Annotated in this window: 51 protein-coding genes and 3 pseudogenes (1 of these 54 cut by a window edge); 27 read left to right on the top strand and 27 right to left on the bottom strand. The window is 58.7% G+C overall.

The features are described 5' to 3' along the window. Positions 1-45 precede the first annotated feature (45 nt). Positions 46-204 (bottom strand): hypothetical protein, encoded by a 159-nt coding sequence (locus ABIB78_RS35770; protein WP_429033563.1) that lies wholly within the window; start codon positions 202-204, stop codon positions 46-48. 461 nt (positions 205-665) lie between these two features. Between ABIB78_RS35770 and ABIB78_RS35775 the strand changes: the two genes are divergently transcribed. The 3 genes from ABIB78_RS35775 (at position 666) to ABIB78_RS35785 (ending at position 3,238) form a co-directional block, all read left to right on the top strand. Continuing rightward, on the top strand, positions 666-917 hold the full coding sequence (locus tag ABIB78_RS35775; protein WP_429033566.1) for a helix-turn-helix domain-containing protein: 252 nt from the start codon (positions 666-668) through the stop codon (positions 915-917). Then, positions 917-2,224, top strand: coding sequence for a type II toxin-antitoxin system HipA family toxin (locus ABIB78_RS35780; protein WP_429033569.1), 1,308 nt, complete (start codon positions 917-919; stop codon positions 2,222-2,224). Before ABIB78_RS35775 ends, ABIB78_RS35780 begins: the two co-directional genes overlap by 1 nt. 213 nt (positions 2,225-2,437) lie before the next feature. Beyond that, on the top strand, positions 2,438-3,238 hold the full coding sequence (locus tag ABIB78_RS35785) for an HNH endonuclease (protein WP_429033572.1): 801 nt from the start codon (positions 2,438-2,440) through the stop codon (positions 3,236-3,238). A 295-nt stretch (positions 3,239-3,533) separates the two neighbouring features. Here the strand turns inward: ABIB78_RS35785 and ABIB78_RS35790 are convergent, their stop codons facing one another. The 3 genes from ABIB78_RS35790 to ABIB78_RS35800 all read right to left on the bottom strand — a co-directional run bounded on the left by ABIB78_RS35790 (position 3,534) and on the right by ABIB78_RS35800 (position 5,679). Further along, positions 3,534-4,238, bottom strand: coding sequence for a hypothetical protein (locus tag ABIB78_RS35790; protein ID WP_429033575.1), 705 nt, complete (start codon positions 4,236-4,238; stop codon positions 3,534-3,536). 120 nt (positions 4,239-4,358) lie between these two features. Next, positions 4,359-5,300 carry an ImmA/IrrE family metallo-endopeptidase gene (locus ABIB78_RS35795; RefSeq protein WP_429033577.1) on the bottom strand — a complete coding sequence of 314 codons (942 nt, stop codon included), beginning with the start codon at positions 5,298-5,300 and terminating at the stop codon, positions 4,359-4,361. Continuing rightward, positions 5,287-5,679 carry a helix-turn-helix domain-containing protein gene (locus ABIB78_RS35800; RefSeq protein WP_429033580.1) on the bottom strand — a complete coding sequence of 131 codons (393 nt, stop codon included), beginning with the start codon at positions 5,677-5,679 and terminating at the stop codon, positions 5,287-5,289. The genes ABIB78_RS35795 and ABIB78_RS35800 overlap by 14 nt, the downstream gene beginning before the upstream one ends. A gap of 162 nt (positions 5,680-5,841) precedes the next feature. Here ABIB78_RS35800 and ABIB78_RS35805 point away from each other — a divergent pair, with 162 nt between their 5' ends. The 6 genes and pseudogenes from ABIB78_RS35805 (at position 5,842) to ABIB78_RS35830 (ending at position 9,088) form a co-directional block, all read left to right on the top strand. Continuing rightward, positions 5,842-6,183, top strand: a complete 342-nt coding sequence (locus ABIB78_RS35805) for a multiubiquitin domain-containing protein (RefSeq protein WP_429033582.1) — start codon at positions 5,842-5,844, stop codon at positions 6,181-6,183. A gap of 3 nt (positions 6,184-6,186) precedes the next feature. Further along, a complete protein-coding gene (locus tag ABIB78_RS35810; protein ID WP_429033585.1) occupies positions 6,187-6,588 on the top strand; it encodes an E2/UBC family protein in 402 nt (133 codons plus the stop codon). Then, a complete protein-coding gene (locus ABIB78_RS35815) occupies positions 6,585-8,000 on the top strand; it encodes a ThiF family adenylyltransferase (RefSeq protein WP_429033588.1) in 1,416 nt (471 codons plus the stop codon). Before ABIB78_RS35810 ends, ABIB78_RS35815 begins: the two co-directional genes overlap by 4 nt. Before the next feature lie 191 nt (positions 8,001-8,191). After that, positions 8,192-8,371 (top strand): DUF6527 family protein, encoded by a 180-nt coding sequence (locus tag ABIB78_RS35820; protein ID WP_244443473.1) that lies wholly within the window; start codon positions 8,192-8,194, stop codon positions 8,369-8,371. A 165-nt stretch (positions 8,372-8,536) separates the two neighbouring features. Further along, a pseudogene (locus ABIB78_RS35825) lies at positions 8,537-8,879 on the top strand (TrbI/VirB10 family protein); the annotation flags it as partial. Then, entirely contained in the window at positions 8,876-9,088 is a 213-nt protein-coding gene (locus ABIB78_RS35830; protein ID WP_429033590.1) for a DUF2274 domain-containing protein, read from the top strand. The pseudogene ABIB78_RS35825 and the gene ABIB78_RS35830, both read left to right, overlap by 4 nt. Before the next feature lie 8 nt (positions 9,089-9,096). On the opposite strand, the gene ABIB78_RS35835 is transcribed toward ABIB78_RS35830, so the two are convergent. The 10 genes from ABIB78_RS35835 to ABIB78_RS35880 all read right to left on the bottom strand — a co-directional run bounded on the left by ABIB78_RS35835 (position 9,097) and on the right by ABIB78_RS35880 (position 23,423). Continuing rightward, on the bottom strand, positions 9,097-10,014 hold the full coding sequence (locus ABIB78_RS35835; protein WP_429033593.1) for a LysR family transcriptional regulator: 918 nt from the start codon (positions 10,012-10,014) through the stop codon (positions 9,097-9,099). A gap of 450 nt (positions 10,015-10,464) precedes the next feature. After that, the gene (locus ABIB78_RS35840; RefSeq protein WP_429033596.1) at positions 10,465-11,841 is read right to left on the bottom strand and encodes an aspartate aminotransferase family protein; all 1,377 of its coding nucleotides are present in this window, start codon (positions 11,839-11,841) and stop codon (positions 10,465-10,467) included. Between the two features lie 28 nt (positions 11,842-11,869). Continuing rightward, positions 11,870-13,363: an NAD-dependent succinate-semialdehyde dehydrogenase gene (locus ABIB78_RS35845; RefSeq protein ID WP_429033599.1), complete on the bottom strand. Its 1,494-nt coding sequence runs from the start codon at positions 13,361-13,363 to the stop codon at positions 11,870-11,872. Between the two features lie 159 nt (positions 13,364-13,522). Continuing rightward, the gene (locus tag ABIB78_RS35850) at positions 13,523-14,020 is read right to left on the bottom strand and encodes an Lrp/AsnC family transcriptional regulator (protein WP_429033602.1); all 498 of its coding nucleotides are present in this window, start codon (positions 14,018-14,020) and stop codon (positions 13,523-13,525) included. Positions 14,021-14,858: 838 nt separating this feature from the next. Beyond that, positions 14,859-16,373, bottom strand: coding sequence for a porin (locus tag ABIB78_RS35855; RefSeq protein ID WP_429033604.1), 1,515 nt, complete (start codon positions 16,371-16,373; stop codon positions 14,859-14,861). A gap of 492 nt (positions 16,374-16,865) precedes the next feature. Further along, positions 16,866-17,681: a Crp/Fnr family transcriptional regulator gene (locus ABIB78_RS35860; protein ID WP_429033607.1), complete on the bottom strand. Its 816-nt coding sequence runs from the start codon at positions 17,679-17,681 to the stop codon at positions 16,866-16,868. Positions 17,682-18,262: 581 nt separating this feature from the next. Next, positions 18,263-19,573, bottom strand: a complete 1,311-nt coding sequence (locus ABIB78_RS35865; RefSeq protein ID WP_429033610.1) for a glutamine synthetase — start codon at positions 19,571-19,573, stop codon at positions 18,263-18,265. Then, positions 19,563-20,432: a MurR/RpiR family transcriptional regulator gene (locus ABIB78_RS35870; RefSeq protein ID WP_429033613.1), complete on the bottom strand. Its 870-nt coding sequence runs from the start codon at positions 20,430-20,432 to the stop codon at positions 19,563-19,565. Before ABIB78_RS35870 ends, ABIB78_RS35865 begins: the two co-directional genes overlap by 11 nt. A 336-nt stretch (positions 20,433-20,768) precedes the next feature. Then, positions 20,769-21,554, bottom strand: a complete 786-nt coding sequence (locus tag ABIB78_RS35875; protein ID WP_429033615.1) for an enoyl-CoA hydratase-related protein — start codon at positions 21,552-21,554, stop codon at positions 20,769-20,771. 186 nt (positions 21,555-21,740) lie between these two features. Further along, complete coding sequence (locus ABIB78_RS35880; protein ID WP_429033616.1) at positions 21,741-23,423, bottom strand: AMP-binding protein; 1,683 nt, start codon at positions 23,421-23,423, stop codon at positions 21,741-21,743. Between the two features lie 663 nt (positions 23,424-24,086). On the opposite strand from ABIB78_RS35880, the gene ABIB78_RS35885 reads away from it, so the two are divergent. From ABIB78_RS35885 to ABIB78_RS35930, 10 genes are all read left to right on the top strand, one after another. Then, positions 24,087-24,968: an N-formylglutamate amidohydrolase gene (locus ABIB78_RS35885; RefSeq protein WP_429033618.1), complete on the top strand. Its 882-nt coding sequence runs from the start codon at positions 24,087-24,089 to the stop codon at positions 24,966-24,968. After that, on the top strand, positions 24,955-25,620 hold the full coding sequence (locus ABIB78_RS35890; protein WP_429033620.1) for an isochorismatase family cysteine hydrolase: 666 nt from the start codon (positions 24,955-24,957) through the stop codon (positions 25,618-25,620). The genes ABIB78_RS35885 and ABIB78_RS35890 overlap by 14 nt, the downstream gene beginning before the upstream one ends. 130 nt (positions 25,621-25,750) lie before the next feature. Continuing rightward, entirely contained in the window at positions 25,751-26,983 is a 1,233-nt protein-coding gene (locus tag ABIB78_RS35895; protein WP_429033622.1) for an ABC transporter substrate-binding protein, read from the top strand. Between the two features lie 123 nt (positions 26,984-27,106). Further along, the gene (locus ABIB78_RS35900) at positions 27,107-28,426 is read left to right on the top strand and encodes a M20 family metallopeptidase (RefSeq protein WP_429033624.1); all 1,320 of its coding nucleotides are present in this window, start codon (positions 27,107-27,109) and stop codon (positions 28,424-28,426) included. 32 nt (positions 28,427-28,458) lie between these two features. Next, entirely contained in the window at positions 28,459-29,694 is a 1,236-nt protein-coding gene (locus ABIB78_RS35905) for an ABC transporter substrate-binding protein (RefSeq protein ID WP_429033626.1), read from the top strand. Between the two features lie 73 nt (positions 29,695-29,767). Continuing rightward, on the top strand, positions 29,768-30,523 hold the full coding sequence (locus tag ABIB78_RS35910) for an ABC transporter ATP-binding protein (protein WP_429033628.1): 756 nt from the start codon (positions 29,768-29,770) through the stop codon (positions 30,521-30,523). Continuing rightward, a complete protein-coding gene (locus ABIB78_RS35915) occupies positions 30,520-31,251 on the top strand; it encodes an ABC transporter ATP-binding protein (RefSeq protein WP_429033629.1) in 732 nt (243 codons plus the stop codon). The genes ABIB78_RS35910 and ABIB78_RS35915 overlap by 4 nt, the downstream gene beginning before the upstream one ends. Next, positions 31,248-32,132, top strand: coding sequence for a branched-chain amino acid ABC transporter permease (locus tag ABIB78_RS35920; RefSeq protein ID WP_429033630.1), 885 nt, complete (start codon positions 31,248-31,250; stop codon positions 32,130-32,132). Before ABIB78_RS35915 ends, ABIB78_RS35920 begins: the two co-directional genes overlap by 4 nt. After that, positions 32,132-33,214, top strand: a complete 1,083-nt coding sequence (locus tag ABIB78_RS35925) for a branched-chain amino acid ABC transporter permease (protein ID WP_429033632.1) — start codon at positions 32,132-32,134, stop codon at positions 33,212-33,214. Before ABIB78_RS35920 ends, ABIB78_RS35925 begins: the two co-directional genes overlap by 1 nt. 274 nt (positions 33,215-33,488) lie before the next feature. Beyond that, the gene (locus tag ABIB78_RS35930; protein WP_429033633.1) at positions 33,489-34,796 is read left to right on the top strand and encodes an aspartate aminotransferase family protein; all 1,308 of its coding nucleotides are present in this window, start codon (positions 33,489-33,491) and stop codon (positions 34,794-34,796) included. A gap of 1,025 nt (positions 34,797-35,821) precedes the next feature. Here the strand turns inward: ABIB78_RS35930 and ABIB78_RS35935 are convergent. The 5 genes and pseudogenes from ABIB78_RS35935 to ABIB78_RS35955 form a co-directional block, all read right to left on the bottom strand. Next, positions 35,822-36,067, bottom strand: a pseudogene (locus ABIB78_RS35935) (transposase); the annotation flags it as partial. Between the two features lie 431 nt (positions 36,068-36,498). After that, positions 36,499-37,872 (bottom strand): hypothetical protein, encoded by a 1,374-nt coding sequence (locus ABIB78_RS35940; RefSeq protein ID WP_429033635.1) that lies wholly within the window; start codon positions 37,870-37,872, stop codon positions 36,499-36,501. Between the two features lie 698 nt (positions 37,873-38,570). After that, positions 38,571-39,092 (bottom strand): transposase, encoded by a 522-nt coding sequence (locus ABIB78_RS35945; RefSeq protein ID WP_429033636.1) that lies wholly within the window; start codon positions 39,090-39,092, stop codon positions 38,571-38,573. A 15-nt stretch (positions 39,093-39,107) separates the two neighbouring features. Next, the gene (locus tag ABIB78_RS35950) at positions 39,108-39,386 is read right to left on the bottom strand and encodes a helix-turn-helix domain-containing protein (RefSeq protein ID WP_429033637.1); all 279 of its coding nucleotides are present in this window, start codon (positions 39,384-39,386) and stop codon (positions 39,108-39,110) included. A gap of 183 nt (positions 39,387-39,569) precedes the next feature. Beyond that, complete coding sequence (locus ABIB78_RS35955; RefSeq protein WP_429033639.1) at positions 39,570-40,121, bottom strand: exonuclease domain-containing protein; 552 nt, start codon at positions 40,119-40,121, stop codon at positions 39,570-39,572. 378 nt (positions 40,122-40,499) lie between these two features. Here ABIB78_RS35955 and ABIB78_RS35960 point away from each other — a divergent pair, with 378 nt between their 5' ends. Beyond that, complete coding sequence (locus tag ABIB78_RS35960; RefSeq protein WP_429033641.1) at positions 40,500-42,080, top strand: Fic family protein; 1,581 nt, start codon at positions 40,500-40,502, stop codon at positions 42,078-42,080. Between the two features lie 76 nt (positions 42,081-42,156). On the opposite strand, the gene ABIB78_RS35965 is transcribed toward ABIB78_RS35960, so the two are convergent. The 3 genes from ABIB78_RS35965 to ABIB78_RS35975 all read right to left on the bottom strand — a co-directional run bounded on the left by ABIB78_RS35965 (position 42,157) and on the right by ABIB78_RS35975 (position 44,713). Further along, positions 42,157-42,573: a hypothetical protein gene (locus tag ABIB78_RS35965; RefSeq protein ID WP_429033642.1), complete on the bottom strand. Its 417-nt coding sequence runs from the start codon at positions 42,571-42,573 to the stop codon at positions 42,157-42,159. Between the two features lie 452 nt (positions 42,574-43,025). Continuing rightward, a complete protein-coding gene (locus tag ABIB78_RS35970; RefSeq protein ID WP_429033644.1) occupies positions 43,026-44,312 on the bottom strand; it encodes a type II toxin-antitoxin system HipA family toxin in 1,287 nt (428 codons plus the stop codon). Further along, entirely contained in the window at positions 44,312-44,713 is a 402-nt protein-coding gene (locus ABIB78_RS35975; RefSeq protein ID WP_429033646.1) for a helix-turn-helix domain-containing protein, read from the bottom strand. Before ABIB78_RS35975 ends, ABIB78_RS35970 begins: the two co-directional genes overlap by 1 nt. Positions 44,714-44,905: 192 nt before the next feature. On the opposite strand from ABIB78_RS35975, the gene ABIB78_RS35980 reads away from it, so the two are divergent. Beyond that, positions 44,906-45,202, top strand: a complete 297-nt coding sequence (locus tag ABIB78_RS35980) for a hypothetical protein (RefSeq protein WP_429033648.1) — start codon at positions 44,906-44,908, stop codon at positions 45,200-45,202. Here the strand turns inward: ABIB78_RS35980 and ABIB78_RS35985 are convergent. Beyond that, positions 45,199-45,570, bottom strand: coding sequence for a helix-turn-helix domain-containing protein (locus tag ABIB78_RS35985; protein WP_429033650.1), 372 nt, complete (start codon positions 45,568-45,570; stop codon positions 45,199-45,201). The genes ABIB78_RS35980 and ABIB78_RS35985 overlap by 4 nt on opposite strands. Before the next feature lie 77 nt (positions 45,571-45,647). Here ABIB78_RS35985 and ABIB78_RS35990 point away from each other — a divergent pair, with 77 nt between their 5' ends. Genes ABIB78_RS35990 through ABIB78_RS36000 form a run of 3 tightly spaced genes read left to right on the top strand, consistent with a single transcriptional unit; the run spans position 45,648 to position 47,829 of the window. Further along, complete coding sequence (locus tag ABIB78_RS35990) at positions 45,648-46,025, top strand: multiubiquitin domain-containing protein (RefSeq protein WP_429033652.1); 378 nt, start codon at positions 45,648-45,650, stop codon at positions 46,023-46,025. Next, the gene (locus tag ABIB78_RS35995) at positions 46,022-46,414 is read left to right on the top strand and encodes a hypothetical protein (protein ID WP_429033653.1); all 393 of its coding nucleotides are present in this window, start codon (positions 46,022-46,024) and stop codon (positions 46,412-46,414) included. Before ABIB78_RS35990 ends, ABIB78_RS35995 begins: the two co-directional genes overlap by 4 nt. Positions 46,415-46,458: 44 nt before the next feature. Further along, on the top strand, positions 46,459-47,829 hold the full coding sequence (locus tag ABIB78_RS36000; RefSeq protein WP_429033655.1) for a ThiF family adenylyltransferase: 1,371 nt from the start codon (positions 46,459-46,461) through the stop codon (positions 47,827-47,829). On the opposite strand, the gene ABIB78_RS36005 is transcribed toward ABIB78_RS36000, so the two are convergent. The 3 genes from ABIB78_RS36005 to ABIB78_RS36015 form a co-directional block, all read right to left on the bottom strand. After that, on the bottom strand, positions 47,826-49,427 hold the full coding sequence (locus ABIB78_RS36005) for a hypothetical protein (protein ID WP_429033657.1): 1,602 nt from the start codon (positions 49,425-49,427) through the stop codon (positions 47,826-47,828). The genes ABIB78_RS36000 and ABIB78_RS36005 overlap by 4 nt on opposite strands. Before the next feature lie 66 nt (positions 49,428-49,493). Beyond that, positions 49,494-49,691 (bottom strand): hypothetical protein, encoded by a 198-nt coding sequence (locus ABIB78_RS36010; RefSeq protein ID WP_429033658.1) that lies wholly within the window; start codon positions 49,689-49,691, stop codon positions 49,494-49,496. Positions 49,692-50,151: 460 nt separating this feature from the next. Next, the gene (locus ABIB78_RS36015; RefSeq protein WP_429033660.1) at positions 50,152-50,454 is read right to left on the bottom strand and encodes a hypothetical protein; all 303 of its coding nucleotides are present in this window, start codon (positions 50,452-50,454) and stop codon (positions 50,152-50,154) included. Between the two features lie 405 nt (positions 50,455-50,859). On the opposite strand from ABIB78_RS36015, the gene ABIB78_RS36020 reads away from it, so the two are divergent. The 3 genes from ABIB78_RS36020 to ABIB78_RS36030 all read left to right on the top strand — a co-directional run bounded on the left by ABIB78_RS36020 (position 50,860) and on the right by ABIB78_RS36030 (position 54,942). Then, a complete protein-coding gene (locus tag ABIB78_RS36020; protein WP_429033662.1) occupies positions 50,860-52,644 on the top strand; it encodes a hypothetical protein in 1,785 nt (594 codons plus the stop codon). Between the two features lie 607 nt (positions 52,645-53,251). Further along, on the top strand, positions 53,252-53,965 hold the full coding sequence (locus ABIB78_RS36025) for a hypothetical protein (RefSeq protein ID WP_429033664.1): 714 nt from the start codon (positions 53,252-53,254) through the stop codon (positions 53,963-53,965). Between the two features lie 290 nt (positions 53,966-54,255). Continuing rightward, complete coding sequence (locus tag ABIB78_RS36030; RefSeq protein ID WP_429033670.1) at positions 54,256-54,942, top strand: isochorismatase family cysteine hydrolase; 687 nt, start codon at positions 54,256-54,258, stop codon at positions 54,940-54,942. A gap of 2,210 nt (positions 54,943-57,152) precedes the next feature. Here ABIB78_RS36030 and ABIB78_RS36035 read toward each other — a convergent pair. Beyond that, positions 57,153-57,409, bottom strand: a pseudogene (locus ABIB78_RS36035) (glutamine synthetase); its annotated part runs 104 nt beyond the window's last position; the annotation flags it as partial.

Here is a 57,409-nt window from a genome sequence, read left to right on the forward strand (position 1 = left end):
GCCCCCTCCGGCAAGGAGAATCAATGCACAGAGTCTCCATCATCGCTAACCGTTTGGGAATCCCTCAGATTCAAATCCGGCGGAAACCGCTTTAGCGCAGCACTTTTTCAGCCACACATCGGAGACGCCCATGCGCTGAGCGATCGTGCGCACCGGCTCAGTCCAGACAAGATCGTAAAGCGCCTCACGAGAAATGGTGGTCAATCCAATCCTCTGGGTCAGTCCGACTCCACTGTAATCATTGAGTATTGCGAAGGCGCGACGCCCTCAGCCTAGCTTCGGTGATGTATGGGTGTCGGAGTGTGAAAGCGGTGATGACGTGATGAACGGACCCGATGAAACTCCAGGGCTCGCCTGGAGCTCCAGAAGGACAGCCTTGCCGTGGTTAAGCTGTCAGCTCGAGATAGCGCTACGTTTGTGGGTGCGCTTCTCGATCCGAAGCCGGTGAACGCGCGCTTGCAGGACCATTCGTCGTTACCGCGCACTCATGGGGATATGAGGAGCGAGAGCTCCTGAAAGCCGCCCCGCAGGGCAGGAGGGCGGCTATACGCTGAAGCGCATTTATATGTTTTATACGCCGGGAAGTATATTTGTATTTATACTCCAGGGCGAATATTGATCGTTTAACCTCTGGAGCGTATATAGCGTGCCTAGAGAGGTGCGCAGTGGACCAGATCGCCCGAACGCCCAAGCAAATCGGAGATGCCATCCGCCGGCAGCGCCGCAAGCTTGGCCTGAACCAGACCAGCGTCAGGGACAAAACAAAGCTACGACAGGCAACCATCTCGGCCGTCGAGAGTGGCACACCCGGGACTCAGCTCGGAACGCTTTGTGACATTCTCGCAGCGCTCGACCTCGAGTTCGTTATCCGTCCCAGGACGAAGGCAAAGCCGGCCGAGATCGAGGACATCTTTTGATGGCCCGCCCGCGGCGGCATATCCCGCTCAATGTCTTCTTGAACGGCCGTCTCGTCGGGCGCCTGAACAGGCAATCCAGCGGCGCAATCGACTTTCAGTACGATCCGACCTGGATCGCCTGGGAGCATGCGCTGCCCGTGTCGCTATCTCTGGCTCTGCGTGAGGACCGCTATATCGGTGCACCTGTCATCGCGGTCTTCGACAATCTCCTGCCCGACAGCACGCCCATCCGCCGTCGCATGGCGGAGCGCGTCCACGCTCAAGGCATAGACGCTTACGACCTGCTTGCCGCTATCGGACGGGACTGTGTCGGCGCATTGCAATTCCTGCCGGACGGCATCGAACCCGGCGCCGCCGGCGCTGTCGACGGCAGACCTGTTGACGACAAGGAAATAGCCCGGCTTCTCGGCGACCTTGCATCGGCTCCCCTTGGGCTTGGTGAGGACGAGGACTTTCGGATCTCGATCGCCGGCGCCCAGGAAAAGACCGCGCTCTTGTTCTGGAAAGGGCGTTGGTACAAGCCGCTGGTGACTACGGCCACGACGCACATCCTCAAACCGCAGATTGGCCGACTGCCGAACGGCATCGATCTTTCCTACAGCGTCGAGAATGAGTTCTTCTGCCTTAAGCTGACAGCAGCTCTTGGACTTCCGAGCGCCGCCATCGCGATCGAGGAGTTTGAAGGCAACAATGTGCTCGTGATCGAGCGGTTCGATCGCCGCTGGACCAGCGACAACCGTCTCCTACGTTTGCCCCAAGAGGATTGCTGCCAGGCTTTGTCCGTGCCGCCATCCTTGAAATACGAATCGGAGGGCGGGCCCGGCATTCCAGCTATCCTCAATCTGCTGAAAGGGAGCGATAAGCCGGAGGCAGATCAAACGACGTTTCTGAAGGCCGTGATTGCCTTCTGGCTTCTCGGTGCCACGGATGGGCACGCCAAAAATTTCAGCGTCTTTCTCTCTCCCGGCGGCCGCTTCCGCCTGACCCCGCTCTACGATGTGATTTCGGCGCAGCCCAGCCTCGACGCAGGCCAGATCAAGCGAAACAAGATGAAGCTGGCCATGGCCGTCGGTGACAGCCGTCACTACGTCGTCGACAGCGTCATGCCTCGCCATTTTGTCCAGACCGCCGCCAAGGCAGGGATTGGCGCGGGAGTCGTTACCGCGATCTTTGATGAGCTGCGCGCACAGACGCAAGCGGCGGTCGAACAGGTCACCACGTCGCTCCCGAAAGCATTTCCTGCCGAAGTAGCTGACAGCATCAGCAATGGGGTCAAGGCCCGTCTGCGCAGGTTGGAGGACGCGTGATGCCAAAGATCGATGTGCGACCAGCTAATCGGAGCCGAGGGGCGTCTCTGCCCTTGGCCACAATGGACCAGCGGGATTGACCATGGTCCGCCTCTTCGTCGCCGTTACGGACAAATCCTGGTTTGACCAGTTGAGCGCGTCCGCTCCACACGACGAAGTCAATTTCTGGCAACCCAGCGGCCCACACAGTTTCGGGCGCTCCAACCGGGCGAGTTGTTCCTCTTCAAGCTGCATGCGCCAAACAACTTCATCGTTGGCGGCGGCATTTTCGGCCACGCGTCGATCGCGCCGCTTTCCCTGGCATGGGATGCCTTCGGCCTGAAGAATGGTGTTTCCAGCCGCGCCGAGATGCGGGCACGAATCGCGAATTATCGTCGTGACTCGATCGCTTTGGACGATCGACAGGATCCCGTCATTGGCTGTCGAATTCTGACCCAGCCGTTCTTCTGGTCGAGGGACCTCTGGCTACCTGTTCCAGAGAGCTGGTCGCCAAATATCGTGACCGGCAAGGGGTTCAGCACTGAAGAAAGGGATGGTCAACATCTATGGTCCGCGGTCACTGATCGATTGAGTTCGGTCCCCGAGATTCGAAATGCGGAGCCGATTATGGCTGAGCGCTATGGCAAGCCGACATTGATCAAGCCGCGATTAGGCCAGGGAGCATTCCGCCTGACGATCACTGACAGCTACGAACGTCGATACGCCGTCTCTGGCGAAAGAACCCTGCCAATCTTAGACGCGGCTCACATTCGAGCATTCGAGGCCGGTGGAGAGCATACGCCTTCGAACGGTTTGCTCCTGCGCACCGATATCCATCGGCTCTTTGACCTGGGATACGTCACCGTCTCTCCGGAAGGTCGGTTTGAGGTCAGCAGCCGCTTGAAAGCAGATTTCGATAACGGTCGTCATTATTATGATCTTCAAGGGACACCCAACCGCCCGCCGCGATACAAGGCCGCCATTCCATCCCCGGAGGCTCTGGCTTGGCATTGCGAGCATCGGTACCTGGGATGAGCGCTTTCTTATGACCGACCTTTCATCCTCGATCGGGTCGCGCGATAAGTGACGGATCCCATCGACGTGCGCATTCGACCGGCAGCGGTCGAGCACATCAAGGCCAGACCGCAAGCTGGTTGCCCATGCACCGATGTTCTCCACCTTCGAGCATTCCTCAAGCGAAATCTGATGTAGGCAAAGCGCTCGCGTCGTGGCACCGGCTTTTGCCAAAACTTCTTCCTCAAACTAGAGCTGCTCGACGTTGTCGAACGTCTTTTCGGCGCCCCGCACGAGAATGCTTAGGAGCTGGCGATCAACCTTCGGAGGCGCGTCGGCCATCTTGGGATCCTACTCGTCTGTTGTATACCGCGATCCATGCCTCGTGTTCGCCTTTAAGGTTCTCGACGAGTGCATTCACTGTCGTGTCGTTGATCGCCTGCGGCTTTCCGTGAGTGAACTCGTTTCTACGTTCGTGGATGTCTTTTAGCAAATCGGCAACTACCGAAAATCCATGCGCTCGAAGATCTTCGAAATAGTTCGTCCCAAAGAATATTTTGTACAGATCGTAGAGGCGGCTCCCGATTCCGGAATAACGCCGAAGCTCGTCATCCAAAATTCGTTGTGGAAGCCCACGCATCGCAGTTCGGTGAAGCCGCTCGATACGAGTCTCAAAGTAGCCCCAGAACAGCAGCACTAAAGCTGCCCGAGCGGATGGACGTTCCGAATCTGCGAAATGTGAGAAGCGTTCAAACTCGACCGTTGGCCGCTCCCATTCACGCTGGAGCATCTGGAGATAGATGTAGTCCTCATAGCGACCTTCAGCACCTGCGAAAGTGGGATGGATGACCGTCCGCTCATCGTTTATGGTCCTGATGAAGGGCGAAGTATCAAACGGGTCGGAACCGCACGCGGGGCAGCGCGCATCGATCCTGCGAATGCCGGGACAGTCCCCTCCGCACAACACGTAACCTGACCAGAGGCTCGTCCATGATTTTCCCGGGAGGTCGTCGCACCACATTAGATGACCCCGTAATCGGCGCCCTTGCAGCCTCCGCCAGGAAATTCTCTGGAGCTGCGCGTGGCAAGCTTCAACCAGCGCAAAAGCTGAATCGTTCTGTCGCGGCCTGAGGCCTGCCGGCTAAACGACTTTTTTGAAGCCCGGCGGAAGGATGATCGTTGGTTTGCCAAGTGCATTCACCGGATAGAGCAGAATGATGATATTGTGTGTCGTGTCGAAAGCCTCCGCCACGCACTCGTGAGGAAGGCCGTTGCGATCCGTCATTGAGATGGTTGTAGGGCGTGTCATCTTTCGACCGATCGGAAGAATAGGGCCAAGGCAATGATCGGTCGTTATGACGGAGTCCGCAGGTTTGCCAAACTGAAGGATGAAAGGAGGCGAGGGTTCGATGCGACGGACCGCAGCCCGCGCGCCATGACCCGGAACGAACTCGATAGGTTCGAGGATATATACGGCGCAGGCACGATGGTGAGTGCGGGCAAATTCCCGGGCCGAGGCGTAGTTGGATGCGCCGAATTTCTTTGCGAGCGTGATGGGCGTCTTGATGTCGAACTTACAGTCAGCCGCATAGCGCGCGTAAGTGTCGCCCTTAAAGAGGGCAAATCGGGCAAAGTTGTTGGCCTCGCGTTCAAACTGGTCCGAGATTTCGGGATCGAGATGTTGTTCACTGTCCTGGAAGAAACGAAACATGCGCTTGTGAACGGGAAGGTCGTGATGCGCGGTTTCGTGGAGCGTCAGAAACGTCTTCTTTGATTTGGACTTGATGGCGCTGTCATCGATATGAATGACCGTGTCAGCGGAATCATAGAGGCCGAACAATTTGCCAAGGGCGGATTTTACGACGGTTGCTGTTTGGATTGCCTTGCCGGCCAAGTATTCCATGACGGCGACAGGGTCGAACAGGCTGGTTTGGGCAACGCGCACATTTGCAGCGGCAAGGATATCTTCAAGAGGCACCGGGAATCTATCCCATGCGCTTGCGCGGTCGAGAAGTTGCCGCGCTCGCTCCTCGACCGCGCGAAGATCTTCGGGTTCGAGACTGCTATCGTCAGCTTTTGTCACCCGGCTTTTTCCTTGCCCGCATGAATTGAAGGTACTGCAACATCTCGGTCTCTTCCTCCGCCGACAAATTGTGCTCGGCGAAGGTCGCGATACGTCCGTGCCGCTCGGTATCGGCGCGTTTGTTGCCGGATATGTACCCGGCCATGTCCATCAGATTCTCGAAGCTGATGGCATAGAGTTCTGCGAGCGCATGCAGAATGTTCGGCGATGGCTTTTTGATCTTGTTGTTTTCGATCTGCGACAAGTAGGCGTTCGAGACCTGCTTATTCGTCGCTTCCTCGACCTCGCGCAGACTTAGGTTCCGGTCCACGCGAATCGACGCGAGATACTGACCGAGCGTCAGTTTCGATGTGTTCCTTCCATCCGTGGGGGAGAGCATGGCGGGTGCTCCTGCAAGCTATTGTTTCTGTTGTGATTCTACTCCGGCCAGCCGCTATGGTCAAGCGCGCAAAGAGCTTACTTGATATTCTTAGCGCGCTATGTTATATGGGAACCGTGGAAAGGCGAGGTGCCCGGACACGTCTCACAGGGAGTAGATCACATGACTGACAACCTTGAAGAAAGGAGCGCCGATTCAGGCGTGGAAGAGGTGCTGGACGAGATCATCGATCTCGAAGAGTACGCCAAACTGGGCAAGCGCCCGCCGCTCTCAAAGGGCTATCGGATCCTCGTGAACGGCGACCCGTTCGTAGTGAACGAGCCGACTCCGACCGGCCGCGCCATCCTGACGCTTGCCGGCTTGCTGCCCGCGGAGAACTATACTCTTCGCGTCAAAATGGCCGGTGAAAAGCCGCATAAGGTCGGGCTCGACGATCAGGTCGATCTCCGCCGCCCGGGCGTGGAGAAGTTTAAGGCCCTGCCGCGTGATCAGACGGAGGGTTGAGCGATGACCCTCCGTCGTCAGTTTGACTTGCTGCCCATCGACCGGGAATTTCTCGACGAATACGGGCTGCCGTGGGAAACCATCGTGGACGGCTCCCAGTGGGTGCTTATCCACGATTTCCCCGCGCCGCGCGGCTACAACCACGCGACGGTGACGGCGGCGATCCGGATCGAGACCGGTTACCCGAACACCGAACTTAACATGGTGTATTTCTTTCCGGCCCTCGCGCGGTCGGACGGAAAGAAAATCGGGGCAACCGAAGCGCAGCAACAGCTCGACGGAAAAACCTACCAGCGCTGGTCTCGCCATCGCACGGGCGCGAACCCGTGGAAGATCGGGCGCGACCACATCGGGACGCATGTCATCCTGATCGAGGACTGGCTCGACCGGGAGTTCGAGAAATGATCGCTCACATCACCCTGGCTTTTTCAGGCGACCAGCACGAGCACTTGAAGAGTTTTCTCTTCCCCGGCGACGGTAACGAAGCCGTCGCGATCTTGCTGTGCGGCAGCCGCGCGGGCTACCGCAGCCATCGGCTCGTCGTGCGCGAGATTCACGGCATCCCGTACGAGGACTGTTCGGAACGCACCCCCATGCGGGTCACTTGGCCGCCGGACTATATTGCCCCAATGCTCGACCGCGCTACCGCCGAAGGCCTGTCGGTCGTTAAGGTTCACAGCCATCCCGGCGGCTATGCCGCCTTCTCGCTAACGGATGACAAGGGCGACGAGCGATTGCTGCCGATGATCCGGGGATGGGTCGAGGCAGATGTGCCGCACGGAAGCGCCGTGATGTTGCCTGACGGCCAGATGTTCGGGCGCGTCTTGAACGCGGCCGGCGGTTTCGACCCGATCTATTGCATAAGTGTCGCCGGAGACGATCTGCATTTTTGGTATGCGGACGCGGGCAGTATCGAACTGCCCAACTTCGTGGCCTCCCACGCCCAGGCATTCGACAAGGGCACGATTGAGCGTTTGCGTCGGCTCTCGTTCGCGGTCATTGGCGCGTCAGGGACGGGCAGTCCAACCATCGAACAACTCATGAGACTTGGTGCCGCCCTGATTGTCGGTGTCGATGACGACCACATGGAGGAGCGCAACGTCAATCGCATCCTGAACTCCACCATGGATGACGTGGAGAACGAGCGCCCGAAAGTTGACGTACTAGCCGACGCGGTCGGGCGCACCGGCCTCGGCACTCGGTTCATTCCAATGAAGAAAAACCTGTGGGACCCCGAGGTCATCCGCGAAGTCGCTCAATGCGACATCATCTTCGGCTGCATGGATACGGTAGATGGGCGGTATCTTCTCAATGCTATCGCATCCTACTATTCGATTCCCTACTTCGATATCGGCGTACGCCTGGACGCGACCAAGGATTTCGACGGCGTGGCCTACATCCGTGAAGTTTGCGGCACCGTGAACTATTTGCGCCCTGGTCGGTCCAGCCTTGTCAGCCGCGGCCTGTTCGCGATGAGCGACGTCGCCGCGGCCGGTCTGCGCCGCAACGACCCGGCAGCTCATGATCGGCAGGTGGAGGATGGCTACATCAGGGGCGTGGCCGGGCACCGACCCGCCGTCATCAGCGTCAACATGTTCGCCTCGGCGCTTGCCGTGAACGAGATGCTCGCGCGCCTGCATCCTTACCGTGAGGAGCCGAACGGCGCATATGCGGCCGTCACGTTTAGTCTTGCGAGCATGGAGCTCATCTACGACCCTGAAGAGGGAATCTGCGATATCCTGGGGGCGAAGGTAGGCTTCGGCGATACGACGCCGCTCCTGGGGCTTATGGAGCTCGCGGAAAGGCGAAAGGCGTGAGCAGGTTTAGTCGGTTTCTGCTGAATGCATATGGGCGAGCAGATAGGTTTCTGCGGGGCACATATAGGCGCATTCATAATTGGATCGTCCCGCCGTATGCGACCTTGCTGGTCGAAGACACCCTTCCCAAGCACCTGAAGCGCCGGACCCTCTACATCGTCCAGGAGGACGGCTACCAGGAGCAGGCAGCAATGATCTGCCCGTGCGGTTGCCGCTCTGTTTTACATATGAATCTTCTCCCCGATGAACGTCCTTGCTGGCGTGTTACGCGCCATGACGACGGGACTGCCACCCTCCATCCCTCGGTCTGGAGGAAAAAGGACTGCGGTTCGCATTTTTGGTTTCGAAATGGCCGCGTCCTATGGTGTTAATCGAACGTCGCCGCGGCTGTATGCAAACGCCGGTCGCATGCAGGAGCCGATGTGGCACGCCTGCGGCCATTGCGATTGAGGGGGCTAAGAATCACGCTCAATCACTGCCCAAAAATGATGGTTCGTGATCGAGCATGCAGATGGGGTATCGCGTGGGATTGTTGTGCAGGATTCGAGGACGAGGTCGATAACCATTGGGGCATGCTGTTCAAGACCGCCGTTCTCTCGACCATGCTCAGCGTCGGAGCCGAGGCGGGTACGAGCCAGAACGAGATGCGGCGCGACAATCAGGATGTTCCCATCCAGATTGTCGCGCTACAACGAGAACAACCTTCTTCAAGCGATCCGCAGCGGGGCGTCCAACAGCATCAGCCAGACCGGCCAGCAGATCGTGCAGCGCCAGCTCAACATCCAGCCGACGCTGACCATCCGGCCAGGATTCCCGGTCCGCGTCATCGTCTCGCGCGACCTGGTGCTGGCGCCCTACCGCGAGGGAGGAACACCGTGACGAAACTCAAGCTTGGGCCGCTTGAAGACGACAAGCCGGTCAAGCTCACCATCGAGCTGCCGGCGGCGGTCTTCAGGGATCTGAAAAGCTACGCCGATTATCTGACGCGTAGCGGAGGCGCGACGACGCCGACCGATCCGGCCAAATTGATCGCGCCAATGATCGAGCGTTTCATGGCAACAGACCGGGCCTTCGCGAAGGCACGCTGAGGTGCCGGTCAAGCCGGAGGGGGATCGGTCGAAAGATCCGGGTAGCGCTCGCGAAGCAGGTCGAGGAACGGACGCAGCGATGGATTGCTGTTGGCCTGCCGCCAATAGGCGCGGAAGCTCAGCCGCGTCGGCCCCTCGGCATCATTCACCTCACGGAAAGTGACACCCGGATAGGCTGCGCCAGTCGCACTTTCCAGTACCAGCAGAATACCCCAGCCCACGCCGACCAAGGAGAGGAGCCGGTCGAGCACGACATCATGGCGAAGCAGCAGGCAAGGTTCGGAGGATCCCAATTTGCTGATGAGAAGCTTAAGGAATTCCGGTCCCGGGCCGCGCTGTGACGACAAAAGAGGTTCGCGCCTCAGTTCGCCCCAGTGGACCACGTCACGGCCTGTCAGCGGATGGTTCGCGGGGAGAGCGGCAACGACACGCTCGCTCCAGAGCAACAATGACCTGTCACTCCATTTCGGATTGGGCTCGGCCACCAAGGCGACGTCAACGGCGGAGCTGGCGAGATTCGAGATCAGATGGTCGCTCGCTCCGTCGACCAGTTGTCTATCGACATCGGGGAAGCGGTGCCGGTGCTCGAGGAGAGTGGCCCGGAGATTGCCGGCTGAGAGGGAGGTGTGGATGCCGATGGTCAACCGACCGCTCTCGCCACGCGAGCGGGTCGTGAGACGAGCGGTCATTGCATCAGTTTCGCCCACGACGCGCCGGGCAGCATCGAGGAATTCCTGACCTTCGATCGTCGGTCGCGTACCGCCATTTGTGCGCTCGAACAGAGTGCTGCTCAACTTGTATTCGAGATTGCGCAAGCGGCGACTAAGAGTCGACTGCTTGATGTTGAGCGCTTCTGCCGCTTGACGGAGGCTTCGGTGCTGGGACGCGGTAATAGCCCAGCGCAGATCTCGAAATTCCACAGGCATGGTCGAAGCCCTATGGCGAGTTGGCTGTGACCAAGTGTTTTCTTGCGTAGGTCATTCTTGCTTGCTCTGCTTCAGCGCCTCCCTCGTCAGTCCTGAAACGACCATCGAACACACTCCCGAGTAGGACTCGTTCGCCACTTGCTATTGCCGATGGCACGGACAGGGCGGTCAACCTGCTGCCGTCTGCCCATTTGGTCAGCCGAAACTCAACGGCGGGGCTTGGGTAAGTGACGGCGTCGCGTGGGTGTATTGTAATCAGCCATCCAGTCCGATCGGTGAGAATGGCCGGCCGGCACTCTCGACCACTCCGTATGGGCTAGCCGGTCCGATAGTGATTCAATACTCGGTGCGGATGCGTTTGATGCCGATCCGCACAGTGGGTGGTCAGGATGCCTGGCCCGAGCGCTAACTGGCTGAAGGTCTTGTCCAAGTCGCGCCGTCAATCTCCTATCACTTGGCAAACACGGCATTGATGGCATTCTTCGTCTTCTGGACGATGATGTCGGCTTCGTTCTTCGTCAGGCAAAGCGGCGGCGCGAACCCGAGAATATCGCCCTGCGGCATTGCGCGGCCGATAACGCCGCGCTCGAACAGTGCGGCGGCGACCTGCAGACCGACCTTCTGCGACGCGTCGAAGAAGACGCGAGCGTCCCTGTCTTTGACGAATTCTACTGCCGCCATTAACCCGTCGCCGCGCACTTCGCCAACGTGTGGGTGGTCCCCGATCGCCTTGGCGAGCTCTGCACGGAAATAGGCGCCGGTGTCGCCGGCATTGGCGACCAGACCCATCTCGTCGATTAGATCTAGATTTGCGATTCCGGCGGCCGCGCAGATCGGATGAGCGGAATAGGTCCACCCATGGCCGATAGCGCCGAGTCTATCGGAGCCCTTCACGAGCACCTGCCAAACCTTGTCGGAGACAATGACGCCCGAGAGCGGCGCATACGCGGAAGTCAGGCCCTTGGCGATGGTGATCAAGTCGGGCTTGATGCCGTAGTGGTCGGAGCCGAACATCGTCCCAAGACGACCAAAGCCAGTGACGACTTCGTCGGCGACGAGCAGCACATCGTATTTCTTCAGCACGGCCTGGATCTTCTCCCAGTAGCCGGCGGGCGGCGGAACGATGCCACCGGTGCCGAGAATCGGCTCACCAATGAAAGCTGCAACTGTATCGGGTCCTTCGGCCAGGATCAATTCCTCCAGCTTGTCGGCGCAGGTTTGCGCGAATTGCTCCTCGCTCATCGAGCGGTCGGCGCGCCGGAAATAATAAGGCGCCTCGGTGTGCAGGATCGGCGCGCGCGGCAGATCGAAGGCGTTGTGAAAAAGCTCGAGCCCCGTCAGCGAGCCGGTCATGACACCCGAACCATGATAGCCGCGCCAACGCGAGATGATCTTCTTCTTCTCCGGCCGGCCGAGCACATTGTTATAATACCATATCAGCTTGATGTTCGTCTCGTTGGCGTCGGAGCCCGACAAGCCGAAATAGACGCGACACATGCCTTTCGGCGCGCGATCGATGATCATCTTTGACAACGTGATCGAGGCTTCTGTGCCGTGGCCGACATAGGCGTGATAGTAGGAGAGCTCTCTCGCCTGCTTTGCGATCGCCCCAGCGATCTTCTGACGGCCGTAACCGACATTGACACAATAAAGACCTGCAAAGGCGTCGAGACTGGTCTTGCCGGATTTGTCCGTAATGTAGACACCTTCGCCGCTGCCGATCAGGCGGGTTGGGGTCTCGCCGCGCGCATGCGCGCCCATATGCGTCGAGGGGTGAAAGAAATAGTCCCGATCCCAAACGGTGAGTTCGTTCGAATTGCCGAGCATTGCTGTTACTTTCCTAGCAGTACGGGTTTCAGAGGGTTTGGACGCAGACATATTTGAGGTCGGTGAAGGCCTCCATGCCGTGGCGGGAGCCTTCGCGCCCGAGACCAGATTGCTTGGTGCCGCCGAACGGAATCGGGGCGCCTGTGATCTTCACCCGGTTCACCGCCACCATGCCGTAGTCGAGGGCGCGTGCCATGCGCTGCTGCCGCGAGCCGTTCTCAGTGACGACGTAGGCCACGAGCCCGTACTCTGTGTCGTTGGCCCGAGCCACCACCTCCTGCTCGGTGTTGAAAGGGGCAACGGCAGCTACCGGACCAAAGGTCTCCTCGCGCATGATGAGAGCTTCGTCGGGGACGTCGATCAGCAGCGTCGGCTGATGGAAGAGGGCTCCCAGTGGCGATCGACTGCCTCCGGCAAGGCAGCGGGCGCCGCGCGACAACGCATCGCGCACATGCTCCTCGACTTTATGGACGGCCCGTGCGTGTATTAGCGGGCCAATCTCGACGCCCTCTTCGAGCCCGCTGCCGAGTTTCAGCGCAGCAACGCGCTTGGCGAATGCGACACAGAAGGCCTCGTAGATCGAGCGTTGGACGTAAAGACGGTTGGCCGCGAGACAGTCCTGACCGGAGGTGGCAAACTTGGCGCCAACCGCAATCTCGACCGCCGCGTCGAGATCGGCGTCGTCGAACACGATGAAGGGCGCGTGGCCACCAAGCTCCATGACCAACCGCTTCATGGTCGGCGCGCACTGGCTGGCGATCCTGCGGCCTATCTCTGTTGAGCCGGTGAAGCTTATGGCGCGCACGCCCGCGTCGGCACAAAGCCTTTCGACAATAGTCTTCGCATCCCCTGGGACAACGTTGAAGGCGCCGGCCGGAAGACCAGCACGCTCACCAAGTTCGGCAAGCGCGAGTGCCGAAAGTGGCGTTTCGGAGGAAGGATGCGCTACGACAGTGCAGCCAGCGGCAAGCGCCGCAGCGACCTTGCGGGTCAGCATGGCCGAAGGGAAGTTCCATGGCGTAACCACACCAACCACGCCGACTGGCTCCCGTACAACCGACATCGCTGCCCCGGGCAAGTGGCCAGTCACGCCCTCGACGCTAAGGCGCTTGGCCTCTTCTGCATACCATTCAACGAAGGAAGATGCGTAGTCGATCTCGCCGCGTGATTCGGCTAGGGATTTGCCCTGTTCAAGGGTCATGATGAGCGCAAGGTCTTCGCGGGCAGCAATGATGAGATCGAACCAGCGCCTCAAGCACTTCGATCGCTCCTGCGGCAACAGCGCTTTCCAGGCTGGGAAGGCCCTCGTCGCTGCCGCGATCGCTTCTCCTGTCTGCTCGGCGTCGAGCGAGGCCACGTAGCCGAGGATCGCGCCGGTCGCGGGATCGCTGACCTGAAAGCTCGTTGCGGCGTGACCCGCTGACCAGTTGCCGTCGACGTAGGCAAGCTCGCGCAGCAAGCGCTTGTCGCTTATACGGTCAAGCGCTGGGTGGCGGTTGGTTCGTCCAATATGAGCAGACATCGTCTGTTCCCTCTCCAGGATGCGAACCAAGTTTACCTGCACGTGGTGGAGAAAGAGGCCGAATGTCGCGCCCTGGGCAGCCCGTCGGTCTAAAATCGAACGCCGACGCGGAGAATCTCTCTCGCTCGGGGACGCTGCGCCGTCCATCAAAAAAAGTCATCAGCATCGCACGCTTGGGTCGGCAAGCGTTTCGACCGGGAGGACGTCCTCATCCTTCACCGTCTTTGTCACAATGTAAGTGAAGTACCGGGCGATACCGATCTCTCGATCGAGCAAGCTGTCGACGAGACGTTGATAAGCATCGACGTCGTGGGCTACAACCTTGAGCAGGTAGTCGACGCCGCCGCCCACCGACCAGCAGGCGACGATTTGAGGGATTTCCCGAACTACGCGCTCGAACCGGTCGAAGTCCGATTGGCGGTGACTTGCGAGCGTGACCTCCATCATTACGGTCGTCATCGGCGCCACCGCGCGCAGTGAGAGGCGCGCGTGATAGCCGACGATTACTCCGGCTTGCTCGAGCTTTCGCAGCCGCATCCAACAAGGCGTTGGCGAAAGCCCCACCTTTTCCGCCAGAGCCAGCTTGGTGATGCGCCCGTCGCGCTGCACGGCGTCAAGAATCTTAAAGTCGGTATGGTCGAGTTTAAGTGACGCCATTCTGGTCCATTCAGGTAGGCTCACGGCATCTTGAGCTTCTGAGTCCGTCAACCCTTCGTCTTGTGATCTTCTGTCGTTCAGTAAACACCGCATCCTCGATTTTGCGTTCACGGTAGATTGTCGCGCGTGATGGTCTCACGAACTGTCATGCCACCTGACTGGATTTGGACAACGAACGCCCGACTTCAGGCAATATGGGAGTGAAAAAAATATATCAAATGAACAGTAAAGTCTACGTCTGATCAAATTTCTCCTTCCGGGTGGCGTGCTGGAGGGCGGGGCTAAACCCCTAGCGTCCGCGATTATCGACCGATCCGAGATCAAACATTCACCGCCTGCGGTGCAACACGGCGTCGTCTTTGACCGAAAGAAGATATGCTGCCGAACAGCGCTTGATCATGTTCGCAAATCCGGGTGAAGGGGACGAAAGCAGTCTCCGACCCATGGTCTCGAGCAGATTACTTGTGCCAGCTGCCGCGCCAAATCGGCTTGCGCCTGTTGGTGAAAGCGACTGCAGTGGCTGCCTGTTCCAGGGATGATGATCAGCCATGCCAGGCGATCGTGATCACGGATTGCAGACGATGATGATCACGTGTGCGGCGAACACGACTAACGTGTTTATGTCTGCTGGACATGGTCTCCCTGGTCAAGACGGGCGGCACACCTTGGAGATCGTTCCAGCGGTCCATGGGAGGGGTCCCGCACACAGCTGTCACCCAGATTCGAAAAATTGGAGTTGATTGAAAAAGGCCTCCGGCGGGCATGCCGGAGGCCTTCTTGGAGGTTAACGTAGATCTATAGAGCCGTTTGTTTTCTCCTTCGCTAGTTTGACGAAGACTCACCAGTTGCGCTGAGCGCGGAGTAGCAGCGTGAGGCTGCTCTGGTTCTTCAGCTCATACACAGCGCCCGGTTTGGCGATCCCCGACTGCAGCGGCAGCGTCACCGTGCTTCCGCTTGCATACTTTTGATCAAGCATGGTGTAGGCGAGGTCGGCCGAGAAGGTCAGGTTCTTGACGGGAGTCCAGTACGTTGCCACACCGGCAACTGCATAGTTGAAGTCGGGGTTACAGCCGCCAATACCGCTTGACAGCGCAAGCGTTGTGACGAAAGCGCCGCAGATATAGCCCTTGGCTGTGCTGTTATACCGCACAGCAGCCCATGCACCGTAGATGCCGGTGGCCCATCGCGGATCCCAGTTGTGGGTGTAGCCGCCGCGGAAGCCATAGGTCGTGGTCAATTCCTGGCCAGAGCCAGCAACGAACACGGAGTCTGACAGACCACCAAGTCCGACGCTCTGGTAGGCACCTGCGAGGCCCGTACCACCGTACATGGCGTACGTGGTCGACATATAATCCTGAAAATTGTAACGGCTTGCGCCGTTCGTATAGACGCCTGTCAAGTTGATTGTGTCTCCCGGACCAGTCGGGATGTTCTTAATCGACAATGCCAGTTGACCAGCCCAGCCCCACTTGTCGGCCGGATGGCCGGTCGTTTCATCGGCGCCGTAGTAGGCGGCGTGATTGTTATGCGCGGCCGCCGACGCCTGAAAGAGACCCCAAGCCTGATCAACGCGAACCATGGCCACAAGGTCAGGAGACCACGCACCGCCGATATCGTTTGCACCGTACGCACCGGTCGCAAGACCCGCGGCCGTCGTCCCGCTCACGTTCCAGATGTTGGTCGTGTCATGCTGGACTTGATCCTGGGCAGAGAAGGACGCTGTGATGCCTTGACCGAAGTCTGCGGTATAGGTGAACTGATTGACGGGGTCCCAGCCGCTGCCGCCTGGCAGGCCATCGAAGTTGTTACCAGGATAGTTGGTCCAGGGAGCGGAGAATTGCGACTGGGCCTTACCAAACGTGAAGCCAGCGAACTGGATGAATGCGTAGTAGACGCCGAGCGTACCACCGGCGACCGTAGCTCCGCTGTAGGCGGTCGAACCATTCACGGCGGTTGTACCGGCCCCAGCATAGCCACCGGAGTTCCAGGTGAACACGCCATCGAAGAAGGTGCGGACCACGCCGTACTCGGTCGCCGTGCGCGTGTCGATTGTCAGATCTTCGCGCGATCCAGTGGTGTAGTAGTTGCGTAGGCGATTTTGCGCGCCAGCCACTCCACTATTTGCTGTGTCATAGAGACCGTTTGTGGCCAAACCGGCTTGGACACGCAGATAACCACCGAGCTTGATGCAAGTGTCGGTACCCGGAATGTAGTAGAAGCCGGCACCGTACAGGGAGCAGACCTTCACGTATTCGACCGCCTTGGCCTTGACGGGCAGATCAGCGGCCTGCGCTCCGGCTACGGCGATCACCCCCGCCGCCGAACCGAGCATCAGGACCTTCACCATCTTCATAACACTTCTCCAAATTGTTTCATCTCAAAAGTGGCCGCTCAACCGTCGCGGAAGAGATCGACCACCTTCCCCCAATCGTTCTCGACTTACGGGGTCTTCCTCGAACGCCAACTCACAAACTGAAAGTGGACGTCGCGGTGCGGACCATTCCGCTCATCGCTCGCGTACGTTGACAGATTGTGTTGGGAGATAGATCGCGATCTTTGTGCCGAATGCACGAAAGGATCACTCTGTACTCAGACCGTGCTTTGTTGGGTTCACTATTGTGCGTTCAACACCGTATGAGCTCTCATGCGTGCATTTCACACGAAGCCACGAGTGTGCTTTAGCGTGCCGCGCAACCGAAATGCCTCGCTCGAGACCGTTGAACTGTGAATCTTCTCAAGCGGTGTTGCGGATTAAATTCATTCCGCGTGAATCCATTGATCACTCAGCCAACCACGCAAAGACGTCTCTCAAGACGTGATCTGCCCGAGCTGGTGCTTCTGCTAGCTATTCCGCGATCTCTGGATGCTCAAGGGAAGTATATGCGCCCGTGATCACTCCATAGCAGCAGCATGCCTTCTGCTCGAGGCATCCGCGGTCGTCCACCTGCAAAACGCCTCGCATCTTGCGGATTAGACCTTGCTCCTCAAATCGGATCAGCGTCCTAGTGACCCCCGCGCGATGCAATCCGAGAACGGCTGAAACATAGTCGTGTGTAATCGGAAGGACATTGCTGTCGAGCGCGTCGCACATCAGGCAGAGCCAACACGCCAGGCGCGGTTCGAGTCCGTGTCGGACGCCACATAATCCCATCTGAGCGCAATGCGTGTTGTGCGTTTGGGAATATCTCAAGAGATGTTCGAGAATTTTCGGTCGTTCACTCGTCACGCGACGCAAATCGTTGGCATGAATTCTCAATGCGTGACCCGGAAAAAGCACAACAGACTGTTGTGTTGGAATGTTTCCGCCGACTACGAGCGAGACGCCAACCGCCCCTCGGTATCCTACGACGGCCGCTTCAAGTAGACTTCCCGGGGCAACAATCCTTAGCGACACCAGCCCCGACTCTATGAAGTAGACGTGATTAAAAGGCCTTTTTGGCTCCTGCAGAACCATGCGTTCTCTCAAGGCTATCGGCTCGAGGAACGTCCCGATTGCCGCCAGGTCTTGCAGAGAAAGCCTCGCCAGGATCGAATTTTTGACAAACAAGTGTCCATTCGAACGTCCGGTACCAGGCCGAAACAACATCGGCTCTGTAGCTGAACCGACTGCATCTGCGGAACTGTCAAGCGGTTTAATGACGGCAGGCACTTTCTCGGTCATAGTGCTTCTACCATGCAGATGTCTGTTAGGAGTAGCGAATCTCAAGCCTCGATTAATGCGGTCGCTGGGACGTCTCCACCCAAGTCACCGGCCTTGCGTGTACCGGTATCGTGAGGTCGAACTTGATTCGTGGACCAAGCTCGGAAACTCCAACAGTTCGGACCGCGCCAGCGACTGGTCGTCGCGTTGCAACCAGTCAATCGTCGCGTGCGCAAGTGATGTAGGCACGTGTCCATCTCGCCGTCGCAAACGATGTCGATGCCCATTTCGAATTGACGACGCACGACCGATCTCACGGGATCCACGACAACGCGGGTAATTTCGCTAAGCCGCTGGCACCTTTTGCGGCGTACGAGCAATGCCTCAAGTTCAAGCGCGCTTTTGAAATTTACGCTCAGATCGCGGGCGCGAATGGTTTGACCGGGGGGCATCTGGCGCATGTTGGCAAACCGGATGAGCTTCATGCTCCGCACGCCTTCGGAGAATTGTTACGCCATAATTTCAGCACCAAGGATAGTTTCGGCTTCAGCAATCACCTCTGCTCGGGGCTGAGGAAATTGGTCCCGGACGTGTTCTGTTTTTCAATAGACCTGCTCGTACAGGCTGCAGATGTCTTCTTGAGGTTTTCCCTTGAGGAATGCCATCTCACCCATCTTGTGCTTTGCGTAAGTGTCACCGAACCCCGGAGGAAACCACCCGATCACCGTCGGGTTCGCCAGCAATTGATCGAGAGCCTCCGGCAATGATTTCGGCAGCCGAACAAGGCCACGCGCCGCCAGGACCTCTGGATCAAGAAGAGAAAGGTCCTCGCTTGTTGCATCCGGTATCGGTAACCCATCTTCAATGCCTTGGCAGCCAGCGTGTACGATCGCTGCAAGTTGCAAATGTGGACTTGCCGCTGCGTCGGCAGCACGGAACTCGAAATTGAACTGGGCGGCTTTGGAAACATCGCTCAGATCAGAGACGGGGCAGATGCGAACGGAAGCTTCACGGTCACGGAAGCCGAGATTATTGAAGGCGGCGCTCCAGCGGTGCGGTGTCAGCCGAAGGTACGACACGACGCTCGGCGCCGTGATCGCGACGATCGCATCGAGATACTTGAGAATACCGGCGATGAATTGGCCAGCCGTCTTGGAAAGCTCATGTTTCCCGTTCGGATCCCAGGTCGCCGGTTCGTCGCCATTGAGGAAGCTGAGGTGAATATGCACCCCGTTGCCCACGCCTGCTGGATTGCGGATGGGTGTGAACGTAACCTCCTTGCCGGAAGCATTCACAACCAGACGCACGAGCTCGCGTACGATCGTCGACTGATCCGCAATCGCAATCCCCCGCGATGGTCCCATCGTGACTTCATACTGCCCGGCGCCAAACTCTTTCATGAAGGTGTCTGGCTCCAGCCCTGCTGCGCGCATCGCCGCGACAAGTGTCTCAGCCAGACGCCGCTCGGCACGGAAGCCGTTTAAGCTGTACGCGTCTCCAATGAGACTCGCGGCATTCCGAAACTGGAATTCGTGTTCGAAGGCGCCGAATAGGGTCAGGCCGGCAACGCGATCCAGACGATCGAGAGCGCCCTTGAGGATCGAACGGGTGCAGTATTCCCACGGTCGGCCGTCAGTGTGGCGAATATCACCCAATGCGAAGTGCTCGACCGGTGTGCCATCACCAAGGTCGACCCGCACCCTTGCAGTTCCATCAGGAATGAGGACGAGGTCGCCAAGCGAACCGAAAGGGCTTTCAGCGATAGCGTCAAAACAGGTGATCTGCACGTTCGTCGGCGTCCAGCCGATTCCGCGCTTCGTCCGCTTGTCGAATTGCGTCGCTGGAAATGCTTTCCCGCGAACCTTGCCCGCAAGATCGGTACAACAGGCAACAATCATTTCCTCAGAGATCATCTTTGTCCCCCAACGCCTTGCCCGGCGACACCAGGCGAAGTCGATCCCAGGCCTCGAGACGCTTTTTCGTCGTGTGCCAGTTCGTTTCAGATACCTTGACCATCAACGCTTCGACGAAAGCGACGGCGCAGACGAGCGTGTCCCACGCTGTTTCAATTTCGATCGGCAGAGCGATGACGTGGTCGCTGTGACGCGCTATTGGCGACATCCATTTATCCGTGACCAGCACGATCGACGGTCGACACTCTTTTGCAACAATCTCCGCAAGTGTTTCCAGGTCGCGCTGGTAGCGGCGAAAATCGAACAAGATCAGGACATCTTGCTTGCGGATCGAAAGCAGCAAGTCGGGCCAGTGCTCCGGGTTTGGTGGAAGATGATAAACCTTCGGTCGAATCTGCTTAAGGTGGACCGACAGAAATCCGGCAAGGCTGTCACTCACGCGTCCGCCAAGCATGAAAATTGACCGAGAGGGATCCGCGATGAGCGCCAGGATGCGATCGAACTGTTCTTGCGGTACGCTCCCGCTCATCTCGTGTATGCGTCCGGCGGCACGGTGCGCGTAGTCGGCTAAAAAGGTCTTTGCGCTGCCTAGCTTTTCTGTTGCCTTGAGCTCCAGCGGCGAGCTTCGGGCTTCCCGGAGTTCTGCTATGAGTTGGCGCTGAAACTCTTGATAGCCAGCGAAGCCGATTTTGCTCACGAAGCGCGTGATCGACGGCGCGCTGACGCCCGTGCGTTCGGCCAGCTCCTGGATCGTCTGGAGAGCGCCGAACGGATAGTCTGCCAGCACCGCATCCCCGATCTTACGTTCACTGACCGTTAGATTGGCGCTTTCGCGCCTGATTGTCTCTCGAACTGTCATGCCACCTTACCGGATTTGGGCAACATTGGGGCCGAACGCCTCACTCCAGGAAATACGGATATGAAAAAAATATGTCAAATGAAAAATCGATAGTATATCTGATCAATAAATTTCTCCGTCCCAGGCGCCTCGCCGGAAGAGGGGACCAATGCCCATGGAAGCGCCTTTATCAACTGATGCTAAATCGAACATTCATCGCGTGCGGTGCAACACAGCGGCGTCTTGGACCGAAAGAGCGTCGTTTCCGACGGAAAGAAAGCATGCTGCCGAGCGGTCCTCAACCTGATGACGGAAGCGAAAGCAGTCTCGCCCTGATCTGGAGCAGATTTACTTGCGCTAGTTGCCACGCCAAATCGGCCTGCGTTTGCTGGTGAAAGCGACAGCGCCTTCAGTGGCGTCGTTGGATTCAATCAGGCTGCCTAGCAGCTTGTCGTTGAGCTCCCACAGGCGCTCCTGTCCCTGTTCGTTCGGAGCTTTGAGCAAGGCGAGGCTTGCTCGGATGGAGAGGGGGGCATTACGGGCAACCGTCTCGGCCAGATCCATCGCGACCTCCGTTAATTTGATCTCCGGGACTACGCGATTCACAAGGCCCAATTGATACGCGCGAGCGGCATCAAAGAGTTCACCCGTAAGGAGTATTTCGCTCGCGATCGCGCGCGGCAGTACTTCACCCAACCTGAATGCACCGCCAGCGCCTGCGACCAGACCGCGTTTGGCTTCCGGCAGCCCGAACTGGCAGGTTTCAGTCGAAACCGCGAGATCGCAAGCCAGCATGAGCTCAAATCCGCCAGCGATGGCCGCGCCCTGAACAGCGGCGATCAATGGCTTGGTTCGTGCTCGACTGACAAGCCCACCGAAGTGACCTTCTCCGAACAAGATCTCTTCGGCTTCGCCGTCGACGAACGCCTGCAGGTCCATGCCAGAACAAAAGACGGCGCCGTTTCCACGAATGACGCCGACTGCGAGCTCCTGATCGCATTCCAGCCTATTCACGGCCTCCCGCAGAAGCCGGCAAGTGTGCGCGTCTAACGCGTTGCGACGATGCGGCCTGTTGATCGACACAATCCCGATTTTTCCGCAGGTTTCAAACAGAACCGTCTCAGTTGAATCTGCCCCCGCCATGGATCACCCTTCTGCTTCTGCATCAGCCAGTTTTGCGGCTTCGTTCGCTTGAACACAAAGCTGCGGATTCACTCGGCGCTGCCAAGACCCGGCCGAAGTACTCAAGGTCTGTCACCTCGCGTGCGGCTGACGTCAGGATTGACGCAACAGCATCGGGAGTGGGCGAGCTCCAATACATCCGTACTCTCAACTGCCTGCCGCAGGCCTCTCCGCTGCAGCCTCATCCTCGGCCATCTTCCGCAAGGCTGTACGAACAATTTTCCCCGTGGTGGTCATGGGCATATCATCGATAAATCGCACAACGCGCGGGTATTCATGCGCCGCGAGCCGCGATTTGACGAAGCCGGCAATATCGTCAGCCAAAGCATCTGATCCGGTATATCCGTCCTTGAGCACGACATATGCGGCTACGACCGCACCTCGCAACGAATCAGGCTTAGCGACGACCCCGGCAAGACGGACCGCCTGGTGCGCAAGCAGGCAATCCTCGACTTCGGCAGGGCCAATTCTATATCCGGCCGAGCCAATGACATCGTCGTTGCGTCCGACAAAACGGAGCCGGCCCTCAGCATCGCGCACTCCCAGGTCACCCGTCAGGAGCCATTTCCCGTCCGGCCCGTCGACGAACTTCTCGCGCGTCGCGTCGGGATTGTTCCAATAGCCGATGAACATCACGGGGTCCGGGGACAAAACCGCGATGGCGCCCTCCGTCTCTTCATCTTGGCGCCTACCGGTAACAACATCGATCACATCAACAATGTGACCGGGCACGGGTCGGCCCATTCTGCCCGGCAAAGGTGGCTCCAGCGCCGCGCAGGAGGAAACCACCATGTTGCACTCGGTCTGGCCGTAGAACTCGTTGATCGTGACCCCTAGTGTGGCGCGTCCCCATTCGATCAATTCTGCACCCAGGGTTTCGCCGCCGCTCGCCACCGATCGGAGGTGACCATCAAGCTTTTCCGCCTCCGACAAGAGCTTCATCATCTTCAAGGCGGTGGGAGGCAGAAATGCATTGCGTATCCGGCAGGTCTTGATGAGATCGTAAGCTGCCTCTGCGGTGAATTTCGTAAACCGGCAGGCAACAACCGGGATACCATGATGAAGCGCCGGCATCAGCACATCGAGCAGGCCGCCAATCCATGCCCAGTCAGCCGGGGTCCAGAAACGGTCTCCCTGCTGAGGGAGAAAGTCATGGCTGATCTCGATTCCGGGAAGATGCCCCAAGAGAACCCTGTGCGCATGAAGAGCACCTTTCGGATTTCCTGTGGTCCCTGAAGTGTAAATCAGAATTGCCGGATCGTCCGCACGTGTCGCCACAGGTTCGAACTCATCTGATTCTGCGGCACACAGTGCTGCGAAACTCTTGGCCGGTTCTATCGCGCCATCGACACTGATGATCAGCTCCAGCGCTGGCAGGCGCCCAAGCACAAGTTTAAGTCGCTCAGCGCCGGAGGCGTCCGTCACGATTGCTCTTGCGCCGGAATCTGAAAGACGATGTAGCAGTGCATCGGGGCCAAACAGCGTAAATAGCGGGATCGAGATGCATCCGAGTTTCGCGAGCGCGATATGCGTCACGGCTGTCTCAAAGCGCTGAGGCAGCATAACAGCCACCCGGTCGCCCATCTCTCCCGCACGCCGGCCGATGCCGCTCCCTCTCAAGGCATTAGCCAGTCGGCTCGACATCGCCTTCAACTCGGCAAAGCTATATTCGCGAGTCGATTTTCCGGGCTCCACGTCGATGATCGCCAAACGGCCGGGCTCTTTGTCGGCCCACCGGTCGCATATATCCACGCCGATATTGTAGTCATCAGGGATATTCCACTGAAACGACCTTCGAACCTCGTCGAAGGTTCTTCCACGCTTGAGCATCACTCCCCCTTTGGCTTGCGTTTTAAGAAGGCCGTTATCCCGATCTATTCTCCGGGCGAAGCGCGACCTTCGGTTACTGTGCTGTTCCTGAAGTGCCCAACGGTCTGCTCGATCGTTTTGTTCGTCACATCGGCAGATCCTTCTTGCTAACGAGCGCGCCATTCAAGTGACCACCGCGTCTTTCGTGCATCTCGTCACGTCGATCGAGCAAGGGTCTCTCTGCCAACGCAGAGCTGCGCCTTAACTAGAGTGAACAGGGCAAAGCGAATTGTGAACGAACGCTGGCCGCGCAAGCCTCTTGCTCTCTCGTGCATGCCTTCTAGTCGGTCTAGCGCAGAGGCCTGCGCGGGAACGAGTACGTGCAAGCCATCGACAGCGTTCGGCACTTCCGTGTGAACCGGCACTGAGGCTCCTGACGGCCAGCAAATTGGATCCTAATGACTGGGGTGATCGATGGCGCACGACTGCTTGACTTCTGGAGAGCGCCGAATGGATGAACCGCCAATTGGGCGCGAAAGACTCCAGCTCAGTATTGGCGGGCGCAGGACGGAGCATGCGGATGTCTCTTGCACTGTCATAAGGCCCAGCGTGAGCAAATTCCATGCTTCAAAAAAACCTAGTTCAAGCAATAGGTCATGAAAAAAATATGTCAAATAGAAAAAATTGTTTGACTTTGATCATCAAATTTCGTTCAATCCGACCATGCAGTGTGGTGATGGGTGCCATGCAGCAGCCTTGGGTGATGTGTTGCAGCATTCAGAGACCTTCGCGAGTGTGCTTTCTCCTTCTGACCCGCGCCCGGTTGAGGTCGTCAATGCCGGCGGACGTGCTGGCTTTGTGCTGGTTTGCGAGCACGCGGGCGCGGCTATCCCACAACGGTTCGGAAATCTCGGTCTGCCCGCGGCCGAAATGCTCAGGCACATTGCCTACGATATCGGTGCCGAGGCTGTGGCGCGTCGCCTTGCAGATCGGCTCGATGCTCCGCTTTTCCTGCAGCGCTATAGCCGGCTCGTCGTCGACTGCAATCGCCCGTTTAGCGCGCCAGACTGCATTCCGGAGGTGAGCGATGGTAGAGTCGTGCCAGGCAACTTGCACCTTACGGAATATCAGCGCCGGCAGCGTTATGCGGCGATCCACGAGCCATTCCATCGGGAAGTGGCGGTCTTTCTAGATCGTCGCGCGACGACAGGTTCGCCGGCGATGTTGGTCGCGGTGCATAGCTTTACGCCGCGGCTGGCAGGAGGACCCGGGCGACCTTGGCAACTCGGTGTGCTCTCCAATCGTGACCGTAGCTTTGCCGAGCGTTTTCTCGGCTCCTTTCAGGAGCGCAATCCGACGACGATCTGCGCGCGCAACGAGCCGTATGTCGTCGACGACGAGGGCGACTACACGATCCCGGTGCACGGCGAGGCGCGCGGCTTGCCGCACCTTCTGCTTGAAATTCGTAATGATTTGATCGGCGATCCCGAGGGGCAGCACAGATGGGCGACCTTGATCGCCAACGGGCTGATCGATGCGCGAGAGAAAAAGCATGTCAACGGCTGAATTCCCGACGACACGCGAGGTGCCGCTCAATCCGAAGCAGTCGGCGTTGTTGTTCATCGACGTGCAGAACTTTTGCGTGCGACGTGATGGCGGCGAGTTCAAGGATGTGCCGGACGCCGAGATAGCCGGCAAGTACGGCTATTATTTCGATCGCTTGAACCGCGTTGCCATACCGAACATGCAGCGGCTGCAGGCCGCGTTTCGTGCGGCGGGCATAGAAGTACTTTTCACGACGATCGAGAGTCTCACCAAGGATGGTCGCGATCGCAGCCTCGATTACAAGATCACGGGCTTCAATGTCGCGAAGGGCTCATGGGACGGAAAGGTTATCGACGAGATAGTGCCCGGCGATGATGAAATCGTGCTGCCGAAATCCTCTTCGAGCGTCTTCGTGTCGACCCACGTCGATTACCTGCTGCGCAATCTCGGGGTCAAGCAGTTGGTGCTCGCAGGGGTCGCAACTGACCAGTGTGTAGAGTCTGCGGTCCGGGACGCCTGCGACCTCGGCTATCTGGTGACGCTCGTCCCAGATGCCTGCGCCACCTATAGCCAGGAGCGGCATGACAATACTCTGCGTGCAATCAAGGGTTATTGCCGTCAGGTCCCAACAGAAGCGCTGATCAAGGAAATCGACGGTATTCGGGCAAGGTAGAGAGCGCGGGAGTCGCTCAATTTTTGGGTTTCAGGCGAAGCCGGCTGAATCAAAAGACTGGCAATCGCAATCATCGATTGCACTCGCTGAGCTAATTTGGCGTGTGTGTGAGGGAGAGGGAAATACGACCATGGAAATTTCTAGTCGCCTTTGGTTGAGTCTGGGGTTTGCCGCTCTTATTGCTACGAGCCCTGCCCATGCGGCTGAGAAGGTCGCCAAGATCGGTGTGCTTGCACCGCTAGCTGGTGGCAGCGCGGCAGATGGCAGCGAAATGGTCGACGGCGCCAAGCTCGCCGTCGATGAAATCAATGCGGCCGGTGGCGTCGCCGGCTACAAGCTCCAGGTCGTCGTGGGCGACACGCAGAACATGTCAGTGGACTCGGTAACCAGCGCCGTCCAGCGCCTTACGAAGGACCCTGATCTGAATGCCATCGTCACCGGTTTCGCAGACTATAGCAACTTTGAGATCGAGTTGATGGCCGAGCAGGATATGCCGTATCTGCTCTATGGGAGCACCGATTCAACGCGCGCGATCATCGACCCCCATCCGGACAAATTCCCGACCGTCTGGTCGTTGAACGCCTCCTACGACGCCTACAAGACGGCAATGATTCCGGTGCTTCACAGCCTGGAAAAGAGCGGAAAATTGAAGCTGCCAAACAAGAAGGTGGCTCTGATCTCCACCGACAATCCGTATTCGAAGTCAATCATGAACGGATTGAAGAGGAGCTTCGAAGAGGACGGCTGGACGGTCACATCTTCCGATCTTCTGCCGACCGGCGAAATCGCCGACTGGCGGACGTTTCTCGTCAAGGTTCGCCAAGACAATCCGGCTGTCGTCATCAATACAGACCCGCGGGCGGACAACGCTGCGAAGTTTCAGACCCAGTTTCTCGAGCAGCCGACCAATAGCCTGGTGTTCATCCAGTATGCGCCGCACATTCCGGAATTCCTCAAGCTAACAGGCGAGAAGGGGACGGGCGTCATCTATAATCTCATCGGTGGAACGCTGCCCAAAAATCCTCGCACGGCCGAAATCAATACGAAGTTTCAAGCCAAGTTTGGCTACGAGCCCGGCTCGAGCGGACCCGCAGTCTACGAGGAGGTCATGCTTTACGCCGACGCCTTGAAGAAGGTCGGCGACCCCAAGAACCGGCTTGCTATCGGAAAAGCCATCGGTGAGATCAATAAGCCGACCGCGCAGGGTAAGCTGTCCTTCGATCCGGCGACGCATCTTGCCGTCCAAAGCGATGATGGTTTTCCGATCCAGTTCTACCAGGTCTGGGACGGCAAGCGGGTCCTGTTTTCTCCGCAGCAGCATGCCGACGGCAAATTCCGCATGCCGCCCTGGATGAAGCAATAGCGTTGCGGCCGCGCGGAGTTACCGCGTGGCCGCCCAGGCATGCTGATCCACGAGACTGGCGGCCACGCGTTGGCTGCCATGACGAAGCGATAATCTATGCTGGAAATAAGGGAGGGGTTTCAAATGGGCAATTTAGATGCTGCAGTGAAGGCCGCCTGGAGCGCGATCGACCGCGAGCGGAGTTACACGACCGAGCTCGCTCAAAGGTTAGTGCGAATTCCCTCGGTCAACCCGAAGTTCGTCAATGATCCAAGCCAGAACCGCGAGAGCGCCGTCCAAGATCTGGTTGAATCGGAGCTGACGTCACTTGGCATGTCGATCAACCGGTGGGACGTCTTCCCTGACAGACCGAACATCGTCGGTCAGCTGGCCGGCTCCGAAGACCGCAGCCTGCTGTTGTGCGGCCATATCGATGTGGTCCCTGTGGGGGAGCGCGGCACCTGGACAGTCGATCCCTTCGGTGGCGAAATCAAGGGTGGCAAGCTTTACGGGCGTGGCGCCGTCGACATGAAGAGCGGCGTTGCGGCCGCCGTTGCAGCCGTTCGAGGCATCAAGGCGGCAGGTATCGAACTTGAGGGTCGTCTTGCCATCCATTCTGTAGTCGATGAGGAAGCTGGCGGCTTTGGCGCGATAGACGCCGTCAAGCGCGGTTATCTTGCCAAGGCGGCGATCATCACTGAACTCACTCAGGGCGATATCCAAATCTGCGAAGGCGGTCTGGAATGGATCCGCATCACGATTACTGGCCGACAGGGCCATTCGGCGTGGCGCTACAACGAAATCTGGCCGCAGCGTGACGCCCCTGATCGGCTGCGGCCGGCAGTGAATGCGATCGATATCGCAACCCGTTTTCTGGACGCGCTCAGGAATTTCGAATATTCGAGGTGCCGCATGCGTCAGCACCCACTGCTCCCGCCCGGTATGAACACGATCAATGTCGGAGCGATGCGCGCCGGCGCGGGGCTTGGGCCGGATGGCTTGCCGCTCATCATGACCAATCCCGCCATCATTCCGGATGTGGCGGTCATCGACCTCGATTACAAATTCCTGCCTCACCAGACCAAGGAAGAGATCCGCTCTGAGTTCGAAGCGTTCGTCCATCACTTCTGCCAGCAGGATCTTTGGTTGCAGCAAAATCCGATCAAGGTCCAATGGGAGCTCGGCGGTCTTCATTTCCCGCCCATGGATACCGCACCTGACCATTCACTTGTGCAATCGCTCTGGCAACGGCGAACACAACTGGGCGGCAAACCCAAGATCTCGGGGATGATTGCTGTCGTCGACGCGGCGCACTACGCCGGGGCGGGAGTTGATTGTGTGATCTGCGGTCCAACCGGCGACGGTTTCCACGGTGCCGACGAGTACGTCGAGATCGCCTCCTTGGAGGAGACGACCAAAACCTTGGCGGCCGGAATCATCGACTGGTGCGGAATTAAAGATTGATCTCATGTGCAGTGAAAGAGGGGATTGCTACCATGAAAGCTTCTAGTCTTTGGACAAGTCTGGTCGTTGCTGCCTTGGCCGCCGCAACGCCCGCCCATTGTGCTGACAAAACCGCGAAGATCGGTGTCCTCGCGCCGCTGACCGGAAATTCAGCTGCGGACGGAAACGAAATGATCAATGGTGCCAAGCTCGCCGTTGACGAAATCAATGCAGCCGGCGGGGTGACTGGCTACAAGCTGCAGGTGGTCGTGGGCGACACCCAGAACCAGTCCGCCGATGCCGTGACCAGCGCGATCGAACGTTTGGCGAGTGACCGTGACCTGAACGCCATCCTCACCGGCTACGCCAGCGGCAGCAATTTCGAAATCGAGACCATGGCGGAGCAGGATATGCCGTACCTGATCTGGGCGAACTCGGCTCAGACGCGGGACATCATCACGCCCCATCCGGACAAGTTCCCGACTGTCTGGTCAATGGCCCCGTCCTTGGATGAGTACAATACGGCCATGGTCCCGGTTGTTAAGGGCCTTCTTGCAGTTGGCAAGCTCAAGCTGCCGAATACGAAGGTGGCGCTGATCTCTTCGGACAATCCCTATTCGAAGACCATCATGAATGGGCTGAAGAAAAGCTTCGAAGGCGCCGGCTGGACCGTAACGTCGGCAGACCTTCTGCCGTTCGGTGAGATCGACAACTGGCGAACGTTCCTTGCCAAAGTCCGCCAGGATAATCCGGCCATCATCATCAATACCGACTATCAGCCGGGCAATGCCGCGAAATTCCTGACCCAGTTCCTCGAGCAGCCGACGGATAGCCTGGTCTTCATCCAGTATGCGCCTTCGGTCCCCGAATTCCTGAAGCTGACGGGCAAGCAGGCGACTGGTATCGTCTACAATCTGCTCGGCGGCACGCTCGACACGCCTGCGAACCCGCGGGCTGCCGAGGTGATCAAGAAATATCAGGACAAATACGGCCACGAACCAGGCACATACGGGCCGGCGCTCTACGAGGAGGTCATGGTCTATGCCGACGCCCTGGCGAAGGTGGGGGATCCGACCAAGCGGCTCGCTATCGGCAAGGCCATTGGCGACACCCACAAGCAGATCGTCAGTGGTAGCCTCTCCTTCGATCCGAAGACGCACCTTGCGGACCAAGGCGACAACTCAATTCCAATTCAGTTCTTCCAGATCTGGGACGGCAAACGGGTTCTGTTTTACCCCAAGCAATATGCGGACGGAGAGTTCCGTATGCCTCCATGGATGCGGCAATAGCGCTACCGCCTTGCGGCCGCGCGGCATCGCTGCGTGGCCGATTGATCTACCCGCGACCAGCGAAGAGCACACGATGATAGAACTCAAGGATGACAAGCCGTTGCTCGAGATGCGCCAGGTGACCCGACGCTTTGGCGCATTGGTCGCTATCGACAATGTGTCGTTCTCGATCCGCAAGGGCGAGATCTTCGGTATTGCCGGTCCGAACGGCAGCGGCAAGAGCACGCTCTTCAACGTCATCACTGGGATTCCATTTCCCCCAAGCGAAGGCGAGGTGCTCCTCAACGGCAAGGCAATGCATCGGCTGAGCCCGCATCAGATCAGCCGCGCGGGCATCCTTCGCACCTTCCAGAAGGATGCAGAGTTTGCAACGCTGAGCGCGCGAGAGAACGTTTACGCAAGTGCCGCTTATTGCGCCCAGATGACCTCGACGGAAGCGAAGGATGCCGCCGAGCAGGCGCTGGATGACGTGTCGCTGGCGGTTGAACGACGGGCGAAAGCCGCGTCCGACCTCTCGGTCTTTGAGCGCAAGCAGTTAATGATTGCTTCTGCAATCGCGGGCCGCCCCAAGGTGCTTCTCCTCGATGAGCCTGCCGCCGGCCTCACCAAGCCCGAGATATCCGGCCTCTCCGACCTCATCTTTACCGTGCACCGACGCGGCATCACGGTCGTGCTCATCGAACACGTTCTGCCGCTTCTTTTAAACGTGTCCGAACGCCTGATGATTCTCAATCACGGCGCTATCATCGCCTCGGGTAGTCCGGCAGAGGTGGTACGCAACCCAAAGGTCGTCGAAGCCTATCTCGGCAAACGGGAGGCGAGGCATTGAGCAACAATACGAACGCACTCGAAATTGTCGACTTGCGCGCCGGTTACGATGCCTCCGATGTGCTGCTCGGCATGAGCCTCCACGTCGGACCGCGGGAGCGCGTCGGGCTCTTTGGACCCAATGGGCACGGCAAGACGACGCTTCTCAATACGATTTCGCGAGTGATCCGCCCCCGAGCGGGAGATGTCAAGTTCATGGGGGAGCCGATCGACCAGCTCGCGCCCCAGAAGATCGTGGCGCGCGGCTTGATTCACGTGCCCCAGGCCAATCGCCTCTTTCCCGACATGCAGATCATGGAAACACTTGAGCTTGCAGCCTTCACGCCGCGCGCGCGGGAGGAGCTGAAGACAAATCTCGACTATGTGCTCAAGCTGTTTCCCCGGCTTGCCGAGCGCCGTCGGCAGCAATGCAAGACGCTGTCAGGCGGCGAGCGCCAGATGCTGTCAATCGGCGCAGGGCTCATGTGCGCGCCTCGCATGCTGATGCTGGATGAGCCAACGCTTGGGCTGTCTCCGAAGCTCAAGGACGAGCTTGCCGAGGCAATCTCGGAAATATCGTCGCGCGGCATTCCGCTTCTCCTCGTCGAGCAGGATATCGCATTCATCCTGTCCCTGGCCGACCGCATGTACCTTGTCGACCACGGAGAAATCAGCCGGGAAATCAACCGGAGCGGAGCAGTCGATCATCAGGAAATCATGGACATGTATTTCGGGTCGGAGGGCGCATGATCACGAGCGACATCCTTAGCGCCATTCTCGTCAGCGGCATCGTGCTCGGCTCGGGCTATGCCTTGATGGCGAGCGGACTATCGCTGGTATGGACGACACTTGGCATCTTCAATTTCGCTCATGGGGTGCTGATGACACTCGGCGCCTATATCGCCTGGACCGTGTCGGACGCGGCCGGGCTCAATTTCGGATTGGGTGTGGCAATCGCCGTTTCAGCAGCGATCATGATCGGAGTGGGCATTCTGATCGAGCGGGTCATTGTTCGGCCGTTCTACGACCATCGCGATATCCTGCTCATCACCGTCATGACGACCCTTGCCACAATGATATTCATGCAGAAGGGGATCCAGCTGATCTGGGGGGCAAGGCTCAAGCAGTTGGCTCCGATCGCAACGGGTAACGTACAAATCTGGCAAACGACGATTTCCGCGCAGGAGGCGCTCATCATTGTCGTGGCGCCATTGTTGCTTGGAGCGCTTTGGCTTTTCCTCGACCGTTCGCGGACAGGACGCGGAATACGCGCGGTTGGCCAGAACCCCGATGCCGCCAGGCTGATCGGCATCGACGTCTCTCGTCTTTTTATCGTTACGTTCGCCCTCTCTTCTGTCCTTGCTGGGCTCACCGGGGTGCTTCTCGGATCGATCCGCCTGCTCACTCCGGAATTCGGCTCCGATCCGCTCGTCAAGGCATTGATCATCGTGATCTTTGGCGGGCTTGGCTCGCTGGGTGGGACGGTTCTCGCTGCCTATTTGATGGGAATCCTCGAGGCGGCCCTCGCGTTTTTCGTAGGCATCTACTGGGCACCCTCAATGATCTTTCTCCTGCTCATCCTTGTGCTGCTCGTCCGACCCCAGGGGCTCCTCGGAAAGGTGGTGCGTTGATGATGGCCCTCCCCGACGGTAAGATCCGCGACAGCAAGATATGGCTGATTGGCATCCTGCTCGTCGCAGGGCTCCTTGTGCCGATCTTCGTCCAAGACAGCTATCTGCGACATCTTTTCATCATCTCCTTCGTCTACGGGATTGTCGCAGCAAGCTGGGACCTCAGTCTTGGCTATGCTGGCATCTTCAATTTTGCCCATGTTGCCTTTTTCGGCGTCGGAGTTTACGCGACAGGACTGACCGCAAAGCTTCTCGGGATAGACCCGTGGCTTGCGATGCTCATCGGCGGGTTTGCCGCGTCCGCTGCTGCTGCTATCGTCGCTCTGCCCGTCATACGCCTTCAGGGCGTCTATGTGGTGCTGGTCACGTTTGCTTTCAGCCAGCTCGTGATGCAACTTGTGATCAATCAGTCAAATCTCACCGGCGGAACGCAAGGCATGGTGCGCGTGCCGACGATATGGCTGCCGGGCTACAATTTCCTGCGCGACTACAAGCTCGGTTACTACTATGTCGCCTTTGGGCTGCTTGTCGCCACGACCGTTTGTCTGCGCTGGCTGGTGCGCTCCGATTTCGGCCTCTCGATCAAAGCGCTGCGCGACAACGAGGACTACGCCGTCTCCCGCGGCATCCCCATTGCGCGGCAGCGCCTGAAGGTGCTCGTGGCAAGTGCGTTCTTTGCGGGGCTGGCGGGCGGCTTCTATGTCATCTATCTCCGCGTCGCCTCGCCGGAGGTCTTCGACTTCTCGACCGTGTCGCTCATCTTGAGCATGGTGCTTGTCGGGGGCACGTCCAGCATCTATGGGCCGCTGTTTGCTGCGCTCCTCCTGACCTTCATCTCGGAAGGGCTCGCAAGTATTAACAACTTCGCTGAAGGCCGCTTTATGCTGGTTGCTTTGGCGATGATCGTTGTCCTCCTGTTCTTTCCAAAGGGGCTTGCCTCCGCACTGCCTGCAAATTTTGGAAAGAATGCAAATCAAAAGCGATCGCAGCAACCCCTGATGGCTGCGAAGGACCAAGCGCCGACGACTTCGACTGATAAAGAGAACGAGGCTGGAGCTGCTAGTCACTCCGGGGTCCGTTGAACGTCCGCAGTCGCCTTCGGAGCGGGGCGAGGGCGAGATTGAAGCCTCCGATCCGGGAGACGATTTGAATCGCGTGGTAAGCCCCAGCATCGACCGGAGCAGGTTGAGGGCGAATTGGCCGGCTCTTTTGTCCTGATGACCTCGTGGGGCATAACGGTGGTGAGGCACCGCAGCGCAGATTTTGCAAGACGTCACCAGCGCGCTTGGTCGCACGCCAGTCGTAAGGGGCAAATTAGCGGCGTCCGTCTGCGGCATTTGAACTCAGGAAAGAGACATGACCCGTTTGTATGAACGTGAAGCCCAATCAATCTCGAAACTGGCTCATCTGCGCTTCTATCCGCTGGCTGTGACAGGGGGCGCCGGCGCGACGCTGATCACAGATGATGGCAGGGAACTTCTGGATTTTGCGGCTTCCTGGGGCGCTGCGAGCCTGGGTCATTCCGATCCTCGCATAAGGGTGGCGGTTGACCGCGCGTTGTCCAGCCAGGCAGGAGCAAGCTATCTTTCGAGCACTAATCTAGCGACAGTGCAGCTGGCCGAAGAGCTCCTCTCGCTCGTGCCCTCTCGCGCAGCGGGCAGGATCTGGTTTGGTCATTCCGGTTCGGACGCCAATGAGACCGTCGCACGCATTGTGGTTGCGGCGACAGGCCGGCCCCGGATCATCTCCTTCTCGGGCGCCTATCATGGTGGCACCACCGGCTCTGCCGCAGTCTCCGGTCACCCGTCGCAATCGATACCGAAAGCACCTGGCTTGACACTCGTACCTTATCCCAACAGCTATGCCGAAGGCGAAGAAGCCGCAGAAAAGGCGCTTGCTCAGCTCGATCGCCTTCTTGCGAGTACCGTTCCTCCGCAAGAGGTGGCCGCTTTCTTCATCGAGCCAATCCAGTCCGACGGCGGAATGCTGGTTGCTCCGGCTGGCTTCTTTGCAGAAATCGAGCGGCGCTGCCGCAAGTGCGGAATCCTCCTCGTCAGCGACGAAGTGAAAGTCGGATTGGGCAGAACCGGGCGGCTGCATGCCTTTGCGCATCATGGAATCGAACCCGACATCGTGGTGTTCGGGAAGGGTCTTGGCGGCGGATTGCCGATCTCGGCCGTCGCAGGGCCAGAAGCCATCATGAATTTTGCGCCAGCTTTCTCTTTTCAAACTTTACATGGAAATCCGGTTTGTGCCGCCGCAGCATTGGCTGTGCTTGAGGCCATCAAAACCGATCGGCTGGCGGAAAATGCTGACAGAGTGGGGGCCCAGTTGCTCTCCCGTCTCCAGGCCTTGAAGCAGAGACATCCGTTGATTGGCGACGTCCGCGGTCAGGGCCTGGCGATCGGAATAGAGTTGGTCACCGACCGGACCACAAGGGCACCGGCAAAACGACAGACCGCAATGACTGTTTATCGCGCCTTCGAATACGGATTGGTGATGTTCTATGTTGGCGTCAACTCGAACGTGCTCGAGCTTACCCCGCCATTGACGTTGACGCGAGAGCAGGCCGACCATGGTGTCGAAATGCTCGACATGGCTCTTACGGACGTCGAGGCGGGCAAAGTGAACCCCTCGCTGGCGGGAGCCTTCGCTGGCTGGTAGTCGAAGCTCGGGGATTGGATCTAGGACCTTTGACGCCAAGGCGGTGTCTCAGTTTGAACGTTTGAGCCGGCTTAATGATCGCACTGGTTGCGGTGAGCTAGATTAGGTTGCAAGATACGCGCTATGGGTGGTTGGCAGAATCTAAGTTGGCTCGATGGTATCGAGCGCGTACCTGGCTGGCGCGTCGTGTCGCTCGTCCTCGTTGCGTTGTTGGCGGCATGGGTCATCACTGCCCTTGTGTGGCCGCGCTTCTCGAATACGGCATCACAAACGGCCATGAGGCCATCGTCGGCGCTTTGGTGGACCAGAGAGCTTATCTTCTTCTCGATCGTCGGCGGGGTAGGGACGTGATAACGCCCAAAGACCCCGCTCAAGCATCTTTCGAAGAGAGAGTCCGGCGCTGCTCAGATATCTGACCCGGCAAACCATTCCAACCTATCCGGGAATCGACGCTTCGATGCACCTTACATGCATCCTCAATCGGGGGAATAGTCCGAAGGTCGCGGACGTGCGCCGGGCCTTGAAACCGCTTCTCGGCGAAACTGCTGCGTGATTTGTCGACGCTCATTGCCGTAGAACCCACGCACATCGGTCTCGCGCCGCAATCTATCGAAGCTCTGGCCATTGTCGCGCATGCACCGGGCATAGTCTTCCGCCGCTCCCTTCCATTTCGGGATAGTGCAAGTCCCACCAAGTTATGCTCGCTGACTGTCGAAATCTTGCCTGCGTCGAGCAGCACGGCGCCCATTTCGTGCACGTCTCCGCACGGACGAACGAATGTGCAGATAACATCGTGCACTATCAGCGTTCGATCCCGAGCGAAGTCACCAACATCGTCCGATTCATTGCATCGGAGTACTGACTCCGCCACTGAGAGAAAGAGAGAAAGTGCGTTCCACAGCGATTATTCGTATTAAGCCGTTTTAACTCCTTCATAGCCCGCGCGTGTGACGCTTCCATTGCATGAACTCGGGACTACAAGATTTGAGGAGGGGGCTGTAGCGGCCGGGGAGTTCATCCGGCGTTTCCTTATCCGACCAGGCGCCGCTGCCAACGAAATGCAGCAGCGATTGATGCCGGGCGGCCGTCCGTTCCGGAGCCGTCACCGTCGCCATCGGCTCCACGCTTCTTGCGACCGCCACGGGCCATCAGGCCGACGCAATAGTCGCGCACAGCGGCGCCTTCCGATCAGCATGACCGATGACACCGGCAAGCCCTTCCAAATACGCCGCAAATCGCTTCTCGCTCGTGTTGGTGCCACGCCCGCTCATGTCGGCCTCATCGGCTAATGGTCCATGCTTCACCATCGCTGATTCTGGCCAGCTAGAGCCCGCAGTTTTGTGACTCGGTCAGACTGGAGCCAATCTAGCAAAACAGACTGTATGAGAACGAAAGTAAGTATACCGGCGCCGACCACCGCAATGGCCCAGAGCCTGTTACATTGGCCGGGCGTGAGGTCGCCCTTTCTCCTGAGGGTAGTCCACCGTTCGCTCAACATCGCTGCTGCGAGCGAAGCAGCAACAGCGATCAGCTCTGCGACGGTTTTCGTCAGGTTGGGCTCGCCTCGTTGGCGGCCTCTAGCCGGGGTCGTCGCGCCGATCGATCTTCAGCCGAGTGCAGCCGTGGGCAAAGTTGGTCCCTACAAGTTGGTCCCCTAATCGGGGCAAAGTAGGTCCCCTAACTCGATCCGCAAGGACGATATTCAACCTCCTTTAAGTCGAGGTATCAGAATAATATTCACGCCTAGCGGATTATTTGGGCTCACTTCCCTGGACCCTCTCCCCAACTGCGCTGTATAGGGCTGGCCGCGGAGGTAGAAGTTTGTCATCGGCTGGCGCGGTGTCGGCAAAATCCTTCTTCTGTTGAGTGCACCGATGAGGATGTCTGGGGCTGGTTGGGGCCCATGGACCCAGCCAAGGTCTAGGACATGTCCGAAATCCTGCCGCGCCATAGCGTCGCGCGTTGTGGGCCACATGGCGCCATTAAAATCCGAGCCGCCGCCGCGCAAGCCTCGAGACCGCTGCGGTGATTCCGACGGCGGCGGAGATTCCCCGAACAGTTGCGTGAAGAGCAATTGTTGCGCGCAGTCACGCTGAGCGTCGTCACTCAAGTGCGAACCACCGACTCCACGAGCGGACGACGATTGCTCAGTAACGTTGGGCATCGGCGCATCAAAGGCATCGTTACGCATCATGGGCGATATGGCCACATTTGGGTCCGAACCGCCGCCTTGCAATCCCGTAGACGCCGGTGGGGATTCCGATGGCAGCGTTTCCCCGAACAGCTGGGTGAAGAGCGGCTGTACCGAGCTGTACTGGTGCGCACCGTCTCCAGCCGCCGACGGCGCCTCATCTACTTCAAGCTGCTGTTCCAGGTCCGCGGCGAACGCCTCCAGGTCTTTCGCGTGCTCCCGCAGCATCCTGACGCCAGAGTCCACGCTGAACTTACGCTTAGCCATATAGAATGCCGTGATGTCTTCTTTCAGCGAGACGTCGTTGAGGCGACCGTCTATAGCCCTTCTGCTTGTCGTTTTGAGCCACCCGCTAAACCTGTTAAGAGACCTAACTGCTTGGTTGACCCTTTTCCGAATTCCGACAAAGGGCCAGGGCTTTTCGGCGTCAATGTTCGCCTTGGCTGCCTCGGCCGCCGCCTTGACGAGCGCAGTGTCTTGGGGATAGGGAACCCGCTGAGCGCGACGGCACGGCGCGTGATCGGGGGGCCCAAGCGCGCCAGCGTGCGTTCGAAGCATCCTCAAGCCGACTAAGTGGGAGCCCCGGCGGTGAATACGGGCGAATGTCGCAATATCTTCATCAACGGTGTTGTCACCGGGGCGGCCGGCCATCGCGTTTTTATGCTCTCTTCGGAGCCATTCGCTAAACTTGCGAACCATATAAGTTGCCTGGGACACTTGGCGCGAGGTCTCGAGTTGCTCCCAAGGATGCCCCGCCGCAATAGCGACTCTGGCCGCCTGGGCCGCCTCGTTGATCAGCGCCGCGTCTTCGGGATAAGGATCCAACGCGATTCGCAGGTGCGATGCCTGATTGCTCGACCCGGGCTCGCCACCAGGGCCGGACACGTTGACTCCCCGACTAACTGCATCGCATTCTATGCGAACGGCGGGAGCCACCAGATCTGGCGATTCAGCGCGCGTCCCGAGCGGGGCAGAACTGGAAGTTCGGCTGCATCCACCAGGGGCAAAACCCATTTCATATGCGGTCCCGCCATCCGTGCTGCCGTTCCGTAATTGAGAAATGTGCGAATTCCCTCCAATGCCTGACATATCGATCTCCGATGTGAATGAGAATGACTATGCCTCTCATCAGCAAAGGCTGTGCCGACGCGTCCACCGATTAGGTTGTAAATGCCTGACTTGGATATTTCGAGCGACGTCCGAAAGCGATCGTCCCACTTTGGGGTATGATCGAGACCTAATATCAAGGTGCCGGGTTTTGCTCCCAAGTGATTGTTACCGCATTGGTGAGGTTGGCGCCGCATCGCCCGCCCAACCTTCCTCTTGATTCACAACTTGCGCGACCGAGTCGGTCGCTAAACCCAGTCCGGGCAAAACTCCGGCGCCGTCCACTGGCACGAGCCGTCCCGATCCGCAGTATCGAAAGGCATGTCCCGGTTGATCCTTTGCGCCGGCAAGTGGACGTCTGGCGGCGAGGTGGGCGGCGGCGATCAAGGTGAGACCTTAGCGACAATCCTGGGTTCTTCCGCATATTTGGTGCAGCATGAGCGATCGGGGTTGGAGAGGTTGCCCGGTCGTCGTTCTCACGCAGCCAGGAGGACGCGTCGACGCAATAGCGGGTAGCTTGCCCGGCCATGCATTTGTCTTTTGATGGCTTTGATCCCGCTGATCTGGCCTTCGACCGGACTGGTTGTCCAGGAGGTAATTATTGCCGCTCGGACCGCATCGATGTCGCGCGCGATGCCGTTGGCGAAGCTCTTGAGCTCGCTGTTGCCTGCTTGTGTGATCCATTCATCGAGCTCGGCGATGTCGCTACCACTGAGAAGGGACACAAACCGCTTCGCCAGATCGGCCGCCGTGGCGAGTTCGGGAGCTTGCGCAAATAGATGGCCGAGGAACAACCTGGCTTCAGCATCGATCTGATCCGGATCCCGGCTCAAGTACCAAGCACAGCGACGATGCGTGGGAGCTTTCCAGGTCAGGTGTGGTTGTGCTGCTCCTTGCGCGTCTGCATGTGCACGCCTGTCAGCGGCCCATCGCGCGACGGTCACCCGACTTCCGGTATAACCCAGTTGCCGAAGCTCCCGCCAAAGCTGCTGGCCCACCTGGCAACCGGAGGCCTACCGCGCTTCGAGCCATGCCTCGAAGGGCGAGAGAAGATGTGAAGGTCGGTGATGACGCGAATGCTGCGGTTCGCCGCCAGCGGCCAGCCAGCGCTGAACAGTGCGTCTGTCGACGCCGAGCAGTTGGACGATCCTGGATGTCGGGCAACCTTGCCGGCGGAGGCGACAGATTTCATCCCAGCGCTCGCGTCGCGCAGCCTTTCGATCCGCCCGCAACCTTGCAAGGCCGGGCGGCGGCGTGGAACTGCCGGTCTTCGCTCGCTGCGCGGACGCCATGATTTGCACGGCGGCGGCTACGTTGTCCGGCTGAGAATGTGGCCGCCGATCGACAAGGAACCCGGTTATGCCTACGCTCTCCGAGGGCTCCGGAGGTATGCCCTGAGGAGCGAGCTCTCCCACAGCTTTTATCGACGAGCCGGTTGCTGAAAATCCGACCAAATTCCTGGTGCCTGGCGAACCTCAATTGTCGCTACCTAAATACCTATAAGGAATAAAATTTGGCTCGCAGTTGACGCCAGAACCGGCCGGAAAAGGGAGTCTAAGAGAGGATGAGGAGGTCAAAATTGGCCTATAACGGCATGAAAACGGGTTAAGACCGCCGATTTTCCCGATCGGTCTGACAACTTCGTGTCGAATCCGGAATTGTGAGCGATCACGATCGCCGCATCTTCGACGAATGCCGTCACGGCCGCTTCGTCGATCCGGTGCCCAGCGACCATCTCGTCGGTGATGCCGGGTGAGGGCGGTGACTTCGAACGGTATCGGCACGGACGGCTCGTTGAATGTGGAGAACGTATCTCGGACGCCGGCGACGCGACCATCAGACAGGTAGTCGAACTTCACCATCCCCAGTTCGATGATCTCGTCTTTCCGCGCATCGAGACCTGTGGTCTCCGTGTCGAGCAGGACCGCCGTCTTGGTGTTTTGACCGACTGGTGGCGTGAGCGGAGTCGGCGGGAGCAGCCGCCGCAGGACGCGATAGTCTGGCGATCTGCTCAGTGCGTCGGTCATCGCGGCCAGGTTGATGTGTCCTGAAACATCGCTACTCGAATGACTTGGCACGGTCCGCTGGACGGGTGGTCGAACCGACACGTTACAGGACGGCCGGTCCGTCGGACGTGGTTGGTCACGCAAAGGCGGGGCGGAAAGGGAATTCGGCGGCCGCGAGGCCCCGTGCACCGTGCTATGGTAGGCAATGCATATTATTCGAATTTTACGGACATATTTGGCCTGCTATTCGAGTGTTACGGACATTCCCTTGAAAGCGGCCGGCTTACTCGACTAATAAGGGGCAAGGCTAATCGAGTTTTATGGACAAAAAAGCCATATTATTCTAGCTTTACGGACACTGCATCCCCTTAATCGAAGATTACGGACGGAGAAACCTCGATGGCATCATTCGGCGAAATCGAGATCACCACGGGTGACGACACGGCCGACCGCCAGATTCGCCGCCGCGCCGAAGCCGGAGAACTGAGGCGGATAGTCGAGCGCGTCTATACTTCCAACCTTCACGACGACCTGGCCACCGTCGTGAAACGCAACATCTGGTACATCCTTCCTCACCTCTTCCCGAACACCGTCATGACGTCGAGGACGGGCGCGAAGGTTAATACCTATCAACCCGAGAAGGGGGGAAAGTCTTACGTGTTCCTAACGGGACCGTATTCGACCCGCACCGTCGAGCTTCCCGGAATGGAAGTGAGATTGATCCGGGGCCCGACGGCGATGCCCGGTGATACGCCGATGACGACGTCCGACTTCTACGTCCCGTCGCGCGCGCGAACGCTGCTCGAAAACCTCAAACCGTCACGCGCGCGTGGCGGCATCGATCGCAACCTCCGCGAAGACGAGCTCGAGGAATATCTCGTCACGCTTCTCGATTCAGGCGGCACGGAGAACTTCAACGAGATCCGCGATCAGGCTCGCACCTTGGCGCCGCAACTACAGGCCGCGGCAGAATTCAAGACGCTCGACCGCCTCATGGGTGCGCTCCTTGGAACGCAGAAGACGCGCTTCGCCAGTCGCGCAGCCCAGATGCGATCATCAGGCGCTGACAGGGCCTGCGTCGAACGTTTGCAGGCGCTGTTCGCGCATCTGAAGTCCCTAACGTTCCCGAACCTGCCCGCTTCCAAGGACGGTGCGGTCCGGCAATCGACGGCTTTCATCGAGGCGTACTTCTCCAACTTCATCGAGGGCACCGAATTCACGCCTAAGGAAGCGCAGCGGATCGTCTACAGCGGTCAGGCGCCGGTCAGCCGCCCCGCCGACGGCCACGACATCCTCGCGACCTATCGCCTGCTGACCGACGAGCGCGCGCTCAAGGCTATCCCGTCCGACTACGAACAGTTCGAGAACATGCTGCGCGCGCGTCATGCCCTCCTGATGGAAGCGCGCCCGGAGAAGCAGCCCGGCAAGTTCAAGACGGCGCCCAACAGCGTTGGCGGCGTCCAGATGGTCGCGCCAAATCTCGTCATCGGCACCTTCAAGATCGGTTACGACCTGCTCCAGGGTCTAAGCGAGCCTTTCGCCCGCGGACTATTCCTGCATTGTCTCATTGCCGAAGTGCATCCCTTCGATGACGGCAACGGAAGAATGTCGCGTCTCCACTTCACTTCCGAACTGCTACAGGCCGACCAGGCGCACGTCATCATCCCGACCGTCTTCAGAGACGACTACATCGGCGGTATGCGCTCTCTCACGCGGCGCGTGGATCCGGCGCCGATCACTAGGGCATGTCTGCGCGCCCAAGAAGCCGCTGCCGCGATCCAGGTACCTACCGTCGACGACGCAATTGTCGCTTGGGCGAAGACCAACGCGTTCATGAAACCCAACGCGAACGCGCGGCTGGAGGCATACGATCCCGCAACCGAAATTGACTGGCGCGGCGAAATGCCGGCGCCGGTAAGCTACTGGGAAGCGGAGGAGAACCCGCAGTCGATCCTCTCGCCGAACTCCTTCAGCCGGTGAAAACTGGCGAACCGACAAACAACAACGAGAAGTGATCGTAGGATCAGGGCACACCAGCCGCTGCAGGGACGCCCGATCAGGCGGGACTGGTTTTGGATTTGAGGAAGGCGTTCTCGAGGTCGTTCGTAGCCGCGGACAGCCAGTGCTGGATTTCTTCGATCATCCGGCACACGTCGCGGATCTGGCCAAGGTCGGCGACAGCCGTCATGACGACGCCGGGATCGGCCTCGGCGCCCAGCACTCTCTTGTAGTCCGCCGCTGATTTGGTGACGAAGACGAGAGCATCTTCCGCCGGAAAGCGCTTGACGGCGAAGTGTGCCAGCAAGTTGCGTAGCTTCCGGAATTCCTTGATGCGCCCGAGGGCGAGCGCGTTGTTCGGCGCGATGTCCGGCGCGGTCTCGAGAATCGTTTCGATGTCGGAAAGGTGCATCTTCGCGGTCTTGCCGAGCCATGCCGACGGCAGAGCCTTGGCGTGGTCGAGCACCTCGATCATGCGCCGTAGGTTGAAATCGATATAGCTGTAGAGCATAACGATCTTGCCGATTAGAACGACGTGGTCCCTGTTCGGCGCGGGCCAATCGATGATCGGCTCGGAGGCGTTCCTGACGAGATCCATCAGGTATCGATTGCGTTCGGTTTCGGTCGACGATGGTAGCGCCACGTCAACTCTCTCCCGGTCGCGAAGGACCGAAGGCGGTCGGGTTCGCCTCGACGTATTCCGTCCAAAGACGTTGCACCATCGCCTTCACCTCTTCGGGGCAGTGATCGTCGCCGTTCGGTAGTCTGTTGCCCAATTGACCGAGGTGCAGGTTTCCGGAAAGCGGACTGCCGGGGTGCGGCGTGAACGCCGCTCCCGTCGGGCGTGCGTGATTCCTTCGGGAGCGACGACGAACTGGTCGCGCGTTACGGGAGTAGCCGCCGGCCGCGCTACGTACTCCGCGAGTGTCATACGGCGGCGCGTGGCTGCATGAGCGCTAACGCTTTCTTCGTCTCGTCGTGTTCGAACGCTTGCCGATAAATATCTAAGTTCGCGCGATCCATGCCGAGTTCTCGCGCCATTGGTTGCCATTTTTCGGATACTGTTGTCGCCATGTTGTAGATAGCTTCCGCGGCCTCGTCGGACGAAAGGTCAAAGAAGGTCGCGTGTTTGATAAGGGCCTCTATACTGGCATCCGCGCCCGAAATCTCGGAAATCGGAGTCTTGAGCTCGCGATGCCGTTCGGGTGCCGGATTGACGTCGAACATGCGGGACAATCGCCATCGACCGTTACCAACAAAGAGGAAACCATGGTTTCTTAAGTGATCGTCGACGTTCGAAACGAGAATCGTAAATCCGACACGATTGAACAGTTCGTTCAGGTCGCGCTTGGGATCGTCGGAGAATTGGCGCATGGCCTCCGCGAGTTGGGTGTATGTACCCGACGTGGCATCCGCGGCCCCGAGCATCGTTTGGGCCGAAATATACGGAATCCGGGCGCCTTTCGTGTTTCGGTCGAAGCGTCGGATCAGCGCTACCGGAAGACCGTCGCTCATATCGAGTCTGGCAGAGGACGCGCTCAATCCGCACGCCTCGGCGAGCTTCAGCGTCAGGACTTCGGTTCGTTCGACGTCGTGGGTATCTTGACGAGACGTGAACTTCGCAATGAGCAACGAACCGTCGGTGTCGATCACGGAGCATTTCGGGCGTGCGCCGCCGAGTGCGCTGCCCACTTGCCGGAGTCGCTTGAGAGCGGCCGCTGTCATCGGGCTCTGCTTTTCAATGCTCTGGATCGATTGGCCAAGCTCGTCCAGTTTGAGCAGAGGGGGAATCTCGTGCCGGCCTCCTGGTTCGCTAGCTAGAAAGGGGGCGTTCTCTTGGTCCTCGCGGAGGCGAAGAGCTCCCATCCTGCTGAAATCGTCGACCGCCAGCAGATAGTCCAGCTCGCTGAGAGGCGACGTGTCCTGACGGTTTTCGCGGGCATCGCGCCGGATAATGTTTCGGCCCCACGAATCCGGCGCGGCATCACTCAATGGAGTGGGGAAAGGAGGTACCGTATCGCCCTCTTTCTTGAAGAAGAACTGAGTCGGTTCTAGGGGCAACGAAGGAGCGATGGCGAACGCGCGTTTGTCGGCGAGCCATCCATCATCATACTGGAAGCTGCTAAACTCCCGGTTTCCCTGCGCTTCGAAGCGCAGGGTTCCGACCTCGATGCCGGCTTCGCCGACGCATACTTTTAGTATCCGCTGAGCCATCAGAAAGCCTCTCCGAAGTCATCGTCGTTCGACGCCGCGATCGGACCGAGATCACTCTTTGTGGCACCGGCACGATCCAATTTGGCTGTCTTGCGCGGCACACGGACGCGCTGCGGGAGCTTCTGGGTCTCCAGCATCAGCCCCAGGTCGTCGGTGCCGGTATCCAAGAGATTTGACAGACGCTTGCCTTCACCCAATACGACAAGCGCCATGGCCAAGGTCGCCAACGAAACTCCTGGGTCGCCCAGCTCCAGCCTGCGAAGTGTCGGGAGTGCCACCCCGGCCCCATCTGCGAGGCGCTGCTGGGTCATTCGACGGCGTTTACGGGCCGCGCGAATATCCGCCCCCAATTTCTTGAGACCGTTGATCGCGCTAATTGATGAGACCTGACTTTTCTTCATAAGGCAACTTATGTAGACCATAAGGCACGATAATGCAATATATATGTACTATTATTATTAAACTTTGTTGGGCCGTAGGAGGAAGCGGCATCCACGAGAGCCCGCTGCGATGATGGCTTACCCGACCGCGCCATGGCAACCTCGCGCTCTTCGAGCGCGTTCCGGACGATCGGAGCCGGATAGTCCAGGAAGATGCCTGGCATCGATGGCAAGTTGCCGACGTGGCTGTTCGACGAGGAGCAGCTCGTCACGCTGATCCCGGAACGTCTGTCGGTGGCGCACCAGACTGGCGCCATTGGCTCCAACGACCTGGACCGGGTGGCGGTCGATACACGGTGCAGCGCAAGGCCGTTGCGCATCCGACCCGACGCGCGGTCGATGCATCGGGCCATCACCAGGCTCGTCGCGCTCGCCAAGCGCAACTGTGTGCCGCCGCGCCAGAGCTATCTGCGCCTCGCCAAGCACGCGGCCATCACGGTCGGCCGCTAGCGCTGGGAGCGCAGCCGCGCGTAGGTTGATTTGATCATCTCGTCGAGCGCGGTCGCCGCATCCTTATTGAGATTGGGGTCATCCCGCAAAATCGACGAAATCCGCGCAAGCGGACTCGCGCTGCCAAAGCCTCTTTGCGGCAGCCGCATAAAACGATCGGCCGACAAGCCCAGCCAGTGGGTAAGGGCGGTGAGACTGTCGACGTCGGGACGCTTGCCCTGAGTTAGGCGGGTCAGGGTCGAGGCGCTGACGCCGGATTGGGCGGATACATCCTTCCAGTTCAGGTCGCGGGCGATGCGCTCGCTGTCCAAGGCGGCCTGGAGGGCCTCCACGTCAAATTGGGTGGACGCAGATTTTTGTGATTTCACTCTTGCAATTCCTCGTCTGGAGTGCAATATCGGATTTCAAGATAGCAATTCAATTTCAACCTTGCAAGGAGATTTGCATGTCAAATGAGAAGGATAGCCCCGGTCCAGGGCCGGAAGGCCCTGGTGGCGCGGGCGGCGGGCAAGGTGGCGGCGGCAATCCTGGCCATGGTGGGGATGGCGGAAATCCCGGCCACGGAGGCGGCGCCGACCACGGCGGCCACGGGGAGAAGATCACGGTCCTTGTCAACGAGAAGCGGGTTGTCTTCGACGAGGAGCGTCAGACCGGAATGTCGATCAAGCAGACTGCCATCGCCCAGGGTGTGGCGATCGAGCTGGATTTTGTCCTCAGCATCGAACGCGGCGGCGGCAAGACCGAGCTGATCGGTGACGACGATAAGGTCAAACTTCACGACGGGGACCGTTTCCTCGCCATCCCCAACGACGACAACTCATGACCCAGATCCAGCCCCAGATCGAGAAAGCCATTGCCGACATCCGCTCGACGTTCACGGAATGCACCGTGGAAGCCGAGCCGGATGGCGGAGGCGGCGCATATGTCACCGTCAACGACCTGACGCTCGGCCCGCCATATGCGCAACAGAAGATCTGGGTCGGGTTTCAGATCACCTTTCAATATCCTTACGCGGACGTGTACCCGCACTTTACCTGCGCCGAGCTTGCCCGCACGGATGGCAGGTCCCTCGGTGAGGGTATCGGCAACGCCAATTGGCGCGGCAGGAACGCGACACAGCTTTCGCGCCGTTCGAACAAGCTCAATCCAGCCACCGACACGGCCGCCCTCAAGCTTCTGAAAGTTATGCAATGGCTCCGAACGCACCCGTAAGGCCGTGGCGGCTCACAATTCCCGAGGAGATGCATGCAGCTCTTATGCGGCATCTCTTTCCCGGGGACGGTGATGAGCATGGCGCAATCATTCTGGCCGGCATCTGCGAATCCGATCGCGGATTGCGGCTCGTTGCGCGGGAGCTTCACCTAGCCATCGATGGTCAGGACTACGTGCCCGGCAAGTACGGCTATCGGATGCTAAAAGCGCAGTTCATTCAGAGCCGTATCTTGCGGGCCCGCGACGCCAACTTGGCCTATCTCGCTGTCCATAATCACGGAGGCTCGACGTCGGTCGCCTTCTCACCGGACGATTTCGCGTCGCACGAACGCGGATACCCCGCGCTGCTCGACATATCTCGTGGTATGCCGGTCGGCGCCCTCGTCCTTGCGCGACAGGCTGTGGCTGGCGATCTCTGGTTCGAAGGCAGCAAGCGCTCGGTCCTGGGCGAAGCGCATGTCGTTGGCACTCGAAGACAGTTTCTCTTTCCGCAGCCGCCTGCACGTGGGGCGGTATCTGATGCAGCTTACGATCGACAGAGCCGTCTGTTCGGCGATGCCGGTCAGGCGATTCTTGCCGGATGCCGCGTGGGCATTGTCGGGCTCGGCGGGGCGGGATCAATACTGGCCGAACTGCTGGGGCGTCTAGGCGTGGGTGAGTTCGTGCTTGCCGACCCGGACAAGGTTGAGTTTTCAAACCTGCCGCGTTTGATCGCCGCGAAATACACCGATGTTGTCAGGAGCTGGTTGCCAAAGTGTCTCCATGAGCGGCTCCGCAAATTCAAGGTCGATATGGCCGCGCGGAACATCAAGCGTGCGAACCGGCGGGCGAAGGTCATGGCGTTGCCGCGCGATTTTGTTGATGCTGATGTGGCAGAGCGGTTCAAGGATTGCGACTATCTGTTTCTCGCGGCCGACACGATGAGCGCGCGGCTAGTGTTCAACGCGATCATCAACCAGTACGGGATTCCCGGTGTGCAGGTCGGCGCCAAAGTGCCGCTCGATGGAGCGGGGCAGGTGGGAGATGTCTTCTGCGTCTCGCGCGCCGTGCGGCCGGGACACGGGTGCCTGTGGTGCAATGGGCTCATCAATGCCTCTCGCCTTCAAGATGAAGCGGTGCCCGATGCAGTCAAAAAGGGCTACGCCTACGTCAACGATTCTGGCGTGGTCGCCCCAAGCGTCGTGACGATGAACGCTGTGGCTTGTGCGCACGCCGCGGACGATTTTCTCTTCCATATGACTGGCTTGAAATACGACACTGCAGAGACGGCCTGGTTTCGATGGAACGCGCGCAAAGCAACGGCAAGCTATGACGTGCCGCGAAAGGATGCGCTGTGTCTTGAATGCTCAGTCATCGAGGGAAGCCGACTGGGGTGCGGCGATAACTTCTTGTTGCCGACGCGGCCGGGCCGCTAGGGTCCCTTCTTCTCCCGGCAGTGATAAAGCGCGTCATCCGTGATGTTGATAGCTACTTCGTCGCCGCTGTTGACATCGCGGCTGATCAAGACGCCCGGGAGGTGAAGCGCGAGCAGGCCGGCATTGTCGCGCCCCGTCGAAGTCGCATCGAGGATCGTGTGTCCGTACATGCGCCGCATGCCCGGCGAAGCCTGATTGTAGGATCCTACGGTCGAAATCTCGGTGATCCACGTAAAGTGAGGCAGGTGAAGGCGCGCAAGCTCATCCTTGAGGTCGTCGCAGGCAGTGCCGGAGGTAATATGCTTTCGGTAGCCTGATGCCGAAGTCAGGTATGTGCGCAGGACGATCTGGTCCTTCTTGTGCGCGTCGATCAGCTCGTCGAGGAGGCGATCGTTTACTGGCGCTCCCTGCTCCGCGAGCTTCGCCCGGATGGAGGCACTGTCCTTGATCGCGGCGTTCAGGCGTCCCACCGCCGTTCGCTCCGCCGCGCGCGCGGTCGCAAAGACTCGAATTGGCATGAGGACGACCGCAAAAACGCCGTGCTCTTCGACATTCAAGTCAACCGGAGTGGTGGTCGTGAACGAATGCCTGATGAGTTGGTGTTCATCAAACTTGTGAGTAACGGCGGCATCGCGTGTTCGCGGCAGCAGCATGTAGGGGCCAGCCTGGTCGTCGTGCACTATAAAGGCTGGCACATAGTCTGCGAGTTGATTTGAAGGAGTCCGTCTGGCGGCAAAGACGCGGCCGATGACGGTCACGGCATGGCCGAGTCCCTCTCCATGGGCGAGGCCAAGAATAACGGGCAAACCAGACTCGACATAGGGAATAATCTCGGCAGCAATCTCTTTGCCCGGTTCCTTGCTCGTACCTTCTATGTAAAGCGGCTGGAAGCCCATCTCGTGGATGGCGCGGATCATGTGGTCCGGCGTGAGAAACTCGGAGCCAGCAGGAAGTGATGTCGCCTGGTACGCGGTAGTTGGTGCGGCCATACGGGTGATATCGGCAACCGAGAGCCAATTGTATTTGTGACGCTGATGCATATGCCGGGCGCCCATCCAGATGGCGACCTGAGCGCACGCACCCACGCGAGAGTCCTGCTGCATGAAACACGCCGCCGACACATCCAGCTCCGCTCCAAGGAGATTGGCGCGGATGTCGGCACGGCAAGTAACGATGGATTCGAGATTGCGGCCTGCCGGACCCGCCTGAAGGAGCGCGGTGCGACCGATCGGAACACTCGGGAGTGGTCGCACAACACAGAAACCGATGTAGCTGCGTTTGGACGTCTTTTGGAGCCCAGCAACGCGATCGCTCCAGATCGGGAGCGCGAGAATAGCTGCAACGTCCTCCTTGAAAAAATGGATTCGCTTGCAGTGACGCTCGTATGTACGAAATGTCTGGGCGTAGAAACGGCGGTAGTCGGCAGAGTAGTCGCGATCGATGTAGCGCGTTTCAATGAGATAGGACTTGGCGCCGACCGTTATAAGATGTCTGATGATGCTGTGAACCAGACGCTGATCTTTGCCGCCGAGTTCCTCAGCGAGGCCTCCCCAGTCTTCAGACGTATTCAGCTTTCCTACCGCGTAGTCGAGGTTCATAGGCAATCAATCTCGTTAAGACGCAAAGCATTGGTCTTCCTTTTGGGGAATCGAAGGAATCGCTAATTACTTTAGCGCAAATTTCTTGATTTCCTGAGCCGCCTTGATCGCGGACTCCTGGATCTTCTCAATATCGCGAATCGTCTCGTCGTCGCTTTTCAGCGTGAAGCCGATCAACTCGGCAGACAACTCAACGCGTTGGCGAGTTGGGGGGATGCTGGTCGGCGCGTTGGTTGGTTTTTCTATCACGTCGCTGGCGGTCACAATGTTGCTTGGCGGGACGTTCGGGGCGCCGAGGAAGGGAATAGTTCCAGATCTGCATACGAATCGATGAACATTAAGTCGTGAGGCGACATCGCGTCAATTGTCGATCTGGCACCGTCACGGGTCCGATCAGAAAATTGATCAACCTGGTTTACAAGGTCTGATAGGGTTGACATGACGTAAGCGATTGTTTTGACTTATTATTTATTGTCGCCCCGGCGCGAGGTTCACCGACTTTCGAAGAGCAATGCGAATGAATCGTTGGAAGATACGCCGTGTACGTCCCAAGCCTGCAGCGTGCGATCGTTGTCGGAAAGCAAATTCCAGAGGAAGTTCGCCACCGCGTCTTCGGTAATCGCAGCTATTCTTCCTTTCAACCGTCGGCGGGGTTGTGACGGTGATAACGCTCAAAGACCCGCCAAGCATCCCGGGAAGGCCGGCAAAGGCACAGAGCGGGGAGTCAGGAGGACACACCGAGCTGTTTTGAAAGGTCCGCCGGGTGCAGCGGAGCAGCTGAGGTACATGCGCCTTCTCCATACCAATCCGTCGCGGCGTCGCCTGGGAGCCCGTCGAGTACCTTGATCCTGGCCATCGCTACAGTCGTTCGACTTGAGGTTTTCGACAGCAAGTCCGCAAAGAGTTTCGCGGAAAGCGTGAGCTTGCAGAGATCGAAGGCCGCACCGGTATCCTCGCTGCTGCCTCGTTTGTTGCTCGTCGTCAGGCCCAAATGTCTTGCGTCGTCGAGATTGTAGGCGAGTGACATATTCAGCCAGCGTCCGGTCCGTACGGAAAAAATTCGAACTGAGGGGACATCGGACCCGCAATGTCTCTCCAAAAAAAAGCTTCGGTGTGCTACGACTTAAAATACAGGATTGCTGTCGGCTCCGTTGTCAATACTTGTTGCGTTCAAGAGCTCTTTTTGCCCTATCCGCGCGCACACTCATCGAAGTGGGCGCGTCGCTGCAAAATGTCCCGTGTCGAAATTTCCGGCCATGTGGGGAACGTCCTCTAGCTTGGTCTTCGAGACCAGGTCCGCACAGAAATGAGCAATGCTGCCGGCTGAGCTTGTTGGATGAAACTCGCGCTTAGACAGGAAGCGGTCTGATTGAATCATTAGCAGAAGTTGAAGTTTAATCGATTTGCTGCCTGCCCGGCGGAGGAGACGAATTTGAGCATTTCGACTCGTCTGCGTGAATTCTCGCAGCTGTTCGTTCTGCCGGTGATCCTGATCCCAGCCTGGCTTGCGTTTGTTGCGGGTTTTTCTTTCATCGGATTATTGCCGCTGGGGGTATTGATCGTCTCGGCTGTCTCCGTGTTTGCGATTCGGGCAGTCTGCCGAAGGCACAGCGGCAACGCGGTCCTCGCCGAGGTCGGCTCGAAACTCACCACCTACTGCATGGTCACTGGCGCCATTTCGACATGTTTCCTGTTGCTGCAGATCGGCTTGTATCTTTTCCTGACGGAGTTCTCACCGCGGCTGAGCACCGTGGTTGCCTGGTACGACAGCCTCGAGGCTGGGCACATAATTGAGCGCGTGGAGTCCTTCGCTCTGAAGGCGCGCCTTGCGATCATATTTGTTCTTGCTTTCAACCTGATCTTTTTCCCGCTTCTCGCCGCAAGGGTGGCTCGACTTTCGAAGATGGCATCGAAAAGTATAGACGTCATTGGCGCCTTCTTCGTCGCGGTTCTGCTGTTCTCCTTCTACGGTTCTGCGCCTGGCGGTTTGAACGCCCTACGGGTCGAACTTCGGTCCGCTCACAATGCTATAGACAATTCATACAAACGAGCCGTCGCCCGCGCGTCCATACAGTTCGCGAAGGTCATGCTGGATAGGGCGACCCTGCAGGACGACCACCTTTTGCGGACTTCGCCGCCCCCGGCGGATTGGAGTGGTCCGCGACCCGGCGGAGCTCCTCCGGGACCGCGACCGCCGCCCCCGCCCACCACTTCGGGTATTTGGGATACCGAACTCAAGGCCAGGGTCCTGAATTCCGACGAACGGCTGAATGAGCGCATCGCGAGCAGAACGGCCGCGAACGCAGCCAAGTTCGAGGGACGCGTTCAGTCAGGCGCCCTATTGAACGCGTCGCCTGCGGCAAGTTCGTCCAAACTGGCCGAGCTCGGATCCGTTCTCGATGGGCTTCGGGGGGCGCTACCGCGGGGAGTGGCCCCTCCCGGGGACGACCTCAAACGACCACGCGACGGCTCCTCTCAGCAGCGTGCGGTCAGAGAGATGCTCTCGACTGCGCTCGACGTTGCGAAGGTCCCCGAGGTCATCGAACCGGCAATATCCGAGCTGGTGAAGGAAACTGTCTCCGGGAAGGTGATCGACGAAATATTGAAGGCGATGAGCGACGATTTCCTGACCGACGGCATAAGAGCGGCCGCCGTCGAGTTCGTCGACGACTTCCTCAAAGGAATGGTGTCGTCATCGGATGCGAGATCTGAGCTCCGAAGAAGAGCATCGGCTTTGCTCGACACGAAAGTAGGGGCGGCTTTGAAAAGTGCCTTGAGTCGGATCCGAGGCTACGGATCGATGCTCTTCGATCGCATCCAAAGTCTACGCGAAGGAAGGGGCGATCCGGTGATTTCCCCGCTCGAGGATGGGATGATCGCGGAGACCAAGTCGAAGGCGTCCAGTCTTTCCGATGCCGGTGGAAGGAGCAGGATCGGCTCCGATCTCATCCAAAGGTCAAGGCTTGAATCTTCGAAGATCATCGATATTCTTTCGGTGCAAGCGAAGTCCGACGATTTGGCGGCGAGGTCCTTGCTGGATGTCGGATCAAACGTTTCGGACGTGGAATCCAAAGCCAGGCGGTTGGGTGAGCTCGTGAGACTGGCGCAAGACCATGGTTACAGGACGGAGGTCGGAGTTTGCGTCGTGACAATCAGGGGCGTGGTCGTCGCGACGTTCATCTCAACTCGACAGGAATGCGAGGGTGCGAGGCGCTAAACCCGAGCGAGACGTCCGCCGCTTGGCAAGGCCGCTTTCCGTTCGCCTTTGAGGGAAGCTGGCCAGTTGAAACCCGGCGGGCACTGCTCTCACCGAGAAAGTTGGTTTAGACTGCCTTGACAACCAGGGCGTGTTCCCTGACTACAGGAGGGCAGCTTACCCCACGGATATGAAAGTCCTACGTCGAGCGAGATGCGTGCGTCCTGGGTCGGCGTCCACCACTCGATCAGCAATCCGATGCGGCGCGGGTTCGACAGTCCTTTCGCATAGCAGGTCGGCCCGTAGGCACGCGCACACTCTAATCGGATACGTTGCGGGGCGGTGGACCAGGTAACGGCGGAGTGAGAGCCTGGTCTTCACCAAATCGATGATATCGTCGATAGCACTTCACGGCCTCGATTGTCATATCGCGCAACTTGGACGCGCCGGGTCGTCGGGCGCGTCCCTCAGCCATACCGCAGCGCGCGGCGATGGCGCCGCTGACCAGCGAAGACCACTTCATCAAAGATCGCGCCGCTATTCTCTACCAGAATCGATAGTGTCTCGATCCTTGTCAATGCTGTAGCAGCCTAAGGGGCGCGGAGCATTACAATGGAGAGGTGCAGCAATGATGGGCGTAGCGGACCTGCTGCACGTCTCGCGCTTCATTCACAGCTATGACGCCGCCGCCGCCCAAAAAGGCATCAAGCTTTCGTTGGGAGTCGACTTTCACGAGTATATCTCGATCACACTATCAACTCCAACGAAGGGCCCTACATATCCAAATTTCCGGCCGGACCGCTCGCCAATTAAACCCGGCGAGGGATTTTGGATGGTAGGCGTTGACAAGAACAACGAAGTTGCGGTCTTGCAGGCTGTTCGACTTTATGACCTCTCGCGCACCAATTTTGCAGAGCATCTTGAATCCCTGAAAACGTTCTACGCCGACCCGACCAAACATGCCCACCCTCACGACGCATGTACTTGCCGGGCAGCAAGTGCGAAGAAAATGTCCGGGAAAGTAGCATATCACGGCGATGGCTGGGTACGCAGAGACTACAGAGGAAAGGGCATTGCGAGGATCATGGCGGGGATCGCATTCGGCGTATCGTTTGCCATGTGGGCTCCCGATTTCGTATGTGGAATGGTGGCGCGCTGGTTAATTGATAAAGGCGTTGTTTCGCAATACGGATATGCGCACCATGAGAGAGGCGGGTCGATATTGCGGCTGGTGGAAGAGAATATTGTGGACGAGGACGATTGGCTGGTCTGGCTGACCGGCCAAGAGTTGAGAAGCCGCATTGTTTGTCAGGAGAAAGCCGAACTGATGCTAGCCTCGTGATCCTGCCCGCGCGCCCGGGATATCTCAATTCGGTGCGAAGCCAAATTTGACCAATCCTCGCCGTCTGCAAGGATGCGGTAGTCTAAGGATCATTCGGATTCCGGGTCTCGTGTGTGGGCACTTGCAGCCTTCCGAAGCCTTCTTGGATATGCGAAAGGGCGCGACGCGATCTGCGCCTGTTGCTTGAAATTCGTAAATCGTTAGAGCCGTGATCCGGAGGGGAGCGGAGAACTCGAACTCGACCTTGACCGCCGGCCGGCTGTTCGATGGGTGAGAGAAAAAGCATGTCAATGACGGAACTTCCGATGAAACGCGAGGCGCCGCTCAGCCCCAAGGAGGCGGCGCTGTTGTTCATTGACGTGCAGAACTTTTGCGTGCGCCGTGATGGCGGCGAGTTCAAGGATGTGTCTGAGGCGGACATTGCCGGCAAGTACGGCTATTATTTCGATCGCTTAAAAGGCGTTGCCATACCCAACATGCAGCGCTTGCAGGCGCAGTTCCGTGCGGCAGGCATAGAAGTACTTTACACGACGATCGAAAATCTCACAAAAGATGGTCGCGATCGCGGTCTGAACTACAAGATCGTAGGCTTCAACGTCCCGAGAGGGTCATGGGATGGGAGAGTCATTGACGAGATTGCGCCTGGCGATGACGAAATCGTGCTGCCGAAGTCGTCTTCGAGCGTCTTTGTATCCACCAATATCGATTACTTGCTGCGCAATCTCGGCGTTAAGCAGCTGGTGTTGGCAGGGTTGGTTACCGACGAGTGCGTGGAATCTGCTGTACGTGACGCTTGCGACCTCGGATATCTCGTAACGCTCGTGCCAGATGCCTGCGTCACTTATAGCCAGGAGCGCCACGACAACTGTTTGCGGGTGAGCGAGGGGTATTGCCGCCAGATCTATACAAACGCGCTGATCGAGGAGGTCATTGCTGCTTGCTTACCTGCCGCAGCATGCAACAGCTGCGCACGGTGATGAACAAATGGATCCAGGAAGCGCTTACGGTTGCGATGCGCTTGAGGGCGACGATTGGTGTGGCCATGCTTGGCCCAAGATCGACCGAAATTAAGGAGCTCTGTCGTCGGTTGTGCGCAGGGTCCGCATAGCTCACGTTATGGCCGATCCTCGCTTATTCTTTCGAGAATTCGTATTTTTCTGGAGGTCAGCCCGCACGGACAGCATCCCTCGGGATCAGCCCATTCAGCGTAATCGCCGGTCCGGAGCCGGACAACGGGCATGCGGGAGCGGTGCAGGTTTGAAATAACCAGCTCTGTCGCGCTCTCATCTTTCCTCGGACTGAGCTCCACGTAGATGAGGCCTTCATGAAGGTGGTACTCGCCAGAGCCGCACGAGGCGCATTGGAAGCCTATCGAGCCGTGGTCCGGAGTCTGAAATACAGAGTGGAAGGCCAAATTGTTCCCGAATCGCTGCACGAGTCTCGATCGAAGCTGCCAGGACAACGGCTCTCGGCCTTGAACAATGTGCCTAATCCCGGCGCAAGTCAGATCGCGAAGTTCCAGGTAGGACAGAAGCGGAAGGAGAGCACTCAAAGATCCGAGGATTGCGGTGGCGCGCAACGCTCGCATGATTTCAGCAATCTCTCCCCCTCTCTTGTAGTCCGTGACCGGTATGATCGTGCATGCCGTTCGTGACAAAGCATAGAAGTTACAATAATCCGCGTGACAGCTCCCGCTCCCTCCCAGTACGAGCACCCTGTCATCGCTGGTGATGCCTGAAAGATAGTACGCCTTTCCATCGAAGCATGCGTTGTACAGCATCTCTTCATGCGTTCCGATGAGGGTCGGCGTCCTCGCTGTCCCTTCTATGGAAAGGATAACGTCAGAGCCGGGGCATGATCGGCCGGTCTCGGGAGGAACAGACGAATGCAGATGCTCAAGGTGATCGTAGACGTCCCTCACGCCCACCGTTCCCCAGGCTAACTGGATGTTGGCCAACGTCGGTTGCGCGGCCCCGGCCGGAAATTGATGCCGTGTGGCGGCATGTTGGACTGCTCTGCGCCATAGACCGAGCAGCGACCGCCGATGGTAGTCAACGCGGCTTTGAGCAGGAATGAAGTCGGCGTCAATCGGGTTGACCTTCGGGTCTATGGACGTCCTCAAGAGGATCCTCGCTTGATGATGATTATCCTGCGCGCTTGTTGGAGGCTGCATAAACTCCACAGCGCTGGAACCAAAGTCGCTGTACTAGAGAGGGTGCACAAATGCGATCTGCGATCCTCGATCAATGGGAAGTTTTCTGTGCGGGATCTGTCGACCGTGCTCGCATGAAGAGGACAGATGCCGAGAAGGGCCGCCTCGACGAGGCGCCGAACGCAGCACTAATTTTTAGGGACAAGTCTCAAGGTTCTGCGGCGCTCCCGATGAGTTGCATTGAACCGCCACCTAAGTGCATGATTTGGGCCATGCACGTCGGCAGCAAGATCGCTGCGAGTCTTCCCGCAAAATTGTCGCGTTTGCGACACACTGGCAGATTCGCGACACCCAGATGCGGAATCCGCTCATGTCGCCCGCAGTTCCGAGATGAATCTCGCCCACCGTTCCGATTTGAAGTCGCCAGCCAATCCGAGACGATGTCGGCCACGATTGCGGGATGCGTCGACCAGAGGCTTCTCAGGCTTCTCATACGTTGCGCCCCTTTCGGCTTTGCGAAGGGGCCCCTGGATGCCGACGGAGAGGCTTGCGATGCGCCACGTGCGCTATCTGATCAGGATGAAGGCGGCCAGGCTGCCAACCCGCGAGTTTGCGCGGCGGGTCGGAGCGGCGCCCCCGACGGTGCGGCTACGATCCGCCGGTTCGAGGCCCCGGGCCCGAACTGGCCGCCGCCGGACGATGTCACGGACGCAGTTTTGGAAGCGCGGCTGTTCGCCAGGTCCGGCACCGGCAGCCAGCACTGAAGCCGCCGCCTCGCCGAGCCCGACTGGACAGCCGTGGACGGCGAGCTCAAGCGCAAGCACGTAACATTGTCGATCCTGTGGGAGGAGAGTCCATTGCCGCAGAGCCCGACGGCTACTCAACCTCTGCCTACTCCAGCAAAAGCTTGCCCAGTTCCGCCGTATCGAGCGTCTGCTCGGCCATCAGCTGCTTCAGCTTCGCGTTCTCTTTCCCGAGCGCCTTCAGCCGCGTGGCTTCGGAGCAGCTTCTCGTCAAATCACCAACGGGCGCCGAGAAAGCCCCGAAAAGCGTCAAGCCGGTAACCCGATCGAGGCGATCGAGAGCACTCCTGAGCATCGAACGGGTGCAGAATTCCCACGGTCGGACCATCAGTGTGGCGGATGTCCCCGAGCGCGAAATGCTCTGCTGGCAAATCGTCGCTTAGTTGCACGCGCACCTTCGCAGTTTCATCGGAATCAGGACGAGGTCGCCAAGCGAGCCAAACGGGCTTTCGGCAATCGTGTCGAAACACGTGATCTGGACGTTGGTTG

The organism is Bradyrhizobium sp. I1.14.4 (genome assembly GCF_050435825.1).
GTDB lineage: Bacteria > Pseudomonadota > Alphaproteobacteria > Rhizobiales > Xanthobacteraceae > Bradyrhizobium.

Coding starts and splice junctions, on each gene's coding strand:
- ABIB78_RS35990 (WP_429033652.1), top strand. CDS start 45,648: ATGTCAAATGAGAAGGATAGCCCCGGTCCAGGGCCGGAAGGCCCTGGT.
- ABIB78_RS35800 (WP_429033580.1), bottom strand. CDS start 5,679: ATGCTCTCCCCCACGGATGGAAGGAACACATCGAAACTGACGCTCGGT.
- ABIB78_RS35890 (WP_429033620.1), top strand. CDS start 24,955: ATGTCAACGGCTGAATTCCCGACGACACGCGAGGTGCCGCTCAATCCG.
- ABIB78_RS35805 (WP_429033582.1), top strand. CDS start 5,842: ATGACTGACAACCTTGAAGAAAGGAGCGCCGATTCAGGCGTGGAAGAG.
- ABIB78_RS35845 (WP_429033599.1), bottom strand. CDS start 13,363: ATGTCTGCTCATATTGGACGAACCAACCGCCACCCAGCGCTTGACCGT.
- ABIB78_RS35860 (WP_429033607.1), bottom strand. CDS start 17,681: ATGACCGAGAAAGTGCCTGCCGTCATTAAACCGCTTGACAGTTCCGCA.
- ABIB78_RS35870 (WP_429033613.1), bottom strand. CDS start 20,432: ATGACAGTTCGAGAGACAATCAGGCGCGAAAGCGCCAATCTAACGGTC.
- ABIB78_RS35900 (WP_429033624.1), top strand. CDS start 27,107: ATGGGCAATTTAGATGCTGCAGTGAAGGCCGCCTGGAGCGCGATCGAC.
- ABIB78_RS35910 (WP_429033628.1), top strand. CDS start 29,768: ATGATAGAACTCAAGGATGACAAGCCGTTGCTCGAGATGCGCCAGGTG.
- ABIB78_RS35975 (WP_429033646.1), bottom strand. CDS start 44,713: ATGAAGAAAAGTCAGGTCTCATCAATTAGCGCGATCAACGGTCTCAAG.
- ABIB78_RS35895 (WP_429033622.1), top strand. CDS start 25,751: ATGGAAATTTCTAGTCGCCTTTGGTTGAGTCTGGGGTTTGCCGCTCTT.
- ABIB78_RS35855 (WP_429033604.1), bottom strand. CDS start 16,373: ATGAAGATGGTGAAGGTCCTGATGCTCGGTTCGGCGGCGGGGGTGATC.
- ABIB78_RS35810 (WP_429033585.1), top strand. CDS start 6,187: ATGACCCTCCGTCGTCAGTTTGACTTGCTGCCCATCGACCGGGAATTT.
- ABIB78_RS35815 (WP_429033588.1), top strand. CDS start 6,585: ATGATCGCTCACATCACCCTGGCTTTTTCAGGCGACCAGCACGAGCAC.
- ABIB78_RS35780 (WP_429033569.1), top strand. CDS start 917: ATGGCCCGCCCGCGGCGGCATATCCCGCTCAATGTCTTCTTGAACGGC.
- ABIB78_RS35970 (WP_429033644.1), bottom strand. CDS start 44,312: ATGGCTCAGCGGATACTAAAAGTATGCGTCGGCGAAGCCGGCATCGAG.
- ABIB78_RS35840 (WP_429033596.1), bottom strand. CDS start 11,841: ATGCTCGGCAATTCGAACGAACTCACCGTTTGGGATCGGGACTATTTC.
- ABIB78_RS35920 (WP_429033630.1), top strand. CDS start 31,248: ATGATCACGAGCGACATCCTTAGCGCCATTCTCGTCAGCGGCATCGTG.
- ABIB78_RS35950 (WP_429033637.1), bottom strand. CDS start 39,386: ATGGCGTCCGCGCAGCGAGCGAAGACCGGCAGTTCCACGCCGCCGCCC.
- ABIB78_RS35955 (WP_429033639.1), bottom strand. CDS start 40,121: ATGACCGACGCACTGAGCAGATCGCCAGACTATCGCGTCCTGCGGCGG.
- ABIB78_RS35980 (WP_429033648.1), top strand. CDS start 44,906: ATGCCTGGCATCGATGGCAAGTTGCCGACGTGGCTGTTCGACGAGGAG.
- ABIB78_RS35865 (WP_429033610.1), bottom strand. CDS start 19,573: ATGATCTCTGAGGAAATGATTGTTGCCTGTTGTACCGATCTTGCGGGC.
- ABIB78_RS35820 (WP_244443473.1), top strand. CDS start 8,192: ATGATCTGCCCGTGCGGTTGCCGCTCTGTTTTACATATGAATCTTCTC.
- ABIB78_RS35905 (WP_429033626.1), top strand. CDS start 28,459: ATGAAAGCTTCTAGTCTTTGGACAAGTCTGGTCGTTGCTGCCTTGGCC.
- ABIB78_RS35995 (WP_429033653.1), top strand. CDS start 46,022: ATGACCCAGATCCAGCCCCAGATCGAGAAAGCCATTGCCGACATCCGC.
- ABIB78_RS36005 (WP_429033657.1), bottom strand. CDS start 49,427: ATGAACCTCGACTACGCGGTAGGAAAGCTGAATACGTCTGAAGACTGG.
- ABIB78_RS36025 (WP_429033664.1), top strand. CDS start 53,252: ATGATGGGCGTAGCGGACCTGCTGCACGTCTCGCGCTTCATTCACAGC.
- ABIB78_RS36000 (WP_429033655.1), top strand. CDS start 46,459: ATGCGGCATCTCTTTCCCGGGGACGGTGATGAGCATGGCGCAATCATT.
- ABIB78_RS35930 (WP_429033633.1), top strand. CDS start 33,489: ATGACCCGTTTGTATGAACGTGAAGCCCAATCAATCTCGAAACTGGCT.
- ABIB78_RS35835 (WP_429033593.1), bottom strand. CDS start 10,014: ATGCCTGTGGAATTTCGAGATCTGCGCTGGGCTATTACCGCGTCCCAG.
- ABIB78_RS35965 (WP_429033642.1), bottom strand. CDS start 42,573: ATGATCGAGGTGCTCGACCACGCCAAGGCTCTGCCGTCGGCATGGCTC.
- ABIB78_RS35960 (WP_429033641.1), top strand. CDS start 40,500: ATGGCATCATTCGGCGAAATCGAGATCACCACGGGTGACGACACGGCC.
- ABIB78_RS36030 (WP_429033670.1), top strand. CDS start 54,256: ATGACGGAACTTCCGATGAAACGCGAGGCGCCGCTCAGCCCCAAGGAG.
- ABIB78_RS35880 (WP_429033616.1), bottom strand. CDS start 23,423: ATGCTCAAGCGTGGAAGAACCTTCGACGAGGTTCGAAGGTCGTTTCAG.
- ABIB78_RS35790 (WP_429033575.1), bottom strand. CDS start 4,238: ATGTGGTGCGACGACCTCCCGGGAAAATCATGGACGAGCCTCTGGTCA.
- ABIB78_RS35925 (WP_429033632.1), top strand. CDS start 32,132: ATGATGGCCCTCCCCGACGGTAAGATCCGCGACAGCAAGATATGGCTG.
- ABIB78_RS35850 (WP_429033602.1), bottom strand. CDS start 14,020: ATGGCGTCACTTAAACTCGACCATACCGACTTTAAGATTCTTGACGCC.
- ABIB78_RS36015 (WP_429033660.1), bottom strand. CDS start 50,454: ATGTCACTCGCCTACAATCTCGACGACGCAAGACATTTGGGCCTGACG.
- ABIB78_RS35875 (WP_429033615.1), bottom strand. CDS start 21,554: ATGGCGGGGGCAGATTCAACTGAGACGGTTCTGTTTGAAACCTGCGGA.